Source organism: Bradyrhizobium sp. dw_411 (assembly GCF_018449695.1).
GTDB lineage: Bacteria > Pseudomonadota > Alphaproteobacteria > Rhizobiales > Xanthobacteraceae > Bradyrhizobium.
Window position 1 is genome coordinate 57672 of the sequence record NZ_JAAVUY010000003.1, and the last position, 57671, is coordinate 115342.

49 protein-coding genes (2 of these 49 cut by a window edge) are annotated in these 57671 nt (G+C 61.0%); 21 read left to right on the forward strand and 28 right to left on the reverse strand.

Features of this window, described 5'->3' with window-relative positions; translation table 11 throughout:
* Positions 1 to 794, forward strand: the 3' portion of a protein-coding gene (hpnO, locus tag HB676_RS05370; RefSeq protein WP_213736665.1) for an aspartate aminotransferase family protein. Its footprint begins 598 nt before the window's first position; the window shows 794 of its 1392 coding nt (coding positions 599-1392); its start codon lies off the left edge, out of view; the stop codon is at positions 792 to 794.
* Between the two features lie 86 nt (positions 795 to 880).
* Entirely contained in the window at positions 881 to 1612 is a 732-nt protein-coding gene (locus HB676_RS05375) for an SDR family oxidoreductase (RefSeq protein ID WP_213736666.1), read from the forward strand.
* A gap of 185 nt (positions 1613 to 1797) precedes the next feature.
* Here HB676_RS05375 and HB676_RS05380 read toward each other — a convergent pair whose 3' ends face one another.
* Positions 1798 to 3414: a GMC family oxidoreductase N-terminal domain-containing protein gene (locus HB676_RS05380; RefSeq protein ID WP_213736667.1), complete on the reverse strand. Its 1617-nt coding sequence runs from the start codon at positions 3412 to 3414 to the stop codon at positions 1798 to 1800.
* 171 nt (positions 3415 to 3585) lie between these two features.
* Here HB676_RS05380 and HB676_RS05385 point away from each other — a divergent pair, with 171 nt between their 5' ends.
* Positions 3586 to 4755: a M20 aminoacylase family protein gene (locus HB676_RS05385; RefSeq protein WP_213736668.1), complete on the forward strand. Its 1170-nt coding sequence runs from the start codon at positions 3586 to 3588 to the stop codon at positions 4753 to 4755.
* Positions 4756 to 4844: 89 nt separating this feature from the next.
* Here HB676_RS05385 and HB676_RS05390 read toward each other — a convergent pair whose 3' ends face one another.
* From HB676_RS05390 to HB676_RS05400, 3 genes are all read right to left on the reverse strand, one after another.
* Positions 4845 to 6467: an inorganic phosphate transporter gene (locus HB676_RS05390; protein WP_213736669.1), complete on the reverse strand. Its 1623-nt coding sequence runs from the start codon at positions 6465 to 6467 to the stop codon at positions 4845 to 4847.
* Between the two features lie 127 nt (positions 6468 to 6594).
* The gene (locus tag HB676_RS05395) at positions 6595 to 8043 is read right to left on the reverse strand and encodes a UdgX family uracil-DNA binding protein (RefSeq protein WP_213736670.1); all 1449 of its coding nucleotides are present in this window, start codon (positions 8041 to 8043) and stop codon (positions 6595 to 6597) included.
* 1 nt (position 8044) lies between these two features.
* Positions 8045 to 9286: a putative DNA modification/repair radical SAM protein gene (locus HB676_RS05400; RefSeq protein ID WP_213736671.1), complete on the reverse strand. Its 1242-nt coding sequence runs from the start codon at positions 9284 to 9286 to the stop codon at positions 8045 to 8047.
* A gap of 164 nt (positions 9287 to 9450) precedes the next feature.
* Between HB676_RS05400 and HB676_RS05405 the strand changes: the two genes are divergently transcribed.
* The 4 genes from HB676_RS05405 to HB676_RS05420 all read left to right on the forward strand — a co-directional run bounded on the left by HB676_RS05405 (position 9451) and on the right by HB676_RS05420 (position 16665).
* Positions 9451 to 10242, forward strand: coding sequence for a DNA repair protein (locus tag HB676_RS05405; RefSeq protein ID WP_213736672.1), 792 nt, complete (start codon positions 9451 to 9453; stop codon positions 10240 to 10242).
* A complete protein-coding gene (locus HB676_RS05410; protein ID WP_213736673.1) occupies positions 10133 to 11734 on the forward strand; it encodes a DNA polymerase Y family protein in 1602 nt (533 codons plus the stop codon). Before HB676_RS05405 ends, HB676_RS05410 begins: the two co-directional genes overlap by 110 nt.
* A 14-nt stretch (positions 11735 to 11748) precedes the next feature.
* The gene (locus HB676_RS05415) at positions 11749 to 15084 is read left to right on the forward strand and encodes an error-prone DNA polymerase (RefSeq protein WP_213737003.1); all 3336 of its coding nucleotides are present in this window, start codon (positions 11749 to 11751) and stop codon (positions 15082 to 15084) included.
* Positions 15085 to 15273: 189 nt separating this feature from the next.
* Positions 15274 to 16665 (forward strand): CoA transferase, encoded by a 1392-nt coding sequence (locus HB676_RS05420; RefSeq protein ID WP_213736674.1) that lies wholly within the window; start codon positions 15274 to 15276, stop codon positions 16663 to 16665.
* Positions 16666 to 16728: 63 nt separating this feature from the next.
* Here HB676_RS05420 and HB676_RS05425 read toward each other — a convergent pair whose 3' ends face one another.
* The 4 genes from HB676_RS05425 to HB676_RS05440 all read right to left on the reverse strand — a co-directional run bounded on the left by HB676_RS05425 (position 16729) and on the right by HB676_RS05440 (position 21940).
* Complete coding sequence (locus HB676_RS05425) at positions 16729 to 17688, reverse strand: amidohydrolase family protein (protein WP_213736675.1); 960 nt, start codon at positions 17686 to 17688, stop codon at positions 16729 to 16731.
* A gap of 52 nt (positions 17689 to 17740) precedes the next feature.
* Positions 17741 to 19072, reverse strand: coding sequence for an MFS transporter (locus HB676_RS05430; protein ID WP_213736676.1), 1332 nt, complete (start codon positions 19070 to 19072; stop codon positions 17741 to 17743).
* Between the two features lie 202 nt (positions 19073 to 19274).
* Complete coding sequence (locus HB676_RS05435; RefSeq protein ID WP_213736677.1) at positions 19275 to 21221, reverse strand: alpha/beta hydrolase domain-containing protein; 1947 nt, start codon at positions 21219 to 21221, stop codon at positions 19275 to 19277.
* A gap of 98 nt (positions 21222 to 21319) precedes the next feature.
* The gene (locus HB676_RS05440) at positions 21320 to 21940 is read right to left on the reverse strand and encodes a glutathione S-transferase (RefSeq protein WP_213736678.1); all 621 of its coding nucleotides are present in this window, start codon (positions 21938 to 21940) and stop codon (positions 21320 to 21322) included.
* 178 nt (positions 21941 to 22118) lie between these two features.
* Here HB676_RS05440 and HB676_RS05445 point away from each other — a divergent pair, with 178 nt between their 5' ends.
* Positions 22119 to 23981 (forward strand): acetyl-CoA hydrolase/transferase C-terminal domain-containing protein, encoded by a 1863-nt coding sequence (locus tag HB676_RS05445; protein WP_213736679.1) that lies wholly within the window; start codon positions 22119 to 22121, stop codon positions 23979 to 23981.
* Between the two features lie 36 nt (positions 23982 to 24017).
* Here HB676_RS05445 and HB676_RS05450 read toward each other — a convergent pair whose 3' ends face one another.
* Together HB676_RS05450 and HB676_RS05455 are read right to left on the reverse strand one after the other, a co-directional pair.
* On the reverse strand, positions 24018 to 24797 hold the full coding sequence (locus HB676_RS05450; protein ID WP_213736680.1) for an enoyl-CoA hydratase: 780 nt from the start codon (positions 24795 to 24797) through the stop codon (positions 24018 to 24020).
* Between the two features lie 122 nt (positions 24798 to 24919).
* Complete coding sequence (locus HB676_RS05455; RefSeq protein WP_249780076.1) at positions 24920 to 25372, reverse strand: hypothetical protein; 453 nt, start codon at positions 25370 to 25372, stop codon at positions 24920 to 24922.
* Between the two features lie 588 nt (positions 25373 to 25960).
* On the opposite strand from HB676_RS05455, the gene HB676_RS05460 reads away from it, so the two are divergent.
* Complete coding sequence (locus HB676_RS05460) at positions 25961 to 26506, forward strand: sigma-70 family RNA polymerase sigma factor (RefSeq protein ID WP_213736681.1); 546 nt, start codon at positions 25961 to 25963, stop codon at positions 26504 to 26506.
* A gap of 2 nt (positions 26507 to 26508) precedes the next feature.
* On the forward strand, positions 26509 to 27147 hold the full coding sequence (locus HB676_RS05465) for a DUF1109 domain-containing protein (RefSeq protein WP_213736682.1): 639 nt from the start codon (positions 26509 to 26511) through the stop codon (positions 27145 to 27147).
* Positions 27148 to 27184: 37 nt separating this feature from the next.
* Here the strand turns inward: HB676_RS05465 and HB676_RS05470 are convergent, their stop codons facing one another.
* Positions 27185 to 28297 carry a DUF2336 domain-containing protein gene (locus HB676_RS05470; protein WP_213736683.1) on the reverse strand — a complete coding sequence of 371 codons (1113 nt, stop codon included), beginning with the start codon at positions 28295 to 28297 and terminating at the stop codon, positions 27185 to 27187.
* A gap of 71 nt (positions 28298 to 28368) precedes the next feature.
* Complete coding sequence (locus tag HB676_RS05475; RefSeq protein WP_213736684.1) at positions 28369 to 29520, reverse strand: GGDEF domain-containing protein; 1152 nt, start codon at positions 29518 to 29520, stop codon at positions 28369 to 28371.
* Between the two features lie 470 nt (positions 29521 to 29990).
* Between HB676_RS05475 and HB676_RS05480 the strand changes: the two genes are divergently transcribed.
* The 4 genes from HB676_RS05480 (at position 29991) to HB676_RS05495 (ending at position 33948) form a co-directional block, all read left to right on the forward strand.
* Complete coding sequence (locus HB676_RS05480) at positions 29991 to 30560, forward strand: sigma-70 family RNA polymerase sigma factor (protein ID WP_213736685.1); 570 nt, start codon at positions 29991 to 29993, stop codon at positions 30558 to 30560.
* On the forward strand, positions 30557 to 31261 hold the full coding sequence (locus HB676_RS05485) for a hypothetical protein (RefSeq protein ID WP_213736686.1): 705 nt from the start codon (positions 30557 to 30559) through the stop codon (positions 31259 to 31261). Before HB676_RS05480 ends, HB676_RS05485 begins: the two co-directional genes overlap by 4 nt.
* Positions 31262 to 31423: 162 nt before the next feature.
* On the forward strand, positions 31424 to 32953 hold the full coding sequence (locus HB676_RS05490) for a S8 family serine peptidase (protein ID WP_249780106.1): 1530 nt from the start codon (positions 31424 to 31426) through the stop codon (positions 32951 to 32953).
* Positions 32954 to 33426: 473 nt separating this feature from the next.
* A complete protein-coding gene (locus tag HB676_RS05495; RefSeq protein WP_213736688.1) occupies positions 33427 to 33948 on the forward strand; it encodes a TIGR03809 family protein in 522 nt (173 codons plus the stop codon).
* Between the two features lie 30 nt (positions 33949 to 33978).
* Here HB676_RS05495 and HB676_RS05500 read toward each other — a convergent pair whose 3' ends face one another.
* The 7 genes from HB676_RS05500 to HB676_RS05530 all read right to left on the reverse strand — a co-directional run bounded on the left by HB676_RS05500 (position 33979) and on the right by HB676_RS05530 (position 41866).
* The gene (locus HB676_RS05500; RefSeq protein WP_213736689.1) at positions 33979 to 35343 is read right to left on the reverse strand and encodes a TIGR03808 family TAT-translocated repetitive protein; all 1365 of its coding nucleotides are present in this window, start codon (positions 35341 to 35343) and stop codon (positions 33979 to 33981) included.
* 232 nt (positions 35344 to 35575) lie between these two features.
* On the reverse strand, positions 35576 to 36226 hold the full coding sequence (locus tag HB676_RS05505; RefSeq protein WP_213736690.1) for a pyroglutamyl-peptidase I: 651 nt from the start codon (positions 36224 to 36226) through the stop codon (positions 35576 to 35578).
* A 1-nt stretch (position 36227) separates the two neighbouring features.
* A complete protein-coding gene (gene meaB, locus HB676_RS05510) occupies positions 36228 to 37220 on the reverse strand; it encodes a methylmalonyl Co-A mutase-associated GTPase MeaB (protein WP_213736691.1) in 993 nt (330 codons plus the stop codon).
* A gap of 854 nt (positions 37221 to 38074) precedes the next feature.
* The gene (locus tag HB676_RS05515) at positions 38075 to 39205 is read right to left on the reverse strand and encodes an LLM class flavin-dependent oxidoreductase (RefSeq protein WP_213736692.1); all 1131 of its coding nucleotides are present in this window, start codon (positions 39203 to 39205) and stop codon (positions 38075 to 38077) included.
* 14 nt (positions 39206 to 39219) lie between these two features.
* Positions 39220 to 40011 (reverse strand): ABC transporter permease, encoded by a 792-nt coding sequence (locus HB676_RS05520; protein ID WP_213736693.1) that lies wholly within the window; start codon positions 40009 to 40011, stop codon positions 39220 to 39222.
* The gene (locus HB676_RS05525; RefSeq protein ID WP_213736694.1) at positions 40008 to 40841 is read right to left on the reverse strand and encodes an ABC transporter ATP-binding protein; all 834 of its coding nucleotides are present in this window, start codon (positions 40839 to 40841) and stop codon (positions 40008 to 40010) included. Before HB676_RS05525 ends, HB676_RS05520 begins: the two co-directional genes overlap by 4 nt.
* Positions 40838 to 41866, reverse strand: coding sequence for an ABC transporter substrate-binding protein (locus HB676_RS05530; protein ID WP_213736695.1), 1029 nt, complete (start codon positions 41864 to 41866; stop codon positions 40838 to 40840). The genes HB676_RS05525 and HB676_RS05530 overlap by 4 nt, the downstream gene beginning before the upstream one ends.
* 246 nt (positions 41867 to 42112) lie before the next feature.
* On the opposite strand from HB676_RS05530, the gene HB676_RS05535 reads away from it, so the two are divergent.
* The 3 genes from HB676_RS05535 to HB676_RS05545 are packed head-to-tail and all read left to right on the forward strand — an operon-like array spanning position 42113 to position 43954.
* Positions 42113 to 42436 carry a hypothetical protein gene (locus HB676_RS05535; RefSeq protein ID WP_213736696.1) on the forward strand — a complete coding sequence of 108 codons (324 nt, stop codon included), beginning with the start codon at positions 42113 to 42115 and terminating at the stop codon, positions 42434 to 42436.
* A 34-nt stretch (positions 42437 to 42470) separates the two neighbouring features.
* Positions 42471 to 43130 carry an ABC transporter permease gene (locus HB676_RS05540; RefSeq protein ID WP_213736697.1) on the forward strand — a complete coding sequence of 220 codons (660 nt, stop codon included), beginning with the start codon at positions 42471 to 42473 and terminating at the stop codon, positions 43128 to 43130.
* A gap of 20 nt (positions 43131 to 43150) precedes the next feature.
* Entirely contained in the window at positions 43151 to 43954 is an 804-nt protein-coding gene (locus tag HB676_RS05545) for a substrate-binding domain-containing protein (RefSeq protein ID WP_346347263.1), read from the forward strand.
* A 256-nt stretch (positions 43955 to 44210) separates the two neighbouring features.
* On the opposite strand, the gene HB676_RS05550 is transcribed toward HB676_RS05545, so the two are convergent.
* A complete protein-coding gene (locus HB676_RS05550) occupies positions 44211 to 45173 on the reverse strand; it encodes an AraC family transcriptional regulator (RefSeq protein WP_213737005.1) in 963 nt (320 codons plus the stop codon).
* A gap of 214 nt (positions 45174 to 45387) precedes the next feature.
* Here HB676_RS05550 and HB676_RS05555 point away from each other — a divergent pair, with 214 nt between their 5' ends.
* The 3 genes from HB676_RS05555 (at position 45388) to HB676_RS05565 (ending at position 47730) form a co-directional block, all read left to right on the forward strand.
* Complete coding sequence (locus tag HB676_RS05555) at positions 45388 to 46158, forward strand: alpha/beta hydrolase (RefSeq protein ID WP_213736699.1); 771 nt, start codon at positions 45388 to 45390, stop codon at positions 46156 to 46158.
* Between the two features lie 153 nt (positions 46159 to 46311).
* Positions 46312 to 47187: an alpha/beta hydrolase gene (locus HB676_RS05560; protein WP_213736700.1), complete on the forward strand. Its 876-nt coding sequence runs from the start codon at positions 46312 to 46314 to the stop codon at positions 47185 to 47187.
* Between the two features lie 48 nt (positions 47188 to 47235).
* Positions 47236 to 47730 carry a DUF302 domain-containing protein gene (locus tag HB676_RS05565; RefSeq protein ID WP_213736701.1) on the forward strand — a complete coding sequence of 165 codons (495 nt, stop codon included), beginning with the start codon at positions 47236 to 47238 and terminating at the stop codon, positions 47728 to 47730.
* A 112-nt stretch (positions 47731 to 47842) separates the two neighbouring features.
* Here the strand turns inward: HB676_RS05565 and HB676_RS05570 are convergent, their stop codons facing one another.
* The 7 genes from HB676_RS05570 to HB676_RS05600 form a co-directional block, all read right to left on the reverse strand.
* A complete protein-coding gene (locus HB676_RS05570; protein WP_213736702.1) occupies positions 47843 to 48994 on the reverse strand; it encodes an acyltransferase in 1152 nt (383 codons plus the stop codon).
* A gap of 209 nt (positions 48995 to 49203) precedes the next feature.
* Positions 49204 to 49530: a cytochrome c gene (locus HB676_RS05575; RefSeq protein ID WP_213736703.1), complete on the reverse strand. Its 327-nt coding sequence runs from the start codon at positions 49528 to 49530 to the stop codon at positions 49204 to 49206.
* Positions 49531 to 49659: 129 nt separating this feature from the next.
* Positions 49660 to 51333 carry a PQQ-dependent dehydrogenase, methanol/ethanol family gene (locus HB676_RS05580; RefSeq protein WP_213736704.1) on the reverse strand — a complete coding sequence of 558 codons (1674 nt, stop codon included), beginning with the start codon at positions 51331 to 51333 and terminating at the stop codon, positions 49660 to 49662.
* A 224-nt stretch (positions 51334 to 51557) separates the two neighbouring features.
* Positions 51558 to 52202, reverse strand: coding sequence for an urea carboxylase-associated family protein (locus tag HB676_RS05585; protein WP_213736705.1), 645 nt, complete (start codon positions 52200 to 52202; stop codon positions 51558 to 51560).
* A complete protein-coding gene (locus HB676_RS05590) occupies positions 52199 to 53455 on the reverse strand; it encodes an MFS transporter (protein WP_213736706.1) in 1257 nt (418 codons plus the stop codon). Before HB676_RS05590 ends, HB676_RS05585 begins: the two co-directional genes overlap by 4 nt.
* 413 nt (positions 53456 to 53868) lie before the next feature.
* The gene (locus HB676_RS05595; protein ID WP_213736707.1) at positions 53869 to 55077 is read right to left on the reverse strand and encodes an ABC transporter substrate-binding protein; all 1209 of its coding nucleotides are present in this window, start codon (positions 55075 to 55077) and stop codon (positions 53869 to 53871) included.
* Between the two features lie 213 nt (positions 55078 to 55290).
* Complete coding sequence (locus tag HB676_RS05600; protein ID WP_213736708.1) at positions 55291 to 56118, reverse strand: oxidoreductase; 828 nt, start codon at positions 56116 to 56118, stop codon at positions 55291 to 55293.
* Positions 56119 to 56230: 112 nt separating this feature from the next.
* Between HB676_RS05600 and HB676_RS05605 the strand changes: the two genes are divergently transcribed.
* On the forward strand, positions 56231 to 57196 hold the full coding sequence (locus HB676_RS05605) for a LysR family transcriptional regulator (protein WP_213736709.1): 966 nt from the start codon (positions 56231 to 56233) through the stop codon (positions 57194 to 57196).
* A gap of 15 nt (positions 57197 to 57211) precedes the next feature.
* Here the strand turns inward: HB676_RS05605 and HB676_RS05610 are convergent, their stop codons facing one another.
* Positions 57212 to 57671, reverse strand: the 3' portion of a protein-coding gene (locus HB676_RS05610; RefSeq protein WP_213737006.1) for an RsiV family protein. The gene runs 305 nt beyond the window's last position; 460 of the gene's 765 nt are visible here — the last part of the coding sequence; the start codon falls outside the window, past its right edge; it ends in the stop codon at positions 57212 to 57214.

Consider the following 57671-nt stretch of genomic DNA (forward strand, 5'->3'; position numbering starts at 1 on the left):
TTGCCGCTTTTATCGTCGAGCCGATCCAGGGCAAGGGCGTCAATATGCCCAGCGACGAGTTCCTGCCCGGCGCGGCCGCGCTGTGCCGCAAATACGGGACGTTGTTCGTCGCCGATGAAATTCAGACCGGAATCGGGCGCACCGGACGATTCCTGGCGGTTGAGCACTGGAATGTCGAACCCGACATGGTGCTGCTCGCCAAGGCGCTGTCGGGCGGCCACGTTCCGGTTGGCGCGGTGCTCACCCGCAAGAGCGTCTTCGACAAGATCTTCAATCAAATGGATCGTGCCGTCGTTCACGGATCGACCTTCGCCAAGAACGATCTGGCGATGGCCGCCGGCATCGCGACGCTTGAGGTGATCGAGTCCGAAAAGCTGATCGACGCTGCCGCCAAGCGCGGCGCGGAATTGCGGCTGGCGCTGACCCGAATGGTTCCGGGCTATGAACTTCTGAAAGAAGTTCGCGGCAAGGGGCTGATGATCGGCGTCGAGTTTGGTCCGCCGAAGTCGCTACGCTTGAAAGCCTCGTGGAACGTTCTGGAAACCGCGAGCAAGGGTCTGTTCTGCCAGCTCATCACGGTGCCGCTGTTCAAGGATCACAAGATCCTTACGCAAGTCTCCGGCCACGGCAGCCATACCGTCAAGCTGCTGCCGCCGCTGACCATCACCGAAGAAGACAGCAAGTGGATCGAGACGGCGTTCGATTCCGTTATCGCCTCCAGCCACAAAGTGCCCGGCGCGATCTGGTCGCTGGGCAAGACGCTGGTCGATAACGCCGTGCGCAAATCCGCTTAGAGCGGGATGCGCGCGGCCGCTGTTCTCGCGTGCGGTTCTCGACAAGTTGACTTTACGCACGCGCCGCCGCGGGCAGGATCATGCGCATGAACGATGCCCCGGTGGTTCTCATCACCAACGCGTTGCACTATGTCGGCCCGGCTTCGGTGGCGCGGATGTCGCGTAATGGTGCGCGTATCGTGGCGCAGGATGTTGCGTTTTCGGATCCGTCGATCCGCCAATCCTTCATCGCGGATCGCCCTGGTATCATCACCTGCGACGCGATCGGGCCGGGCGAAATAATTGCCGCCGCGCTCGACGCGCATGGCCGGATCGATGCGGTCGTCAGCAATGACGAAGCGCCCGCGATCCGCGCGCCACTTGAAGAGGCGACGACCGAGGACTTCCGCTCCGGGTTGGAGGCGATGATGGTGCGGCCGTTTGAATTGGCCAGGGCCGCGATCAAGCCGATGAAACGTCAGGGCGGCGGACGCATCATTCTGGTGACGTCGGCGGCACCATTGCGCGGCCTGTCGAATTATTCGATGTACGCGGCCGCGCGGGGCGGCGCCAACGCGCTGACGTTGACGCTGGCGCGTGAACTTGCGCCCCACAATATTCTCGTCAATGCGGTGGCGCCGAACTACGTGGAAAATCCGAGTTACTTTCCGCCGGAGCTTCTGGCCAATGCAGAGTCGCGCGCCAAGATCGAGCGCAACATCCCGCTCGGCCGCCTCGGCAAGCCCGACGAAGTCGGCGCGCTGGTCGAGTTCCTCGCGACCGGCGATTGCGGGTTCGTCACCGGCCACGTGATTCCGATTGCGGGCGGTTGGGCATGACGTTGGCGTGAGACGCAGTGCGATCCACGTCGAGATCGCGCAATTTTTCCGGCGTCATTGCGAGAAGCGAAGCGACGAAGCAATCCACTCTTTTCTTTGCGCTGCAAGATGGATTGCTTCGCGGAGCTTGTCATCGGGCGCGCATTCGCGCGACCCGTTGGCTCGCAATGACGGCGCACCAACGGCTATCTGCGATCCTCCAGGATCATCGCCGCGCCCTTTTCGGCGATCATCGCGGTCGGTGTATTGGTATTCCCCGAAGTGATCGTCGGCATGACAGACGCATCGGCAACGCGAAGCCCTGCCAGGCCGCGAAAGCGCAGGCGTTCGTCGACGACGGCCAGGGGATCGCTGGCCGTTCCCATTTTTGCGGTGCCGACGGGATGAAAGATCGTGGTGCCGATATCGCCGGCGGCTTTCGCGAGCGCTGCGTCATCGTCGCCGACGGAGGGTCCAGGCAGGAATTCCTGGGGATGATAGGGTGTCAGCACCGGCTGCTTCATCAGGCGCCGCGTGGTGCGGATGGCGTCGGCGGCGACCTGGCGGTCGTCGTCGGTGGTCAGATAATTCGGCGCAATCGACGGCGCCTGATCCGGCTGCGCCGAGCGGATGCGGACGGTGCCGCGCGAGGTCGGCTGCAGATTGCAAGCGCTTACCGTGACGGCCGGAAAACGATGCAGGGGATCGCCGAATTTATCGAGCGACAGCGGCTGCACATGGAACTGGATGTTGGCGCGCTCACGACGCGGATCCGACCGCGTAAAAATGCCGAGCTGTGACGGCGCCATGGTCAGCGGGCCGCGCCGGCGCAAGGCATAATCGAGGCCCATCAGGCCGCGCCCGATCAGAGAATAATACGTCTCGTTGAGCGTGCGAACGCCATCGACCTTGTAGATCGCGCGCTGCTGCAGATGGTCCTGCAAATTGCGGCCGACGCCCTGGCGGTCGAGCACGCTCGCGATACCCAGCGGCGTCAGCCAATCCGCAGGCCCGATGCCGGAGCGATGCAGCACCTGCGCCGATCCGATCGATCCCGCGCACAGGATCACTTCGCCTTTGGTGCGGGCTTCGATGACTTCGCCGCCGCGGATAAAGCGCACGCCGACGGCACGGCCATTCTCGACGATCAGGCGATCGACCAGCACGTTTTTTTCCAGCCGCAGATTGGCGCGATTGAGTACCGGCTTGAGGAAGCCGCGCGCCGACGACCAGCGCCGTCCGCGTTTCTGGTTGACGTGGAAATAGCCGACGCCTTCATTGTCGCCGGTGTTGAAATCCGGAATTTTACGGATTCCCATCTGTTGAGCGGCATCGCCGATCGCATCGAGAATGGCCCAGGACAGCCGCGGCGCTTCGATCCGCCAGCCGCCGCCGGCGCCGTGATGTTCGCTCTCGCCGAGAAAATGATCTTCCAGCCGACGGAACGCCGGCAGTACGTCATCATAACCCCAGCCGGTCAGGCCAAGCTGGCGCCAGTGATCGTAATCGGCGGCCTGGCCGCGCATCGAGATCATGGCGTTGATGGCCGAGGAGCCGCCGATCACCTTGCCGCGGGGATAGGCCAGCGCGCGGCCGTTGAGGCCGGCTTCGGGCTCCGTCTTGAACATCCAGTCCGAGCGCGGATTGCCGATTGCGAAGAGATAGCCGACCGGGATGTGAAACCAGATCCAGTTGTCGTTGCCGCCGGCTTCCAGGATCAGGACACGGTTTTTGGGATCGGCCGACAGCCGGTTGGCCATGATGCAGCCCGCGGTGCCCGCGCCTACGACGATATAGTCAAAATCACCTTCAAGCCGCTGCATAAGTCATCACCGTGTGCCGCCATAACACTCAAACGAACCCCGGCGCGTGCGAGCCGTGGATCGTTAAGGCCATACCGTCGCTGTCGGCTGCTGTACAGCGCTGCGAAGTGTTGGGTGGCGCGGGGGGACATGCTAGACAGGACCCAATCGTTGTCTGACCCGAGTTTTGCCATGCCCATCGTCAATCGCGTCGCCGATCTGCAACCCGATATTCAGGCCTGGCGCCGGGATATCCATGAACATCCGGAGTTGCTGTACGACGTTCACCGCACTGCGGCATTCGTGGCGGACCGGCTTCGGGAATTTGGCTGTGACGACGTGGTCACGGGCCTCGGCCGCACCGGCGTCGTCGGTGTCATCAAGGGCCGCAAGCCCGGCAAGGGTGATCTCAGGGGGATCGGACTTCGCGCCGATATGGACGCGCTGCCGATTGAGGAGGCGACCAGGCTTCCTTACGCCTCCAAGACACCGGGCAAGATGCATGCATGCGGCCACGACGGACACACTGCGATGTTGCTCGGCGCGGCGCGGTATCTCGCCGAGACCAGGAACTTTGCCGGCGATGCGGTTGTGATCTTTCAACCGGCGGAGGAGGGTGGCGCCGGTGCCGCTGCGATGATCAGGGATGGCCTGATGGACCGTTTCCCGATCGATCAGGTCTACGGCATGCATAATAATCCGGGATTGCCGATCGGGTCGTTTGCGCTCCGGACCGGTCCGCTGATGGCCTCCACGGATGCCGTCGACATCCGGATCGAGGGCCTCGGCGGACATGCGGCGCGCCCGCATCTCTGCATCGATACCGTTCTGGCCGGTGCGCAATTGATCACGGCCCTGCAGTCGATCGTCTCGCGCAACGTCGATCCGCTGGAAGCGGCGGTGGTTTCGATCTGCGAGTTCCACGCCGGCAATGCGCGCAATGTGATCCCGCAAACCGCGGAACTGCACGGCACCGTCCGTACCCTGACGGCGGAGATGCGGAAGCTGGTTGAGAAGCGGGTGCATGAGGTCGTCGCTGGCGTGGCGCAGGCGACGGGCACCAAAATCGATCTGAACTATGAGCGCGGTTATCCCGTGCTGGTCAATCATGCTTCGCAGACCGATTTCGCCATCGAGGTGGCCAAGGAAATCGCCGGGGACGCCAACGTTGGCGAGATGCCGCCGATGATGGGTGCGGAGGATTTCGCCTTTATGCTGGAGCAGCGGCCGGGCGCGTTCATCTTCTGCGGCAATGGCGACAGCGCCGGGCTGCATCACCCCGCCTATAATTTCAACGATGAAGCGATTGTGTTCGGGACGTCGTATTGGGTGAAGCTGGTCGAGAACATGCTGGCGGCGTGATCGCTCTCACCGGCGTGGCGACAGGTACATACGAAAAGGCCCGCGCTGATGGCGCGGGCCTTTGGCTTTAAAGAGTTCGTGAGCGCCGTTTACAGGAAGCGCGAGAACACGAAGTAAAGCGTACCCGAGATGATCATCGCGGCCGGCAGGGTCAGGATCCAGGCCAGCGCGATGTTGCGGATGGTCGACCATTGCAGGCCGGAGCCGCTGGCGGCCATGGTGCCGGCGATGCCGGAGGACAGCACGTGGGTGGTCGAAACCGGCAGACCGTATCCGTCCGCCGCCGCGATGGTCGCGGCCGCGGTGATCTCGGCGCAGGCACCCTGCGCATAGGTCAGATGGGTCTTGCCGATCTTTTCGCCGACCGTCACCACGATCCGCTTCCAGCCGATCATGGTACCCAAGCCAAGCGCGATCGCTACCGCGATCTTGACCCAGCTCGGAATGAACTTGGTCGCACCGTCGAGCGAGCTCTTGTAGCCGTTGAGCGTGGCGACTTCGTCATCCTTGAAATCGCTGGCGTTGTTCTTCATCAGGAAGCGGATCGCCTCGGACGCCAGATACATGTCGTTGCGGGTGTTGCCGACGGAATCGGCCGGGAACTTGGCCAGCGATCCGTACTGCTTCACCTGCTTGCTGATGTCGCTGATCATCGACGCCAGCGCCGGATAGGTGCCGTCGTTGAGCTGACGCTGTGCGACGTAGTCGGTTACGGTGGCCTTCGCATTGGCGGGGACAGCGTGGCCGGCGCCCTTCTTTTCCATGATGCTGCTCGCGGCCGTCGAATTGGTGACGAACTGCGCGATCTGGCTCTCGGGCAGCGCCCGGTTGAGCGCATAGGCGGTCGGAACGGTGCCGATCAGGATCAGCATGATCAGGCCCATGCCCTTCTGACCGTCGTTGGAGCCGTGGAAGAAGCTGACCAGCGTGCAGGTCAGGATCAGGATGCCGCGGATCCACACCGGCGGCGGCTGGTCACCCTTGGGCTCGGCGAACAGCGCCGGGGTTGCCCGCTGCATGACCGTCTTGAGGACGAACAGCAGCAAGGCGGCGAGTGCAAAGCCAAACAGTGGCGACAGCAGCAGCGCCTTGCCGATATTGGCGGCCTGCGACCAGTCGACGCCGGAGGTGCCGTCACGGCCGCGCAGCAACGCGTTGGCGATGCCGACACCCATGATCGATCCGATCAGAGTGTGAGAACTAGAGGCCGGCAAACCGAAGTACCAGGTGCCGACGTTCCACATGATCGCCGAGATCAACAGCGCGAACACCATCGCGAAGCCGGCGCCACTGCCGACCTGCAGGATCAGTTCGACCGGCAACAGCGAGACGACGCCGAAGGCGACCGCACCGGTCGACATCAGAACGCCGAACAGATTGAACATGCCCGACCACACCACGGCGATATTGGCCGGCAGCGAACGGGTGTAGATCACGGTGGCAACCGCATTGGCGGTGTCGTGGAAGCCGTTGACGAACTCGAAGCCGAGCGCAATCAGCAAAGCGACAAAGAGCAAAATGTAGGGTGCGAAGGATGTGATCCGGGTTCCGGTCGCATCAACGTCGTCATATATGCTGTAGGCAACAAACAAGAGCGCGGCCGCGACCACCCCCAAATAAATAATCCCGGTCAGCGGATGCATACCGCCGTCCAGATCCGGCCCCTTACTCCGTGCGGGCTCGATTGATCCGGGTAACGCAATGTCGCTCATCTTAATTCTCCCCTGCTCCAAGGCGTTAATTTTAGTTAGGTTATGTGACAGTACGGTGAAATGACGCGGATCAAGCCCGCGCCTGGGGATGGTGTTCCTCGGGTAAGGTATTGTTTTGAAAGAAAGTTCAGGCTGCGTTGCTCGCACGCAACAAGTTAGCCACAATTTTTAAATCCTCGACGAAGTGCTGGTATTGCTCCGCCCGGGCGTCCGCATCGGGTAGCCGCAACAAATAGGACGGATGCACGGTCACCAAAGCCCTGATTCCGTCTTCGAGATCGATCAGGCGTCCCCGGGTTTTGTTCACGGGGGTAATTTTACCGAGCACGCTCTGTGCGGCTGTCGCGCCCATCGCCACCACGAGCTCCGGTTTGATCGACCTCAGTTCGCGTTCGTACCATTGCCGACATGCCCTGATTTCAGACGTGTTGGGTCTTTGATGCAGCCGGAATTTTCCGCGGGCCAGAAACTTGAAATGCTTCACCGCGCCGGTGACATAGAGCTTCGAGCGGTCGATCCCTGCTTCTTCCAGCGCACGGTCGAGCATTTGCCCGGCGGGCCCGACAAAAGGTTTGCCGGCCAAGTCCTCCTTGTCGCCCGGCTGTTCGCCGACCAGCATCACCCGCGCGTGCTGCGGGCCTTCGCCGAACACAATTTGGGTTGCGTCTTTCCAGAGCGGACAGGCGCGGCAATCGGCGGCCTCCTCGCGCAGCGCCTGGATTGTGTCGGCGGATGCTGAATGTTTTGGTTTCGTGATGGGAGTCTGCCGTTTTTGCGATTTGTGCGGTGCCGTTGCCGCGTTGGCGATCATGGCGCTCGCCGCGCGCTCTGCGCCAGCGATCAGAGGCTTAATCAATGAGGCCTCCGGCAGGTTCCGCCAATATTTCTTCGGCATTTCGGTTTGCATCGCTTTCACCTTCAGCCGTGCCGGGTTGAAGATGCTGGCGTAGTAGCTGCGCCAGGTTTGTTCGAGCCGGTCTTCCGATGGCGCCTCGGCCTTGCTGACGCCGGCCGTGATCGCGACGGCATCGCCGTCCCAATGCGCGCAGGCATCCGGCGTCAGGATCGACCACGCCATGTCGGCGAAACGCTTGGCGAAGAACGGTGCGGCAAGTTCGACGATATGATGCTCCGGCTCGAACCAGGCGATGAAGCGCGAGGTTTCTCTCTGGCCGATTTCGCGGAAGCGAACGAATGCGTGCATCTTGTGCTCGTCGCGGCGTACGGCCTTGGCCATGGCTGCGATACGCGCAACATCGGGATCGGTCGCGACCATCAGCAGGTCGGGATTGCCGCGAAGCCGCCACAGCAAACGATAGAGCAGCGCAAACCGCTCGGGGTCGCGATTGAGAATAGTCGACTGCGCCAGTTCGACGAATTTGGCCGGGACCGTGAAAATGCCGTGTGGGTTTGATGGTGGCGCGATGGCCGATGGTTCGAACAATTCCGGCGAGTTGCCTTGCACGCGCCATGTCACGTCGGATGGTGAGATGTTGTTGAGGATCAACGCACGGGCGGATTGACGCCAGCCGTCGAAATCGGTTTCGCTTTCCAGCGTCGGGTAATGATGGCTCATTTCAAAACCCGAACCCCAATTGTGCCGGTTTCGGCTTGAACCGCTCGATGAGTCCGGCGGCATCCAGCAGATGCGGTGCAGGGCGATGATCGCTGAGCACGATGAACGGCAGCGCCTTGTTGCGGGGAATGTGCAGCCGGGCGAGATCGGCGGATCGCACCGACGTGAAGCGCCTGGTCGCAATGATGCGCTCGACGGCTTTGGTGCCGAAGCCGGGCACACGCAGCAAATCCTCGCGGCTGGCGCGGTTGATATCGATGGGAAAGCGGTCGCGGTGACGCAACGCCCAGGCCAGCTTGGGATCGATATCGAGCGACAGCATGCCTTCGGTCTGTTCGACGATTTCGCCGACATCGAAACCGTAAAATCGCATCAGCCAGTCGGCTTGGTAGAGCCGGTGCTCGCGCACCAGAGGCGGCGCGGCCAGCGGCAGCGAGCGGCTGGCATCGGGGATCGGGCTGAACGCAGAGTAATAGACGCGCTTGAGCCTGTAGGAGCCATAGAGGTTGGCGCTGGTGTTGAGGATGGTCTGGTCGTTGGCAGTATCCGCGCCGATGATCATCTGCGTGCTCTGGCCGGCCGGTGCGAACCGTGGCGCGGTATTGCCCTTCGGCGTGACCTTGCGGCCTTCCTGCGCCTCATCGAGCTTCAGGCGCAGCCGGCCCATGGTGCGGCGGATCGCGCGCACGTTCTTCTCCGGCGCCAGCTTCGCAAGGCTGGTTTCTTCCGGCACTTCGATATTGATGCTGAGGCGGTCGGCATATTTGCCGGCTTCCGCGATCAGCGCGTCGTCGGCTTCCGGAATGGTCTTGAGATGGATGTAGCCGCGGAAGTGATGTTGCTCGCGTAATTTCCGCGCGACGCTCACCACTTGCTCCATGGTGTAATCGGCGCTGCGGATGATGCCGGAGGAGAGAAACAATCCCTCGATATAATTGCGGCGGTAGAAGTCGAGGGTCAGCTTCACCACTTCATCGATCGTGAAGCGTGCGCGTGGCACGTTGCTGGTGGCGCGGTTGACGCAATAAAGGCAGTCGTAATTGCAGGCATTGGTCAAAAGGACCTTCAGCAGCGAGATGCATCGTCCGTCCGGCGCATAGGAATGGCAGATACCCATGCCGGGGTCGGTCGAGCCGATGCCCTTGCCGTCGCGGGAGTCCCGTTTCTCGGTGCCGCTGGAGGCGCAGGACGCGTCATATTTGGCCGCATCCGCCAGGATTTCCAGCTTCCGTTGCACGTCCATGATTGATCCCTTTGATTCCGTTCGTGAATCTCCTGCACACCAATCCCGATTGACTCTGCAGGGTCTGTTAGCTTTATATTAGAACATATCATGAACATTTGAGCCAGCTTCTGGTTCTCTCTCTCTGAACCAGTGGCGATCCAGAATTTAAAGGAACGGGCGCAATGACCGGCGCACGCACGAGCACGCTTGCGACTTTGCGTGGCAGCATCGAACGCATCGAGACGCCTGGCGACGCCTATATGCCGGGCCGGGTGGCGCTTGGGCATGTGGATGCCGATGCGACGCTGCAGGGCGGCCTTGCGCTCGGGGCGGTGCATGAGGTGTTCGCCGAGGGACGCCAGAGCGCCGCGGCGACGGGGTTCATCGCGGGTCTTGCGGGACGGGCGATTGCGCGCCGGCCGCTGGTGTGGGTAAGGCAGGATTTCACCGAGATTGAATCGGGTGCGCTGTCGATGAGCGGATTGGCCGAACTCGGTCTCGATCCCCGTCTGCTCGTGGTCGTGCGCGCGGCCGATGTCGATACCGCGTTGCGGACGGCTGCCGATGCGCTCGCCTGCGATGCGCTGGGTGGTGTCGTGCTGGAAGTCTGGGGCGAAGCGCGCCAGTTCGATCTTGTCGCCAGCCGGAAATTGACACTGGCCGCGCAGGCCTCGGGCGTCACGGGATTATTGCTGCGGGTCGCGGCGCAGCCATCGCCCTCAACGGCGGAAACAAGATGGATCGTGCGCGCGGCGCATTCGCCGCCTGCAACTGGGACCGCGTGGGGCGCGCCGGTGTTTGACGCGCAACTGGTTCGTAATCGTCATGGCCCTGTCGGCCGGTGGATCATGGAATGGAAATGTGATGAGTGCCTTTTCGAGAAACCGGCGGCGTATCCTCAGCCTGTGGCTGCCGCGCCTGCCCACCGATCGCATCAAACGCCAGATCGTGTTCGAGAGCGCCGGGCCGGCTGATAATTGCGATAATTCCCCCTGCATCGTCGTCGCCAGGCAAAACAACGCGCTGCAGATTTCCGCGCTGGATAATGCCGCAGCAGATCTCGGTCTTGAGATCGGCCTGCCGCTCGCCAATGCCCGTGCCATCTGTCCGCACTTGCAAGTCTTCGATGCCGATGAAGTGGCCGATGCGCGGGCGCTGAATATCATTGCCGACTGGTGCGATCGTTTCACGCCCCTGGTGGCACTCGATTCCCCGCATGGCCTGTTTCTCGACATCACCGGCTGCGCCCATCTGTTCGACGGCGAAGCAGCATTGATGCGGATCATCTGCGATGCGCTGACGCGGCAGGGTTTTGCGGTCAGCGCCGGGATCGCAAGTACATCGGTCTGCGCCCGCACGATGACGCGCTATGCCACCGGGCAAATCATCGCGGATGGCGAAGAGACCGAGGCGGTCAGGCCGCTGCCGGTGTTCACGCTCGGCGCCGAGGATGCCATCACCCGCGGTTTGCGCCGCGCCGGGTTGAAAACCATCGGCGATGTCGCTTCGCGCGCGCGCCACGAAATCACGGCCAGGTTCGGCGCTGATTTCACGGTCCTGCTGGAACAGGCGCTGGGGCAGGGCGATGCGCCGATCAGCCCGCGCAAGCCATTGCCGGATTATATCGTCGAGAAGCGGTTTCCCGAACCGGTCGCGACCGAAGGCGTGATCGCATCGACATTATCCCGGCTGGCGCAAACCCTGGTCACGGCGATGGATAGCCAAGGCAAAGGCGCACGGCGGCTGGAGGCGAGCTTCTTCCGTACCGACGGCGCGGTCCGCACCATCATGGTGGACACCGGCCAGCCCGTCACCAAACCGGATGTGATGGATCGTCTGTTTCGCGAACGGCTCGATGCCCTGAACGATCCGCTCGATCCCGGCTTCGGCTTCGATTTGATCCGGCTTGCGGCAAGCCGTACCGAAATCGTCGTGCAGCAGCAGCGCGATCTCGACGCCAATGTGCACGACAATGATGAACTGGCGGCCCTGATCGATCGCATCGCCGCGCGCATCGGCGGGCGGCGCGTGGTCGTGCATCTGCCGCAGCACACCCATATTCCGGAGCGCGCGGTGCTGGCGGCGCCGGCACAGCAACATCTCGCCGTCGCGATGCGGGCCGCATGGCCGGCGCGTGTGGAGGGCGAGCCGCCCTTGCGGCCGTTGCGGTTGTTTGAAAAGCCCGAGCCGATCAAGGTGCCGTTTGCGACGGTTCCTGACGGGCCGCCACATCAGTTCACATGGCGGCGCGCCGAACATGCGGTGGTGCGGGTGGAAGGCCCTGAACGCGTCGCGATGGAATGGTGGAAACAAGACGGCCAGACCCTGACGCGCGATTATTTCCGGATCGAGGATGAAGCGGGGCTGCGCTTCTGGATCTATCGCGACGGGCTTTACGGTGAACTCGTCACCAGGGAGGGTGCGTCCGCTCCTCCCAACTGGTTCGTGCATGGGCTATTCGCATGAACGTTTCCCGCAGCATTTCAACACCGGGCTATGCCGAAATCGGAATCACGACGAATTTTTCGTTCCTGCGCGGCGGCTCGCATCCGCAGGAATACGTGCATCAGGCGAGCGAGCTTGGTCTTCCCGTCATCGGCATTGCCGATCACAACACGCTGGCCGGCGTGGTGCGGGCTTACAGCGAACTCGACAATCCCAAGGTAACCTGCAAGCCGAAACTCCTGATCGGTTCGCGCCTGGTCTTCATGGATGGTACGCCGGATATCCTGGTCTATCCGCGCGACCGCGCCGCTTATGGCCGTCTGTGCCAGTTGCTCACCCACGGCAAGCGAGGCGAAAATACCGCGAAGGGCGAATGTCATCTGAAGCTCGGAGATCTCCTGGCATTTTCAGAAGGGCAGCTTCTGGTTCTGGCGCTGCCGCATCGTTTCGAGGCGGCAAAGGCTCTTAAAATTCTGGATCAACTGCGACGCAGCGGCGCGGATGGCGTCTGGCTCGCGGCTAGTCTGTTGTACCGCGGCGATGACAAGCGGCGTCTGGCGCGGCTCTATGACGTCGCCACCAAGGCGCGCGTGCCGCTACTCGCAACCAACGAGGTGCTGTATCACCATCCCACGCGCCGTCCCCTGCAGGACGTTCTCACCTGCATTCGCGAGAAGGCAAATATCGATACTGTCGGCAAACGCCTTGAAGCCAATGCAGAACGTCACCTCAAGCCGGCGGCTGAGATGGCACGATTGTTTCGCGATCTGCCCGAAGCGATTGCGGAAACCATGCGCTTTGCCGGCCGCATCACGTTTTCACTCGCTCAACTAAGATACCAATATCCGGATGAGCCGGTGCCGCCGGGCAAGACGGCGCAGCAGCATCTGGAAGATTTGACCTGGGCGGGGGTGAATACATATTTTCCAAGCGGTATCGACGATGTGCTCCGGGCCACGTTGCAAAAAGAACTCGCTCTCATCGCGGAACTGAAATACGCGCATTATTTTTTGACGGTGCACGACATCGTCCATTATGCGCGCAGCCAGAATATTCTCTGTCAGGGCAGGGGATCGGCGGCGAACTCAGCCGTGTGTTATGTGCTCGGCATTACGTCCGTCAATCCGGGCGAGGTCGATCTGCTGTTCGAGCGCTTTATTTCCAAGGAGCGGCTGGAGCCGCCCGATATCGACGTCGATTTTGAGCATTCGCGGCGCGAAGAAGTAATGCAATATGTCTATCGGCGCTATGGCCGTCACCGCGCCGCGATCATCGCGACCGTGATCCATTATCGTCCGCGCAGCGCCATCCGCGATGTCGGCAAGGCGCTCGGGCTGACGGAAGACGTGACCGCCTTGCTGGCCGACACGGTATGGGGCAGTTGGGGCGATGGCCTCGACGAGATGAAGGTCCGGCAGGCCGGCCTCGATCCGCAAAATCCCATGATCCATCGTGCGGTGGCGCTGGCGGACGAATTGATCGAATTTCCGCGGCATCTGTCGCCGCATGTCGGCGGTTATGTGCTGACGCAGGACCGGCTCGATACCTATGTGCCGATCGGCAATGCCGCGATGGACGATCGCACCTTTATCGAATGGGACAAGGACGATGTCGATGCCTTGAGCATGATGAAGGTCGACGTGCTGGCGCTGGGCATGCTGACCTGCATCCGCAAATGCTTCGATCTGATCGCGGACCACAAAGGCAAACGTTACGTGCTGTCCGATATCAAATCGGAGGACAACGACGAAGTTTATCAGATGCTGCAGAAGGGCGAGTCGCTCGGCGTGTTCCAGGTCGAGAGCCGCGCCCAGATGAACATGCTGCCGCGGCTGAAGCCAAAGACATTTTACGATCTCGTTATTGAAGTCGCCATTGTGCGGCCCGGGCCGATCCAGGGCGATATGGTGCATCCCTATCTGAAAAGACGCAAGATGCGTCCGGAAGATATCGAATATCCTTATCCCAAGGGTGGCAATAAGGATGAACTGCGCAACGTCCTGCACAAAACTCTCGGCGTGCCGCTGTTTCAGGAACAGGCGATGCGAATCGCCATTGAAGCGGCAGAGTTTACTTCCGAAGAAGCCAACGGGCTGCGCCGAGCGATGGCAACGTTCCGCAATCTTGGGACCATCGGGAAATTCGAAGCCAAGATGGTCGGCAACATGATCCGGCGTGGCTATGATCCCGAATTTGCAAAAAACTGTTTCAACCAGATCAAGGGATTCGGCAGTTACGGTTTTCCGGAAAGCCATGCGGCGAGTTTCGCGCAATTGGTCTACGTCTCATCGTGGCTCAAGCATTTTCATCCCGATGCGTTTTGCTGCGGGTTGCTCAACTCACAGCCGATGGGTTTTTACGCACCGGCGCAGATCGTCGGTGATGCCCGCAAGAACGGCGTCGAGGTGCGCGAGATCGATGTGTCCTACAGTCATGCGCAGAACACGTTGGAGGAACAGGGCGGGAAGTACCACGCCGTGCGGCTCGGCTTTCGCCAGATCGATGGCTTCAAATGGGCCGATCCGGATGAGGAGTTCTTGAGGCAAAAGGCCGGCAAGCCGAAACCGGAAGACTGGGCCGAACGCATCGTTGCCGCGCGGGCGCGGCGTCCCTTCACGTCGCTGGAGGATTTCGCCCGTGACGCGGCGCTGCCCAAGCGCGCGCTGATTTTGCTGGCTGATGCCGATGCGTTTCGCTCGATCGGGCTTGATCGCCGTGCCGCGCTATGGGCGGTGCGGCGGCTGCCCGATGACATCCCGTTGCCGCTGTTTGAAATTGCTGCCGCGCGCGAGCAGCCGGATGAGCATCTGCAGCCGTTACCGCAGATGCCGCTGCCCGAACAGGTGGTGGCCGATTATCAGACGATCCGGCTATCGTTGAAGGGCCACCCGATGGAGTTTCTGCGGCCGATGTTTACCAGCGAAAATGTTGTTGCTTGCAATACGATCTCGCATGCCAATGATAAAAAACGTGTGCGGTGTGCCGGGGTGGTGCTGGTGCGGCAGCGCCCGGGCAGTTCCAACGGCGTCGTCTTCATGACGCTGGAAGACGAAACCGGAATCGCCAATGTCGTGGTGTGGCCGCAGGTAATGGCGGATTTCCGCAAGGAAGTGATGGGCGCGCGGCTTATTCTGATCGAGGGTTATATTCAAAGCAGCCCGGAAGGGGTGACGCATCTGGTGGCGCAGCGCTTGGTCGACCGTTCGCCTGATCTGGTGAATCTGGCCAATGACGCGCTGGTTCGGCGGCATGTGGTGCCGTATGGCGCGGCACTGCGGGACGATCCGCGCGAGCATCTGGAGCCTGTCGCGTCGAAAGCGCGCCATCCGCGCGATGTACGTATCTTACCGCCATCGCGGGATTTTCATTAGAGCGGTTCGTCATTGCGAGCCAACGGGTCGCGCGAATGCGCGCCCGATGACAGGCTCCGCGAAGCAATCCATCGTAAGACAAACTGGATTGCTTCGTCGCTTCGCTCCTCGCAATGACGGCAGGTTGTACTCGCGCATTCTTATGAAGCGTTTATAATTATCTCGATTTTCACGTGAAGCGGAATCCCCATGCAAACACCCCGCGAAATCCTCACCGATCTCTGGACACTGGCGGGCGGCGAACCTTCCGCGCTGGTGGCCGTCACGCTGACCGGCGACGAACCACAACTGCCGTCGTCCTTTCGTGTCGCTGCGGCGGCGCAAGCCAGCATTGCGGCGGCCGGGCTGGCCGCAGCGCAGATCTGGAAATTGCGCAGCGGGCAAAGCCAGGATGTGGCGGTCGACATGCGTCATGCTGTCGTCGAATGCCGCAGTGAACGATATCTGCGGATCGAGGGTACGCCGCCTCCGCCGGCCTGGGATGCCATCGCCGGCGTTTATAAAACCCGCGATCGCCGCTTCGTGCGGCTGCACACCAATTTTCCGCATCATCGCGACGCTGTCTGCAAAGTGTTGAACTGCAAGCCGGAGCGCGACGACGTTCAGGCCGCCTTGATGCAGTGGGACGCCGAGGCGTTCGAGACCGCGGCCTATGCTGCCGGTGGCGTGGTCGCAATGATGCGCTCCCGCGATGAATGGTCCGATCTGCCGCACGCCAAGGCGCTGGCCGCGCTGCCGCTGATCTCGATCGAAAAAATCGGCGGAGCCGCACCAAAACCATGGCCCGTCGGGGATCGCCCGCTCACGGGCCTGCGGGTGCTCGATCTATCGCGCGTGATCGCAGGCCCCGTCGCCGGCCGTACGCTGGCCGCGCACGGCGCGGACGTGCTCTTGATTTCCGGTCCGGAGCTTCCCGCCATTCCGTGGCTCACCATCGACACCGGCCGCGGCAAGCTGACCAGCTTCATCGAACTCAAGAGCGAACAGGGGCGGGATGCTCTGCGTGCACTGTTGGCGCAGGCCGACATTTTCTCGCAGGGCTATCGTCCCCAGGCGCTCGCGCACCTCGGTTTCTCGCCGCAGGATGCGGCGCAGATCAGCCCCGGCATTGTCTATGTGACATTGTCGGCTTACGGCCATGCCGGGCCGTGGGCGGAACGCCGTGGTTTCGATTCACTGGTGCAGACCACAACCGGCTTCAATCACGCCGAGGGACAAGCGGCCGGCGTCGACGGACCGAAGGAATTGCCGGCGCAAATTCTCGATCACGCCACCGGCTATCTGATGGCATTCGGGGCGATGATGGCGCGGGCGCGCCAGTCGCGCGAAGGCGGTAGCTGGCATGTCCGGGTATCGCTGGCGCAAACCGGACAATGGCTCTGGAATCTGGGCCGTGTGACGGACGGATTGAAGACCGAGGATTTGAAGGGCGACGCGGTTCGCCCTTTTCTTGAAACGGCGCCTTCGGGCTTCGGTCCGCTGAATTCTGTCAGCCACTCGGCGAAGCTATCGAAAACGCCGGCGTTCTGGGCGCGCCCGGCGATGCCGCTCGGCAGTCACCCGCCGCAATGGCCCGGTTAAATCTGTATGGTCTGGTACCGCACGCCGCGAATACCCGCGGCGTACGGTTCAACCAAACGGGTCTCAGAAGCCGTACAGCTTCACTGGATTGTCGACCAGAATCTTTTTGCGGATCGCCGCGTCCGGCGCCCATACCGGGAGCTGATTGAACAGGCGGCCGTCGTCGATCTGATAGAGCGGCGTCAATTCGGTCGCCGGTTTTCCCGATGACGAATTCGGATGCGGCCAATCCGAACCCCAGATGATGCGGTCGGAGTTCGCCGCGATCAGCGCCTTGGCGAACGGAGCGGCGTCGGCATAATCAGGTCCATTCTTCGAGACCCGGTAGGCGCCCGAGATCTTGACGTAGGCGTGGCCCGATTTCACCAGCGTCACCAAATCGGCAAAGCCCGGCTGTTCGAGGCCGAGGTCGGCCACCGCGCCGCCGAAATGGTCGAACACGATGGGCATCGGCGCCGAGGCGACGATATCCTTGACGGCTGCGACGACCGGGGCGTCGGCATAGACCTGGATATGCCAACCGCGCGACTTCATGCGCTCGATGGCCTTCTGCAGGCGCGTGCGCCCAACATTGGGATCGGTGACGCCACTGGTGGCGAGATTGATCCGGATGCCGCGGATTCCAGCCTTGCCCAGAGCATCGAGGTCGCTATCGGTCGTTTTGTCGTCGATCACGGCGACGCCGCGCGCGTCGTTGCCGCGCGCCTTCATGCCAAACAAGGTCGCCGAATTATCCGGACCATAGACGCTCGGGGTCACGATCACCACGCGCTGGATGTGCAGCGCCTTGTGGAGCGCCGCCATTTCTTCGGGCGAGGCCGGCTCCGGCGTGTAGGTGCGCCCCGCAAAGAACGGGAATTTGGCGGGGTCGCCATGAATATGGGTGTGGGTGTCGACGGCGCCAGCCGGCACTTCAAAATTGACCGGCGTTGAAGGCTGTGCCGCGGTGGCAAGAACAGTTCGGCTGGACATGGTTACTCCGGCAGCTACCGAGGTGAGCAGAAGATGGCGTCTGTTGAGCATGGGTCGTTCTCCTTTTTTATTTTATTGTCGTTGAGTTTATTGTCGTTGATTGTTATTCGGCCGCCGCCGCTGCATTGGCACGCAGCATGGCTGCGGGGTCACCGGCCGCGCGTGCGGCAAAATAGGTGATCACGGCGCACATTAAGGAGCAGCCCGCGAGGAAATACAGGCCCGCCTCGAACGTGCCGGTGGAGTCCTTGATCCAGCCGACGATGAAAGGTCCGAAATAGCCGCCGAGATTGCCGGTGGCGTTGATCATCGCGATCGCGCCGGCGGCCGCTGTACCGGTGAGGAACAGCGACGGCATCGGCCAGAAGGCGGCACGCGAGCCATAGATGCCGACGGTGGCGCCCGACATTCCGAGCAGCGCCCAATAGGACGCACCGGACCACGCCGCGAAAGCCAGGCCGATGGCGCCGACGGTCGAAGCCGCGATCAGATGCCAGCGGCGTTCTTTATTGCGATCGGACGACCAGCCCCATGCGATCAGGCCGATGGTGCCGATGATGTAGGGGATCGACGACACCAGGCCGGTCATCATGTTGCTCAGGCCGATACCCTTGATGATTTGCGGCATGAAGAAAACGATGCCGTAATTCGCGGTCACGCTCATCAGATAGATAGCGGACAGCGCCAGCACGCGGGGATCGGCCAGCGCCCGCCATAGCGTGAGGCGGCCCGCGGTGTTTTCGACCTCGCGATTTTCGCTATCGATCCGCGCTTGCAGCCAGTTCTTCTCTTCCGTTGAGAGCCAATCGGCGCGCGCGGGTCGGTCCGTCATGATTTTGAGGACGGCAAGCCCAAGCAATATGGCCGGGATCGCTTCGATAATGAAAATCCACTGCCAGCCTTTGACACCGAGCAGGCCATCCATTTCAAGAATGGCGCCCGACGCAATGGAGGCGGCCGCGTTGGCAACGGGCTGGGCGACAAACAGCGTTGAGATCACCCGGCCGCGATATTGGGAGGGAAACCAGTAAGTGAAATAGAGGATCATGCCGGGGAAGAATCCGGCCTCCGCGGCGCCGAGCAGGAAACGGATGATCAGGAAACTGGTGGTTCCCGTCACAAAAGCGGTCAGCCCGGAAATAATACCCCAGGTGATCATGATGCGCGCGATCCAGATACGCGCACCGACCTTTTCAAGCGCCAGATTGCTTGGAATCTCGAACAGGAAATAGCCGAAGAAGAAGATACCGGCGCCCCAGCCATAGATATAGGCGCTAAATCCGAGGTCCTTGTTCATGGTCAGTGCAGCAAAGGAAATATTGCTGCGATCGATGTAGGAAATGCAGTAGGCTAGCGCGACCAATGGCAACAGCCGCCATGACACTTTTGCGATCGTCCGGCGTTCGATCGTTTGCAAATCCTGCGGCGTGGCCATGAATTTCTTCCCGGAATTCTGTGCGGCGCGCTCGGTCCGCACCTGTCGTTGGTTTCTAGAGCATGATTCAACTGCGTTGAATCATGCTCGTTGTCCATATTCTTGTTGGAGCATGATCTTTTCGGAAAACCGGTTCCCACTTTTCCGGATCATGCTCCAGCGTGAACGTTTCCGGCCCCGTTCGCAAGCCGGATTCGACGCGCTAGTTGAGGTTCGGAATAAACAACTTCGTGTCTTCTTCCAGAAGCAGGCGGTCCTTCACCAGTTGTTGCGCCGCCTTCGCAATCGCGGCCGCGCGGTCGCCGCTATTCGGGTAGCGTTCAGACAGCGACAGGCGCGGATCGTTGGTCTTCTGCCGCTCTTCGCGCGTGGCGGCGAACGGAATCATGCTGCCGTTGTTGTCACACAATTCGCCCTCGCCAAAACCTGCCTTGCGCAGGTTCCAGCCGGTGTGGGTGCCCACAGGCGCTTCCAGCGTCGGCAGATGCACGCCGGCAATGTCACGGCCATCGGCATCGGTCTTCGGCACGAACACCGGATAGGCCGCACCTTTGGACGGCGGCATTTCGTCTGATTTGATCAGCGTCGGCCGCGCCATGCGGCTGGTATAGGCAAAGCCTGGAATGCGCGGGAAGCCGACATCGTCGGCCGCAGGCGGCACCAGCGTTCCGTCGCTGCGGCCGGGGTATCGGCTGGCCGGCGGCAACGTGCCCTTGCTGATCCAGTCATCGAGCGCGACCAGCAAGGCCCGCACCGGAGGTCCGGCATTCAGCGGATTGGTCGGGAAGGCGCACACCTTCACCATTTCGGGCTTGGCGTTGGCCATCGAATAATGTTGCAGGTTCGACAGCAGAAACAGTCGGATATTGTCCGGCATCGCGAGCGCATTGCCCTGCGTATCCGTCACCACAAGCGAAGCGCGCTGCTGATAGAATTCGAGTTCGCTGTCGGATTTGATGATCTTGGGACAATTGCCGGCGGCCAGGCACCTCGCCAGAAAGCCATCGCTCTTTCCGGTCAGCGTGTCCGTGATGACGGGATAGGTGAACGGAAAGTCCGCACCGGGATAAAGCATGTCCGCATGCTGATAGGGCGAGCGGCCGGGCTGGCTGAAGCGGTAATTGGTGAAGGTCTTCTTGCCGCCGGAGATGTGCGGCATCAGTCCTTCAAAAACAACGCGGCCAGCCTCGTCGGCGTTGAAGCCGAGATAGAGATAGTCGTGCAGATAACGGCCGCTTTGCGACAGGCCGAAGCCGATGGCGCGGTCGATCCGGTCGGCGAGGGGATTGGCCGTCCCCGCCGCATCGGCGGTCTCGTTGCGCAGGAACGAAACCACATCGCGGGTCGCCGCGAAGCCGAGGCCCATCACCTTCGGGTCTTTGGCGGTATAGATGAATTCGTAGATCGCGCCGGCATCGAAGCCGTCAGGCCGCTTGATCGAGATTTTGGTCGGCCCCTCGAATTTGACTTCGAGGCCGGCGGGCGTCGAACGCGGATCCGCCTCGAATTGGCGCACACTGAGCTTGACGTGCGCCGGATCGAGATCATCAGCGGGATAGCTGAGTGTGCCGCTGGCGGGATTGTCCGTATGGTCAAAGATAAAGTCCTCGCGCGCGAGGCCTGTCACGCCAGGTACGATCGGCGGCGTAAAGGTCATCCGCCCCGCACCCGGCACGATATCGCCCTGCCATCCGCTCCACACCATGGTGTAGCCGCGGTTCATCAGAAAGCCGTTGCCGGCATCGGTGGCCTTTGCGAGGTCGTTGACGACCGTCGGCACATCGTCGAACAACGCGAAGCCGAGCTTGCTGCCGCGATTGAGCACTTCGTAGAACAGGCGGCGATTGCCATTGGTCGCAACAGTCGGACGCAGGATCTCGACATCGGTTACGGCCTCGACCAGGCCCTGCGCATTGCGTGGGGCACGATCGAGATCGACAACGATCTTGTTGTGCGGATCGTCGGGGGCAACCGCGATGGTTGCGTGTGCGATGATCCGGTCATAGGTGCCGACCGCCCCAAAACTTCGCCCTTCGAATGCCGGCGATTCCACCCGGACAATTTCGAATTTGACGACTTTTGCAGCGGAAGGGCTGGAGAGGGCGATGATACCAGCGATTACAACGACGGCGCGCAGCCGATGACCCATGACGCTCTCCCCATTATTCCCCGCTGGGCGTTATGGCGCCGCGGTCTTTGATCGGACATTACAGAGGGAAGCGGCGGGCGGGAAGGGGCCTGTGGGATTCAGGCCAGTTCCTCCGCGATGGCCCGGCGAACCGTGTCTCGCTCGGACATTCGCTTGCGGTGATCGCTGACTTTCGGAAACCGTGCAGGATCAACCCCGTCTCCCTCCAGCCACTGCGCGACGGTGAACAAATACGGGTCGCAGATGGTGTAGGTCTCGCCCATCACCCAGGGACCCCGGAACATTTTATGCTCGATCAGATCGTAACAGGCCCCGACGGATTCCGGCACCTTGCGCTTCATGTCTTCTATGGATGTAGCGTCATAGGCCCAGCGATATCCACGCATGCGATGGGCGTGGGCCACGTGCAAGGTCGAGCACAGATAGCTGTTGAAGGCCTGCACCTCGGCGAACGCGAAGGGATCGTCCAGCGGCGCCAGTTGCGCCTCCGGAAAGCTCTGGGCAATGAAGGCGAGCATCGCCGGCGTTTCCGTCAGGATGCCCTGGTCGGTGATCATCGAGGGAACGCGCGCCTTGGGATTGATGGCGAGATAATCCGGCTTGAGCTGTTCTTCCTTGGCGAAGCTGATCCGTACGGTCGAATATTCGGCACCCGCTTCCTCCAGCGCGATGTGAGACGCCAGCGAGCAGGTATGGGCGGCATAGAACAACGTGATCATCGTGAGCTTTCCCCGTGCAGTTACAGTCGCGTGCCGAATGCCTGGCGCAGCTTCAAAGGCCAGACTTGTTATAACATTGATAGCGTGACGATGCGGATACGGCTAGCCTCTCGCGGCGATGCGCGATTCTTCGCGGCTGCCGGATGCTCGGGTTCGTGTCGCTCCTGATGGAAGTTTCATGCCGAAACAGTTCACTGATCCCGAGGCGATTGCAGAGGATATCATCCGTGACGTCGGGACCAATCTGGTGGTTGGATTGCCGCTTGGTCTCGGCAAGGCCAACCACGTTATCAATGCGCTCTACGCGCGCGCCGCGGCCGACCGCGCCATCAACCTGACGTTCTTTTCGGCGTTGACGCTGGAAAAGCCGAAGCCGTCGAACCTGCTGGAGCGGCGCTTCATCGCGCCCGTGATCGAGCGGCTGTTCGGCAATTATCCAGATCTGGCGTATGCCGGCGCGCTGCATGCGGGTGCGTTGCCGCCAAATATAAAGGTGATCGAATTTTTCTTTCTGGCTGGCAGGTGGCTGCACGTGCCGTTCGCGCAGCAGCATTATATCTCCGCCAACTACACCCATGCTTCGTCCTATCTACTGGCGCGCGGACTTAACGTGGTCACGCAACTGGTGGCCAAGCGCATTGTCGATGGCGTGCCGCGCTATAGTCTCAGCTGCAACACCGACACCACACTCGACATCCTGCGCGCCCGCGCCGAGGGCCGTGCATCGTTCAAACTGATCGGTCAAGTCAATGCCGAGCTGCCATTCATGCCTGGTGCCGGCGATCTGCCGGCGGAAGAATTCAGCGCGATACTGGATAGTCCCGCAACCGAGTTTCCATTGTTCGCGCCGCCGTCCGAGCCGATCACCGATACCAAATATGCGATCGGTCTTCACGCCGCCGGCCTGGTGCGCGACGGCGGCACGCTGCAGATCGGTATCGGACAGATCGGCGATGCGCTGGCGCAGGGCTTGATCGTTCGCCATCGTAACCCCGCGCAATTCGAGGCAACCGTCAGGCGGCTGACGCCGGCTGCCGCGCAGTTGGCGGCGGTGGAAACCGGCGCGTTCGAAAAAGGACTCTACGGCGTCAGCGAGATGCTGTTCGAGGCATTTTTGGCGCTGATCGACGCTGGCATTCTCAAGCGCGACGTCGATGGCGTGGTACTGCACGGCGCGTTTTTCCTGGGACCGAAATCGTTCTATCGCGCGCTGCGCGACATGACGCCCGAGCAGCTCGCGCGGATCCAGATGACGCCGGTGTCATTCACCAATGAGCTGTACGGCGACGAGGATACGAAGCGGCGCGCCCGGGTCGATGCCCGCTTCGTCAATAATGCGATGATGGCGACGCTGATGGGGGCTGTGGTTTCCGACGGCCTCGAAGACGGGCAGGTCGTCAGCGGCGTCGGCGGCCAGTATAATTTCGTGGCACAGGCCTTTGCCTTGCAGGGCGCGCGTTCGGTCCTCACGCTCGAGGCGACCAGGCCGGCGGGCGCAAAAACGCAATCGAACATTCGCTGGAGCTACGGCCACGAGACTATCCCGCGGCACCTGCGCGATGTCATTGTCACCGAATATGGCGTCGCCGATCTCAGGGGAAAATCCGACGCCGATGTAATCGCGGCGATGCTGCAGGTCACGGATTCCCGCTTTCAAGGCGAGTTGGCCCGGCAGGCCACGGATGCCGGCAAGCTCCCCCGGAATTTCGAGATTCCTGCCGCCTATCGTGAAAATCATCCGGACCGGATTGCCAGTGCGTTGAAGCCGGCCCGCCAGGCCGGTTTACTGCCGTCATTTCCGTTCGGCAGCGACTTCACCGGCGCCGAGGAGCGGTTGATCCCGGCTTTGCAACTTCTGCAGGAGGCGCAGCGTTCGCCGCAGCACCTGCCCGGATTGTTGTGGCAGGGTTTTACACGCCGCCCTGATGCAGCCGACCAGGAATGTCTCGCGCGGCTCGGCCTTGATCGACCCAAGACATTTTCCGAACGCGCCTACCGTGCGTTAGTAAGTGCGGCACTAGTGAAAAGCCGCGAAGCCTGAGACATCCGCGATAGGTCGCTACCTGGCGATTGCGCGTTACCGGTTCTTGTTCACCGGCTTGCGCTTTTCGATGAACGCGGCCATGCCCTCGGCGCGATCTTCCAGTGCGAAGGTGGAGTGAAACAGGTCGCGCTCCACATTGAGTCCCTCGGCCAACGGCGTTTCGAATGCGCGTTTGATGGCGCTCTTGGCCATTTCGGCCGCAGGACGCGACATCGAGGCGATTTTCTCCGCCGCCGCCAGCGCTTCTTCCATCAATTTGTCCGCGGGCACGATGCGGCTGACGAGACCCGCGCGCTCAGCCTCGGCGGCATCCATCATCCGCCCCGTGAGACACAGATCCATCGCCTTGGATTTGCCGATCGCGCGGGTCAGCCGCTGGGTTCCGCCGAGGCCGGGAATGGTGCCGAGCGTAATTTCAGGCTGACCGAATTTCGCGGTGTCCGCGGCAATGATGATGTCGCACATCATCGCCAGTTCGCAGCCGCCACCGAGGGCATAGCCGCTGACGGCAGCGATGGTCGGCTTGCGACAGTCGGCGACGCGGTAACCGCCAATCGCGATGAAATCGCCGGAAAACATGTCGATGAAGGTTTTTGGCTGCATTTCCCTGATGTCGGCGCCGGCCGCGAATGCTTTTTCGCTACCGGTCACCAGGATGCAGCCGATGGCGTCGTCGGCTTCGAGCGCATCGACCGCAACGGCGATTTCGCGAAACACGCCGAAAGACAGCGCATTGAGCATCTTCGGGCGGTTGAGCGTGATGATGCCGACCGCGCCTTTGCTCTCGACAATGATGTGTTCAAACGTGCTCATGGTCCACCCCGCTTGCTGGATTGCGCAGGCAATGTGCCCGCTGCCGGGATGGGCTTCAAGTGGGCCAAGCCAGTTAAGGCAAGCCCGGCCCCGGAACAATAATGTCCGGAGCCCGAGACAGTTTACGCCATGAACATGCGGGCCGCAGAGGCCATCGTCAGCAGCGCCCCGAACCCGATGAAGATTTTCCCGATCAGGGAGGTCTGGTCCCAGGTCGAGCCATCATTGCCGCTGCTGCTGGCCAATACCGGTGCTGCGGCCGGAGTGTCCGCCGAGGCCATCACGAGGGCGGGCGGACTGCCTTCATGCAGCGCGCGATCGACGTCGTTGAGCTGATCGGCCGCGACCACCTGGGTATCGACGGTAGTCTGGGGATTGGTCGAATTGGCCGGCCTGGTCTGAAGAATTTCGTTGGCCCGTGCGGACATCGCCTTGGCATTGCCGCCCGGCACATCAGTCGTGGCTAGCTGGGTCGAGGCCATTTGCGCATTGGCGTTGGCTACCGTCGGCGATATCGCGGATGAAGTGTCGCTGCCGTCAGCGGTGACATCGCTCGGCAAATCTTTTTTGTCCAAATCTGTTTTGTCGGCGGATTTCTGCGCCGGCTTGCTGGATGTATGATGGGCGTAGCTCTTCCCGTGGCGAGCGCTGTGTTTGGCGTATTTGCTGAGCACAACGGGTGCCGAATTTTCCGGCTTCGCGCTTGCGGTCGTATTGTCAGTGCCCGTGGCGGCTCGCGAAGGGCCCGCGAGGCACACAAAAATTCCCGTTGCTAGTATCAATGCCGAGCGCCCGGTGGCTTTGATCATCATGTGGCAATCTCCCCATGTGCCAGTCCCGGAGCGAAATGAGACCCCGGGGCGTGTTCACAGCGGGGCAAAAAAAGGGAATCTTCGGGCGAGTCCGGGCGAAAAGGGGGCAACCGCGTCGCGCTGGGTGCGCCGTTTACGATCGCGGCTCCACGAAATCGCTGGGGAAATATCGGGCGGGTGCCACCCAGACCGATCGATGTTATGAGCCTTGCGGAGAAAGATCTGCCGTTGCGATTCCCGATCGAGGGACGCCAACCGATGCTTGCGGAAAGCGTCAATCACGACTTCGTGATCGATATGGAGTGGCGTAACAAATTGAAAGATCGACCGAATTGAGATGTGGGAGCGCGCGTGCGCGAAACTGAAGATGAATGGACCGGCCTGATGCGGCTGGCCATGTCAGGGGATGGTGCGGCGTATCACCGTCTGCTCAAGGCCGTCACGCCGGTATTGAGGGCGGGTGCACGGCGTGGGCTCGTACGGGCCGGACAACCGGCGGATCAATCCGAGGATATTGTGCAGGACATTTTGTTGGCGGTGCATCTGAAGCGGCATACCTGGGACGCGAACGCGCCGTTCGCGCCCTGGCTGTTTGCGATTGCCCGCAACAAACTGATCGACGCGCTGCGCCGGCGCGGCCGCCGGGTTTTCGTCAATATCGACGATTTCGCTGAAACCATCCCGAGCGAATCCGCCGCCGAGACGGCGCCTGCGAGCGAGATCGCTGCCCAGCTCCAGTCCCTTCCTGCGCGCCAGCGCGACGTATTGCAGTCGATTGCGGTCGATAGCGCGTCGATCAAGGAGACAGCCGCGAAATTCGCGATGACCGAAGGTGCGGTGCGGGTCGCCCTGCATCGCGGGCTCGCCAGCCTCACCGCCAAATTGCGGGAGCCATGAGCATGGAAACCGAACAGCTTATTCGAACGCTCGCCGCCGATAATGCGCACCGCGCACGCCCTGTCGGATTGGTGCTGATGCTGGCGCTGTTGTCGGCGGCGCCGATTTCGCTGGCGATGTTCTTCGTTATCCTGGGGATGCGGCCGGACGTCATGACGGCGATGCATAACCCGTTTTTCGACATGAAGTTCGTGGTGACGCTGGCGCTGGCGATTTCAGCCATCGCCGTCAGCCTGCATTTGTCTCGGCCGGAAGCCTCGCTGCGAGGCTGGGGCTGGTTACTGCTGATTCCGGCCGGAATTCTCGCGCTGGAGATCGGAGGCGAGATGATGATGCCGCAGCGCTTGCCAATGATGACGCGCCTGATCGGCAACAATTCGCGGGTTTGCATGACGGCTATTCCGCTGCTGTCGCTGCCGCTATTGGCGGCCGCACTGGTCGGTCTGCGTCGCGGCGCGCCGACCCGGCCTGCGGTCGCCGGCGCCATCGCCGGAATGCTGTCGGCGGGACTGGCCGCAACATTGTATGCGTCGCACTGTACCGACGATTCACCGCTGTTCGTGGCGACTTGGTACACGATCGCCACCGCGCTGATGGCCACCCTCGGCGGGCTGGTGGGATCGAGGGTGCTTCGTTTTTAGTGCCGGCGCTTTAGCCGCCGCTCAGGGCGTGGCCGATTCAGGCCGCAGAAGGGGCGGACGTCTGTTGCATGCGATGGAAGCGAAGCACTTGCTGCGCGGTCGAAGGCCGCAGCCGTTCATAGGTCGCCTTGCAGGCGCCAAGATCGGACGGCTCATTTCCCGACAGCGCGTCGCGCATGTTGATGATCGCCTTGACGGTTGACCACGACATCCCCGAGACCTTCGCCAGGATCATGACGCCTTCGGCGCGGGTTTCGACCATCATATTCTCGGCCACCAGCACGCTTACATTGGCAAGTGCTGCGATGGCGGCGTTGGCTTCATCGAACTTGCCGGCTTCGGCAAACGAAGCGACCTGATGCTCGTCGAGCCTGCCGTCCTCGTACAATGATTTGATGAGCGCATGCGCGATGGCGGTTTCCTGGGTGATGGCCGAGGGCGCAGAGCGCGCCAGCCGTGTTGCCTCCCGTACCGCGGTGGACACCTCTCCTGCCAGCGGCGGGTTGGCGGCTTCGAGCCGCGCCCGCACCGCCACCGAAGCCTTTGCGAGCAGCTTCAGATACAGGTGCCGGGGAATTGTCGGGCGCAGGCCGATGCAGGTCGCGAGGTCGTCGTCTCCCTCGGCGCGGCTGACCAGCCGGGTGAAGCCGCGTTCGGAGAATTCCGCGCCGGGATTGTTGACGGTGCTCTGGATCACCTCGTCATTGCCGCGCAGCACCAATACGTCGGTGACCGCGCCGCTCAATACCCGGCGCGTCGAAATCGCCATCAAATGCGCCTGGCTCTTGTTGCGCGCGGTCTCGATCAGCGCGTCATCGTCGAGCCGTTCGGATTTTGACAACACGGGAGCTGCGACCTCGATGAGATCGTCGAGCGCCAGCGCGCGAATGGTGAGCGGCGGGGCGCAGTCGATCGGAGCCAGCCGATTGGCGAGCAGCGCCTTGGCGGAGGTTTCGATGTGATGCATCAGGCACTGGAAGACATCGTCGAACAGATCGATCTGATCGTTCGAATAATCCACCGCACCGTTGATGAAAAGATCGGTGACCCGACGCAAGGTTTCGACCCGGCGTGCAACGGTGCCGTGCGCGAGCGTGGCCTGCAGCTCGTCAAGCAGGCCTTCGGAAGCGGGGAGGGATTTCGAACTCATGACTCTATCCTGGAGTGTTCGGACATACTGGCCGGCGACGTTTCTCGTCGACGGAAACGGAATTGGTTGGATCAGACGCTGATGACGCGGTTGCGCCCCCGTGCCTTGGCTGCATAGAGCGCGCTGTCGGCGCGCGCGAGGAAGATGTCGGCGGTTTCGTCCGCTCGAAGCGTGGTGACGCCCGCGGAAAGCGTGACCTGCATGCCGGACGAGAACGCGCTCCAGTCCAGGTCGGCTATGATGGACCGCAGCCGATCGAGCAGGCGCATCGCGGTGTCGCAGGGTGTGTCGGGAAGCACCAGCAGGAATTCCTCGCCGCCGTAGCGGCCGAACCTGTCGATGGTGCGGATGTTGGCGAACACCGTAATGGCGAATGTTCGCAGCACTTCGTCGCCGGTCGGATGGCCATAGGTGTCGTTGATGCGCTTGAACCAGTCGAGATCGATCAGCGCGATCGAGCAGGGGACCTTGCTGCGCTGGCTGCGGATGATTTCGTCGTCCAGCATCCGCATGATGCAGCGGCGGTTGAACGAGCCGGTCAACTCGTCGAGTGCGGCGAGCTCTTCGATCCGCTTGTAGGCTTCCTTGAGCTCGATCCCGTTCTTGTAGAGCGTTTGACGCATCGTGCTGGAAAATATCCCGAGAAACATGCAACGCCCGATGGTCAGGACGAACACCGTCATCGTGGCGAAGCGTTCCAGATAGGTCTCGTGCGGCAGCGAGATCGGCTTGTCGGTCAACAGAAACAGCCACGCCAGGCCCAGCGCCATCGCGGTCCAGACCACGGCGGTCTGCAGCGGCGTCGAGCGCAGTGAGCTGAAGTTGAATACGACGAACAGGGTGCAAAGAAACATCACGCCGACTTCGGGCGCGATGTAGGTGAACGCCAGCATGATCGCCATGCTGGCGACCGCTTGCGGCGCGATGAAGTAGTGATCCCTGAAGCGTTCGGTGAATCCGATTTCCGACAGCAGGATATAGGCTGCGACGGAGATCAGGCCGCAGACGGCGAATGCCGGGCCGATCATGACCGGTATAGTTCCGGCGTGGGCATAGACCAGCAGCACGCCGGCATCGATGACGTAGCTGACGCCGATCATGCTTTGGACCTGACGGCGCTGTCGCGCCCGGCGCAACAGCGTCTCTGCCGTCGGTTTGGTGGGACCTACGCCTTCCAGTTCGTCCGCAATTGGATTCAGGAAAGGCGACGCAGCGGTGCCCATGATCTCGCCATTGATGGAACTCAGCCCTAAAAATCTACGGGAGAAAGCCTTTAGGTTTGGTATCTTTCACGGTTGAATCCTGGTCGCCGAAGGCCGGCTTTGCCGTTGTTTTACGGGCGAAATTGGCCAGATCCGGGGGCGAGCCGGCATGCGCGAGCAGGCCTGGTATCGAGTAACCGGAGCGACGATCCAAGGCTGTTTTGCGCGCGAAGTCTTGGTAAGATCTGTCTTTGGTAAGGTCTGCGTGGGTAAGGTCTGCATCGCATGGCCGGGGAACGCGAAAAGTAGTGCCGTATTATGATACCGGAGTTTCGGGTTTGTTTGCCTTACCGCCCCAAAGGGCTGCCAAGCAGGGGCATTCTGTGCGCTAGATCACAGATCGAGCTGCGCGCTTGCGATAAATTCAAGAATCTTGCCTTTCTGATCGAACCACCCGCCAGTCCCATCCGACCAACCTTGCGAGACGGCCATTGAGTGCGACACAGGCGGCTTCGGACGACGTCCTGATCGCTCGGATCGCTCAAGGCGACCGCCTCGCCATGCAGGTGCTGTACGGAAGGCACCACGTCAGGGTGTTTCGTTTCGGGCTTCGGGTCGTGCGAGACGAGCAGGTTGCGGAAGACCTCATCAGCGAGGTTTTTCTCGATGTATGGCGCCAGGCTGGCAAGTTTGAAGGCCGATCCGCCGTTTCCACCTGGCTGCTGGCGATTACGCGTTTCAAGGCCCTGTCGGCGCTGCGCCGCAGGAAAGACGTTGAACTCGATGACGAGGCCGCCAACGCGATCGAGGATTCATCCGACGATCCGGAAGTCGCGGTGCAGAAAAAGGATACCAGTGACGCGTTGCGCAAGTGTCTGACCGCACTTTCGCCGGAACATCGGGAGATCGTCGATCTCGTCTACTACCACGAGAAGTCGGTGGAAGAGGTAGCTGAAATCGTTGGCATTCCGGAGAATACCGTGAAGACGCGCTTGTTCTATGCGCGCAAGAAACTGGCCGAACTGCTCAAGGCAGCCGGCGTGGAACGAGGTTGGCCATGATGGCGACAAGCAAGAAAATACTGGAGCAAGAACCCAGTGAAATCGAAATGCTGTTGCCCTGGCATGCCGCCGGCACATTGAATGCGCGCGATGTTCGCCGCGTCGATGAAGCGCTCGCGCGCGATCCCGAACTCGCCAAACAATACGCCGTCATTCAGGAAGAGTACGTCGAAACCATTCATCTCAATGAAAGTCTCGGTGCGCCATCGGCGCGCGCGATGCAGAAGCTGTTTGCCGCGATCGATGGTGAGCCGGTACGCCGACCGTCGTGGGTATCTGGCATATCCGTTTTCGGACGTATCTCCGGTTTTTTCGCTAGCCTGTCGCCGCGCACGCTCGCCTGGTCGGGGACACTTGGCGCGTTGGCGTTGCTGCTGCAGGCGGGCCTGATCGGCACCGTGTTGATGAAGGACCAGCCGGCTTCGTTCCAGACCGCCTCATTAAGCACGAACGAGCCCATCACCCGCGGGCTGGGGGCGGAAGCCCCTCCACGCGCGCTGGTGCGGTTTGCGCCGGATGCGCGCGTTGCCGATATCACGACGCTGCTCGACAACTATCATGCCTTGATCGTCGACGGTGCAAAAGGTGGCCTGTTCAGGTTGCAATTCGGCGACAGGGCGATGTCAAAGGACGAAATCGCCGACCTGATGGGCAAGCTTCAGAAAGAGAAGGCCGTGAGCCTCGCCGTGGCCACGCCCTGATCCCGCGCAGCTTTTCTTGATGCCGCGTCAATCCGAGGTCTCATGATCCAGCATTGTGCCATTTGGCGGACCAGGATGCGGCGTGCGATTCCGCTCTTGATGGCCGTGACACTGCCGTTAGCCTGTTTCAACGGCCCGGCGGTTCATGCGCAGGTCGGCGCGATGCGCTCGCCTTCGATCAACATCCAATCACGGCTGCCGACCATTACCCCGACCGTGGTGGCGCCACGGATCGATCCGAACATTGTGGGCCGGGGGGCGGATATCGGAAGCGGCCGGAACATTCCTAGCCTTCGCTCGGCCTGCACCGCAGCCGAACGCGACAGCGGCGAATGTTCGGGACAGTCGGCCAACGCGACGGGCGGCGGCGGCAGCGGCCATGGAACGGCGAAAAACCGGAGCGCCGGCTCGCGCGGCAATACGCTGCAGACCGCGCTGGACCAGCGCGGGATCGCCAATGAACTCGTGGCCGAGATCGACGGCTCGCTGTCGGATACGCAGGCCGATGAACTGGCGCGGCGTCATGGCCTCACGCGCCTGCAATCGCAGAATTTCCCGCTGATCGGCAGCACGATCGGTCTGTTTCGCGTAACCAACCGCCGCGCGGTCGATACCGTGAGCCGCGAATTCGCCACCGAGGCCGGCGTTCGCTCGGTGCAGCCAAATTTCCGCTATGTGCTGCAAGAACAGAAGACGGAATTGACCGAGGGCGATCCCGCGCAATATGCGGTCGCCAAGCTTCATTTGCCCCAGGCGCATACGCTGGCTCACGGCGCCAATGTGACTGTCGCCGTGATCGATTCCGGAATCGATATCAATCACCCGGAACTGGCTAACTCGATTGCAGCCTCGTTCGATGCGCTCGGCAGCAAGGAAGGTCCGCATGTCCACGGCACCGGCATCGCCGGCGCGATCGTGGCGCATGCACGGCTGATCGGCAGCGCTCCGGCCGCGCGCATTTTGGCGATCCGTGCGTTTGGCGTGGCGTCGAATGGGGCGGAGAGCAGTTCTTATGTGATCCTCAGGGGACTGGATTACGCCGTGGCCCATGGCGCCCAAATCATCAATATGAGTTTTGCCGGCCCGAAGGATGCGTTGATCGAGCGCGGCGTCGCCGCGATAGCCGGCAAAGGCATCGTGATGGTAGCCGCCGCCGGCAATGCCGGAGCGAAATCGCCGCCGCTCTATCCCGCTGCCAATACCAGCGTTATTGCCGTCAGTGCCACGGATGCTCAGGATAAATTGTTTTCAGCATCGAACCGCGGCGGCTATATCGCGGTCGCCGCACCCGGCGTGGATATATTCCTGCCGGCGCCGGACAACAAATATCAGATGATTTCGGGCACGTCGTTTTCCGCCGCCTATGTCAGTGGCCTCGCCGCGCTGATGCTGGAACGCAATCCGGGGTTGAAGCCCGTTGAGGTCCGCGCGATCCTGATGAAGACGGCGCGTGATCTCGGGCCCGCCGGCCGGGATGATCTGTTCGGCGCGGGTGAAGCCGACGCCTACGCCGCAGTCCAGGCCGCCGCCGCACCCGCGGTGCCGGTCGCCGGGGGTTCCAGTCCGCCCGCGGTCAAAAGCGCGCCGGACCAGCAGGACGCCCCGGCGACGCGAGGCCTGGAACAGCCGGCGTCCGCCACGCTGGCGTCCGGCAAACCGGCAGACGGCGATCCCAAGCCCGCGGCGCAGTAATTCTGTACCCAGAATACCAGCCAAAAACACCGTGTGGAAAAGTTAAAAAAATCGAAAGCGCGTTGAACGTCCGCCGCCCCTGCCGCGACTTACCTAGGTGGGAGCGGTAATCCCTCCCCATCGAGGCTGTATTTGGCGCGAGCGCCCATCCACCCCAAGCGCCCATATAGCTTGACCCGTCCGGTTGTCCCCCCGGACGGGTCTTTCGTTTCCAGCGATCTTTTCGTGCAAGCATCAGGTCCGCCGCCGCAAATTGAAGCCGCCGCGATCGTGCAATGCCACCATGTCCGGGTGCCGCTTGACTGTGAATGGCCAGGAAAACCCCGGGTTACTACGGTTTTCTGACGGCGCAGGGCGCCTGTAAGAGGTGTTCGCTGGACAAAATCGGAGTTTTCCACAAAATATCTCCGTCACGTCGTAATTGATTCGTTCCTGTTGCGTAGGCGTCCGTTTTTCTCCTTACGGGCAGGTTCATGACACATCGACTGGACGTGGCGCGTGGCCGCAGCATCGTCGCGCGCTGGTGCGCGCTCGCCGAGCAGCGGCTCGAATATCTCACCGAATTGTTCGAGACCGGCCGCTGGCGCCGTTATCACAGCGAAACCGCCTTTCTTGAGAATATCAGGGAGGCCAAGGCTGCCGTCGAAACCTGGCGCGACCTGTTGACGCGCGAGGCCTCGCTCGACAATTCGGCGATCGATATGTCATGGCTCAGCCGCGTGGCCCCGGCGCCGCCGCCGCGCCAGACGATGCCCGATCCCGCGCGCCGGCCTGCGCTGGCGCCGATCACCCAGCCATCGCCACGGCCGATTGTCGTGAAATCAGCGGATATCGATCGCATCTCTTCTGATGAGGCGCCTTCCGCGCCTGTCATGGCGGCACCGGTTATGGCCGCGCCGGTCATGGAAGCACCGGCTCTGGACAATACGATGGAACTGTTGCTCGACATCGACGCAATCGAGCGGCGTTATCCGCTGCTGCGCAACGCGATGTAATTCGCTGCGTCGTTCCCGCGTGCAAAGGATCTACTTTCTCACCGCATTGGTCCCGACTACCACCTGAGCGAAGCGCTGCGCGCCCTCGGCGCACAGGTCCGGCGTAATCGGCCTGATGTGATCGAGTCCCACCACGGCGCCGCGCGGTGTTTCCGAAATCATGTTGTTATTGACCAGCGCCGTGCCGGCGCCCGGGGTCACCGATACGCCGACGCCGACGAAGGCCTTGCGGATCACATTGCCCGAGATCACGACGTCGCGCAGATATTTGCCCCAGCCGGCGACGATCCCGAACGAAGGCGCGTTTTCGATCACATTGCCCGACACCGAGGTGTCCGCCTCGACATAGATGCCGATGCCGGCATCGTCATCCGGCGCGGTGCCGATCGGCCGCTTTGGCAGGAGATTGCGGATGATGTTGCCTTGCACGACCGCGAGGCTTCCGCCTTCATTGAAATTGCACACGGACACGCCCAGCGCCGCGCCGTCCACGGTGTTGTTGGCGATCACGGCGCCCTCGAACGCAAATTCGGAATAGAGTGCGACTTCCCGCACGTCGCTGACGCTGTTGCCGGAGATCTGGATGTTGGCTGCCGAATTGCCGCGCACCGCCGAATAATCGCAATTGCGGATGCGATTGCCGCGCACAATGACATTGCCGGCGCGAAACGCGTTGATGGCGTTGCCATATTGTCCGGACCCGCCGGGGCCGGCCTTGATGTCCTCGATGCGGTTGTCGAGCACCTGGGTGCCGTCGTCGCCGATGGCGGTGCGCAGGATCTCGATGCCGTTGTCGTTGGTGCCGGTAATGGTATTGCGCGTCACCAGCAGACCCTGCGCGTCGAACGAGACAATCGCCGTGCCCGCGATGCCCGTGATGATGTTGCCGCTGATGTCGCCCGATACATTCTCGAACCAGATGCCGTTGCCGCCGCTGCCGGCGATCTCGCAATTGACGATGCGGATATCGCGGCCGCCAAGGCAATGAACGAGGCCGCGCCGGTTCGGCAGCGGAATGCCGCTGCCGTCGAACATGATGCCGTCGAGACCGATGCTACCGGCGCCTTCGCCCGACAGCATCGACGCGCCGCCATTGAAGATGAACCGGGTTGCGCCGCGCACGCCGATCAGTTGCGTGCCGCTTTGCAGCCGCAGCATGCCGGTGCGGTAGACACCCGGCGGCAGTGCGAGCGGGACTTGCGCGCGCGCCGCTTCATCGATCGCGCGCTGCAGGGCCTTGGTCTGATCGTCCGGGCTGCCGGGGCGAACGCCGTATTGCGTGACGTCGCGCCCAAGAGCGGAGGTCGGCGGCGCGGCTCGCGCGGCGTCAGGCGACATCGCGCCGGCAACACCGGCTGCGGAAGCTCCAATCAGATGGCGGCGATTGACGTCCATGGTGGCATATTCCCGGCGGGTCCCGCGAACCGCGCCCGCTTTGTTGAAGTAACGCAAAAATACCGCGGCACGTGCTGAAGGCGAGGGCGGAGCAAGGCGATTGTTGGGGGTAGGGTTAATCGTTCAATCCGTTTCGTAGGGTGGGCAAAGCGCCAGCGTGCCCACCGACTTGTTTCACGGGATAGATGGTGGGCACGGCGCAAGCGCGCCTTTGCCCACCCGCGCCCGCGCATCACGTGATCTTTCTTCGCGTCAGCCTCACCATTTCCATCAGGATCGCCTCGCCGGCATCGACCAGTTCATCCAGCGTGATGCGATGCGGTGCGCCCTTGCGTCGGGGAGCGCCGCCGCGTGCGATCAGCGGAATATGCACAAACGCCACGAGGCGCGGACCGGCATCGCCACCCGTCGCCTCGATGGCGCGCCAGCTCAGATAATTGCAGAGATAACTGCCCGCATCGCGCGAGGCGCGGGCGTCGATGCCCGTGCTGTCGGCCGCGCGCAGCAGTCTCATAGTGTGCGGGCCGAACATGACAGCGTCGGCGCCGCCTGCAATCGATCCCTTGCGCGCGCGTGTCTGATCGGCATCCGGCCATCGGGTCGTGACCGCGTTGCGCGCGCGGGTCTCGATCCGGACATGCGCGGTGCGGCCCGCGAGGCCGAACATCAAAACCGCCTGCGGGCGATATTTCGCCAGGAGCTGCGGCAATTCGCGATCGACGGCTTGATACGTGACCGGAAAAATGTGGCCCGACAATTCGACGCCATCGAGCGCGGGACGGCGCAGCCGCAACAGCCGCGCCACCAGCGCCTGCGTCGGATTGAACGGCGCGCCCGGAAACGGGCCGAAGCCGGTGATGAGGATACGGAGTTTTTCGCTCATCTCACTTCAGCCATTCCGCGATCTGCTCCGCCGCCAGCGCCGGCGTGATGCGGCCGTCGGCCACTTCGGACTCGGTCTTCTTCACCTTGGCGCGGATGGCAGGTTCGGAGCGCAGCCGCGTCATCATGCGCTGCTCCAGCATCGACCACATCCACTTCACCTGCTGCTGCCGCCGGCGCTTAGTAAATTCGCCGCTGGCATTCATCGCGGTGCGATGCTCCCCGATTTTCTGCCACAGCGCATCGAGGCCGGTGCCGGTCAGTGCCGAATAGGTCAGGACCGGTGGCTGCCAGTGTTCCGAGCGCGGGCTCAGGATATGCAGCGCGCCGCGATATTCGGCCGCCGCGAGATTGGCGCGCTTGATGTTGTCGCCATCGGCCTTGTTGACCGCGATCATGTCGGCCAGTTCGACCAGCCCCTTCTTGATGCCTTGCAACTCGTCCCCGGCGCCGGGAAGCATCAGCGCCAGGAAAAAATCGGTCATGTCGCAGACGGCCGTCTCGGATTGCCCTATGCCGACGGTCTCCACCAGCACCACGTCGAAATCAGCGGCTTCGCACAACAGCATCGCCTCGCGGGTTTTCGCGGCGACGCCGCCGAGCGTGCCGGAAGCGGGCGAGGGCCGGATGAAGGCGCTGTCGGACGCCGAGAGCCGCGCCATCCGGGTCTTGTCGCCGAGGATCGAGCCGCCGGTGCGCGCCGACGAAGGATCCACCGCGAGTACCGCGACCTTGTGGCCGCGCTCGATCAGGAACATGCCGAGCCCGTCGATGGTGGTGGACTTGCCGACCCCGGGCGAGCCGGTGATCCCGACCCGAACCGCCTTGCCGGTGTCGGGCAGCAGTGCCTGCACCAGATCGCGCGCCGCCGCCTGATGATCGCCGCGCCGGCTTTCGATCAGCGTAATCGCCCGCGCCAGCGCCGCACGGCTTCCGGCACGAAGATCCTTGGCGAGGGCGTTGATGTCGGTGGTGGCACTCTTGAGCAGGGTCATGGCTCTGTTTACAGCGATGAGACGGGGCAGGCGAGGGGGGTGGACAAGAGTGTCCAATCTAAACCGTCATTGCGAGCGAAGCGAAGCAATCCATCGGGCAACAAGCAAGAATGGATTGCTTCGTCGCTTCGCTCCTCGCAATGACGGCATTCCCTCTCAACGTCGTCCTGGCGAAGGCCGGGACCCATACGCCGCGGCCTATCATTGAAGAATGCTGTTGGAGGACTTTCGCGCAACACAACGTTCCTGTGGTTATGGGTCCCGGCCTTCGCCGGGACGACGATGTGGAGACATAACGTCACATTCTCGCGGCGCGATACGCCCGAGTGATGCCAAGAATTTCCACCCTCCGAGAACAGAGGGCGCAGGGAATACCGGGCGCCTGGTGCGCCCGCAGCCGCATGTGCGAAGGTCGAAAGCAAAAAAGCACACGCGTCAGTCAGGTCACACCGAAAACACCCGGCATTCCCCGCGCAATGGTTTACGGCTTACTTCGCGCTCTCCCCGGTGATCGGGCTCTTTTGCCACCGTCGCTCCTGAGAAGCTTGCTTCTCGAGAACTTGACGCCAGCGTCGAGGCGTCAGGACCACACGACTTCGCCGTCCGCATCACGCGCCATTCGTCAAAGGCGCATCCGCGTCCACCGCATCCCGCCTCACGTCCGTGACGATCGCGAAACGCCCCTCTGGGAGGCGGGACGGCGGAATCAATATTACTGTTTCTACCGGTCAGTCAATAAAAATTCGGAAAATCAGAAATTTTATATAAGCCATTCAGCATGTCCGGCCTACGTATAGTGGGCCGGACACGTTTGCGGCACGCCATCAAAAACGGATGGCATTCTCTTTTGGTTCTCAAGCGACGTTTTTCAACGGAAATGGCTGAACGCCGAGATGAGGCAGTATCTTTTCGGCGACATAGTAAGCCTGCTCGATAAGCGGATAGGCCGAAAATATGAAGGTATCGACGCCGATGGATTCGTACTCCTGCAATCGCTCCACGACCTCGTTGACTGATCCCACCAGTGCGGTGGGCGGTCCGTCCTGCAGGATTGTCTGACCCGACCAGAGGTTGGGCGCTATTTGCAATACTCTCGGATCTTCCGGCGTCTTCCCCGCCAACAGGTTTTCAAGTTCGCGCTTGTCGATCAAACCCGACAATCGCTGGGCACTGACCGATGTTCCGCCGCTTTTGCCGCCCCGTCGCGCGATTTCCGCGCGGGCCGCCAGGGTTGCCGAGGTTGCGCGACCGAGGAAATCCTTGGCGGCGCCCCATGCTTCTTCCGATGTTTCCCTGACAATAAGCGGGGCGCGAAGGCCGATCCGAAGAGTTCGGCCGTTACGGTCCGCCGCGTCGCGAACGCGCTTGATTTTCTCTTTCACCAAATGCAGCGGCTCGGCGAATGTGAGATAGTTTACGGCGTGACGTCCGGCAAACTCGATGGCTGCGTCGGACGAACCGGAAAACCATAGCGGCACTGAAGGCCGGGTCGGCTGAATGCGAATGCTCTTGCCCGCTTGAGCCAGCTTGAAGAAGCGTCCTTCATGGTCGATGATCTCGCCAGCGACCAACCGCTTGAAGATGGACCAATATTCTTCATGCATTTCGTAACGCTGATCGTTCTCCAGAAAAACACCGAATTCCCGCATGACAGGTGTTTCCGAGTTGATGATATTGATCACAAGTCGGTTGTTGAACAGGTCGTCGAAGCTGAGAGCCATATTGGCGAGTGTCGAGGGCGAGATCAGCCCTGGATATACAGCGACCAGCGGCCGGAATTTCTCGGTGAGCGTCGCCAACGTTGTTGCGAGAATTAGCGGCTCATGCCGCATCGTCGCAACCAGTGCGCCGGAGTAGGGCAGTTCGTCCATCGCTGCCGCCAATACCCGGAAATGCTTCAATTGGTCGACCTTCCGTCGGCCGTCCGGTTCCCAGGGATAGTGCCCATCCGGCGCGTTGAAGAACCAAAGAATTTCGCTCGCCATGTTACTTTCTCCAGTTAAACGGATCGAACATCAGGCATTGCCCAAAACAAAGTCCAACGCTCGATCAACACAAAGATCGCATTGAGGCCATATCCCACCAGCGCCAGCGTAATGAGGCCGGCATACATCTGATCAACGCCAAGGGATTGCTGACTTGAGAGGATATAAAATCCGACGCCGCTGCTGCCGGCGATCATCTCGCTCACAACCGTTATGACGAGTGCCGTGGCAAGACCGAGACGCAGGCCCGTAAAGACGGCTGGGGAGGCGGCGGGGAAATATACTTGCGTGACCGATTGTACCCAATTCAATCCAAATGTGGTCGCCGTCTCGCGCAAGGTGCTGGAGACGCCCCGCACGCCGGACCAGGTGTTGATCAACACCGGGAAAACAGCCCCAAGCAGCGCGACGAAAAGTTTCATCTTGAAGCCAATTCCGACAAACAGAATTACGAGAGGTATCAGGGCCGAAATCGGGACTGGCCGGATAAGCTCGACAAACGGTTCGAGCAATCCATTCGCTATCCTGGAGCACCCCATCACGATTCCGATGGACACGCCGAATATGACGGCGAGTCCAAATCCGGACAGGGTCCAGCCAAGCGTCTTGATCAACTCGGTTGCCAAAGTCTGATCGAGTAATTCGTGGTACCAGACATCCATCAAATGAACCGGACCCGGCAGCTCCGGCGAGGTGACGAGACCACTTGAAACGCCCGCCTGCCAAATGGCCAGTAAAACGGCAATAGCCGTCCAACCGAGCGCTTTCGTTTTGAAAAAGCCGTACAGCATCGCTTTGACCATCATGCCTGGATCAAATTGATGAGCTCGCGGCGCATCGCAAGAAATTCCAGACTTTCGCGTGTTTCGATCTGCGTCCGCGCCATTGGAAGATTGCTCGCAATGTCGGCGATAATCCCACCGCCTCGTGGACCCAGAACCAGGATACGGTTGGCCAGATACACAGCCTCCTCGACATCATGCGTTACGAACAGGATTGTCGTGCCCAGCTGGCGCCATAGCGTTCTGGTCATGTCTTGAAGCTTGGAACGGCTCAGGGCATCGACCGAACTGAAAGCCTCGTCCAGAAGGATAATCTTTGGCTGCGCCGCAAGGGCTCGCGCTATCGCAACGCGCTGCTGCATTCCACCGGATAGCTCCCACGGGTAACGCTGTCCGATATCCGGGAGTGCGATGAGGGTCCGCAAACGACGGCATTCGGCGTCGACGTCTTCGATCTGCGCCCCGGGGGCCGAATGCCGGATTCCGAATTGAAGATTTTCGTCGACCGTTTTCCACGGAAAAAGACTGCTCGCATAATCCTGAAACACATAGCGGACAGAAGGCGGCGCGCCCTTGTATTTCTGCGTCCCGATTCGAATAGTTCCTGCGCTCGGATTGACCAGCCCCGCTATCATCCGCAACAAGGTCGACTTTCCGCACCCTGACTGACCTACGATGGCAACCAGATCTCCCGACGCGACATCGAACGTTACGGGAGCCAATGCGGCCACAGCGCCGCGTCTGCTTTCGTAGATCTTGCTAATGTTATGGACGAAAATAGAGCCCAGTGGATCCAGAATTCGCCCGTCATCAGGCCGGGCTTCACCATCCAGAAGTCCGCGAACATGCTTCATTGGGAAGCCGTTCCATAAAGATGATCCTTAATGAGGATTCTTTTTGGAATTGAGCCGACCTGGGTCGCAAGATCCACCCAATTTTGAGTGGCCTCAAGATCGACGGGCCCCGACAGCGGCGTCTGGTAATTGTAGGTATCGACGATATCCGGGACTTCTTTTGCGATGGCGCTCAGCTTCATCTGCCCGTAGGCCTCCGATATGCGAGCACGTTCCGCAGAACTGGCTTTCAGAAAATAATTCGCCCCTTTGCGGGCCGCCCGGACAAAACCTTCCACTGTTTTCGGATCGGCTTTGGCGAAAGCAGATGTGGTAAAGAGACCTCCCACGGCTGTCGTCGGCTTGCTTACCTCGAAAGGCGTCGCAAAAATCCGGGTGCCATAAAGTTTCTCGCCTTCCTGGGTAAATGGATCGATACTCGATATCGCGTCGACCTGCCTGGCCTTCAAAAGACCATTGAGTGCTGGCACCGATGTCGCCGTCTGAAGCGTGATGGATTCAATCGGAACACCATTTGCCTTCAGCCAGCCCTTTAACGCGGTCTGATAAAGCGGCGCAGGCGCCGCAGCGATGACTTTCCCGGCAAGGTCCGAAGGCTTTGAAATGGTGCTGTCGCCATTGATGACGAGGCTGTTAGCGAATCCTTCGCCCTTGCCTGAAATGCCGCGACCGCTATGTGCCGAGGCCAGCATAACCAGATCGCGCCCGCCGGCGACGGCCGAAACCCATGCGAGCGTGTCGGAATGAACGATATCAAGCGAGCCGCCAACCAGTGCGCTCACAATCGCCGGACCGCCACCAAGAAATGTAATTTCCAGTTTTAGTCCTTCGTCTCGAAAATAGCCCTGATCGACCGCCGCGAAGACACCAGGCAGGCCTATTCCAATGACTGTTCCAAATCGAATTATACGCAAGTTATCCGGTGATGAATTCGCGGAATCGGCGGCGATCGCAACCGGGCCAAATGCCAGCACGGCAATAATGGAAAGGGCACGAAGCACAGTTTCCAGGATTCTGTTCAACATTCCTGTATTCATCCCGCGAATGACGGATTGGCCTGTCTCTCGCAAGTTGACTCGGGAACGACAGGATATCCTCTCTGATTGAGGCCTTCCGCGATTCATATGGAGACGTGTCTACCGATGCAATGAACGCGTTTTCTAAAGATCGCGTCGACAGCAGAGCGCAATAAGCTCACACATCGCTGATGGCGAAAGAACATTTTCGATGAAGATTTTTATTCTTCAACGTAGCTTGATCGAAGAACTTCAATGCGCGACGATCGCGAAACGCCCCCGGGAGGCGGGACGGAATCAAAAGAAGTCCCGATTTTGATTGCCTTGCATTGGGCATCCCCCAAGCAAACCGCGGTGCTTTCCGCACCGTTTATTTTGGCAAACTCAGCAGTCGGTCTGGCTGGAGCCATGGCCAGAGGACAGATGCCATCCCCTGTGACCTGGGCTTACGCGATTGCGGCTTTGGCTGGCGCGATGATCGGCACGGCGATAGGGATGTGCTGGCTATCGCAGACCGTGACGCGCTTCGTACTTGCTGCAATCCTGGCGATGGCGGGCCTGCAACTTTTGCTCCATTAGACATGCTGCCGATGGCACAGCGGACACGGGCGAAATGCACGATTTCCTCGAGATTGTAGGACTTTCGATTGGCGTCAGCCTGGCGGCGACGGCGATAGCCACGGCCATCGGTCTGCCGGGTGGTACGGCTCTTGCGATTTTTCCGTTTCGCGGACGGCGAGCGCTGGTTGTCCTGATCAACGCATTTTTCGGTTTGCCGCCCGTAGTGATTGGGCTGATTCTATACTTGGCCCTTTCCCGTTCAGGACCGCTGGGCTTTCTTTCGTTGCTTTTCACCCCGGCGGCGATGGTGATCGCGCAGGCAATCCTTGCGATTCCCATCATCACGGCACTCGTGCATCGCGCCAGCGAACGGGCCTGGGCACGATACGGAGACGAACTGATCAGCGATGGTGCGACACGGTTGCAGGCCGTGCCGCAAGTTCTCATGATCATCCAGGCGGACCTTATAACGGCTGTCTTGGCTGGCTTTGGCCGTACCGTCTCGGAAGTCGGCGCGGTGATCCTGGTCGGTGGTAATATTCGCGGCTTGACCAGAACGATGACGACGACCATTGCACTGCAGACGAGCCAGGGCGATCTATCGCTGGCTTTGACGCTTGGTGCGGTATTGGTCGGAATCAGCATTTCAATCAGTGCGACGGTCTTTGCTTTAGCAGGTCGGGCACGAACGGCAGGAAGTGACGAAGTATGATCAGGATTATCAGATCTATTTTGACGCTTGCGGCGGTGATCGCTATCAATGCGAGCTCGGCGGCGGAGCAATCCATCGTGCTGGCTTCGACAACGTCAGTTGAAGCGTCCGGACTATTGGCGAATATTCTCCCGCAATTCACCGCCAAGACCGGCATCACGGTCAACGTGGTGGCGCAGGGTACGGGCAAGGCGATAGACACCGCCCGACGGGGCGACGCTGACTTGCTGCTCGTTCATGATCCAGAGGCCGAACAACAATTCATGGACGAGGGGCATGGCTCGACCCGCCGGCAAATTTCATGGAATGACTTCGTTATTGTGGGACCGTCCGCCGACCCAGCGCAGGTCAAGGGCGGCAGCGACAGTGTAGCGGCATTGAAATCTATTGCAGCAACGCAAGCACCGTTCGTTTCGCGCGGCGACAAGAGCGGTACCAACGCGGCGGAATTGCGCCTTTGGAAGATCGCCGGTCGGACGCCGGATCAGCTCAATAGGGAAAAATGGTATCGCGACATTGGCGGCGGCATGGGCCAGGCCCTCAACGCGGCGAGCGCGATGGACGCCTATACGCTGACCGACCGTGGGACCTGGCTCAGTTTCAACAACAAGGGATCGTTGATCGTCGTTATCGAGGGCGACCCGCGCTTACTCAATCGATACGACGTAATCGAGTTAAGTCCGCAGAAGCATGCAGATTCAAAGCTCGCCGCTGCGAAGGTCTTCGCTGATTGGCTGGTTTCGCCCGAGGGGCAGAAGGCTATCGGGGAATATCAGATGAACGGACAAAAATTGTTCAATCCTTCGTCTGCCTCGCCAAAGTAAACTACTTTCAAGTTTTGGGGCGAATACCTATTCTTGGCCCGGCCGAATTGACGCTCAGTAGCCCTGACCTCGTTCGGTCAGGCTCGGCGCGTGACTTACGGCTCGTGCCGGGCCGCTTTTCTCATTTGACGGTTCGACTTCCCATGTCCGCGTCGGGTCCCATGAGCGGACAACAGGCGGGCTCGAGACGAGATCGCTAAGGGAGAGCAGGTGACACAGAATGGCAAAACGGCACGAACTTCAGCTTCCACCAAGCCTAGTCGGCGACTTCTGCTTCCTGAACGTCCCCGTGCCTTTCGCCGCTGTTGGAGCGTCGAGCTGTTCGGTACCGGCCAGGCGATAGGCCGTGATATCGAACAAACAGCTTCGAAAACGCCGCCGCTGTTTCGTAACCGACCCGGCTGGCAATCCGTGCGATGGGCTCATCGCTGGTTTCCAGCAGGAACGCCGCTTCCGCCATCCGGCGTTCGATGACATAACGGTGCATGGACTGGCCGACGAGCTTGCTAAAGCGCGCCGAAAATACCGAGCGGCCGAGCCCCACGCGCTGGCCAAGATCGCTCAGGGTCCAGGGCCGCTCCGGGTTTTCGTGAATCAGCTTGAGCGCCGGTCCGATATGCGGGTCGGAAATGGCCCCGAGCCAGCCGCCCTGTCCGGGACTGAGAGACGCGATCCAGCTTCGGAGTACCTCGACAAAGAGCACTTCCGTCAGACGCGATAGCGCGACGAGTTGGCCAGGACGCTTGAGCGCGGACTCGCTGACCATGCGGCGCAGGATTGCTTCACGCCAACCACCGTCCCCCGTCGGCTTCAGCAGAAGCACGGGCGGAAGTAGCTCCAGCACGCTGCCAAACATCGGCCGTGACACCGTGAAATTTCCGCAGATCATGGTCGAGGGCTGCTTTGCACGGCTGCCGTGACGAACGACGCCAAGACGCGGTGAGGATCGATCGATATCCATAATCCGCAAAGGCTTGGCCCGGCGATCCGAATAAAATACGTGGGGCTCGCCGCGCGTGATCACGACAAAATCGCCCTCAGTCATCTGGATTTCCGGTCCCTGCCCGAGTGCGAGGGTCGCTGAGCCCTGGCTGAGATAGTGAAACAGAGCGTAGGGGCGCGCCGGCAACTCAAGATGCCAGGGATGGCCGAGTTCGAAGTGAAACAGCAGCGTCCCGCCGAGACGTACGCGATCGAGCACCTGGGCGAGGATATCCATGCCGCCAAGATTAGACCGGTGGACGATCGGACACAACATCCGGACGATTGATCTCTATCGTCCGAGAGGTCCGCGGAATAGGTCATGTCGCGGCGGGCCGACATCACGTGCGGCAACCATCTCGCCAACGGCAGATGGATGAACCGCGACCTTGCTGGAAACGCCTGTCTATTCCCCCGGACTGTTTCGTCCGACATGCCAACAGGAACCATCAATGCGAAATATCCTCCTCTCAGCCGCCACCGCGCTTTTGGCCGGAACGACATTGGCCGGCGCCGTCCAGTCCGCCGAACTGCCCAAGGGAGCAGCCCACAACATTGTGCTCGTGCACGGCGCTTTCGTGGACCAGACGAGCTGGCAGCCCGTTGCCGATATTCTCACGAAGAAAGGCTACAACGTCACGCTCGTTGAAAATCCGCTCACTTCGCTCGCCGCTGACGTCGATGCTACCAAACAGGCGCTCGCAAAGCAGGACGGCAGGACCGTTCTGGTCGGCCACTCCTGGGGCGGCGTGGTGATCACGCAAGCCGGCAACGATCCCAAGGTCTCGGCGCTGGTTTATGTTTCCGCCTTCGCGCCCGAGGTCGGCCAGTCTCTGGCGACACTCGCCAAGAACGGTCCGCCGACCGAAGGCGGCAACGCGATCCATCCTGACGCGAAGGGCAATCTGTACATCGATCCCAAAGTGTTTCCGTCAGCCGTTGCGGCCGACCTTCCTCCTGAGATCGCTGAGCACCTCGCCAACTCGCAGCTTCCGTTGAATCACGTTGCGTTCGAAGCCCCGGTCGACGTTGCGGCCTGGCAGGACAAGCCGACGTTCTACGTGATCAGCACAAAAGACAAAGTGATCGCACCCGAGGCCCAGAAGTTTTTTGCCGCCCGTATGAAGGCGCAGATAACGGAAGTCGCCGGCAGCCATGCGTCGCTCGTCGTTCATGCGAAGCAGGTCGCCGAGACGATTGAAAAGGCCTCGCTTGTGAAGTGACAAGACCGCTCCCGGCACTTTCGTGCCGGGAGCGCCCACGCCTCTCAAGGGAATATGGCACGCATCGGACCGCGCATGATCCAAACCAGCCGAGACTCTGGACGGACCGATCCTCCAAATCGATTTTTTTCATACCAAGCATCAGAGGATGACATGACTGAACTCGACATCGCGAGCCAGGACGCCGCCACGCTCGAAACGGCGCCGACCCGTTACATCGAAGGCGGGGGAATCCGCTTTGCCTATCGCCGCCTCGGCCCCCCAACCGGAACGCCGCTGGTTCTCCTGCAGCACTTCTCGGGCAACATCGATGCGTGGGATCCTGCCGTGGTCAACGCCCTCGCCACCGATCGCCCGGTAATCGCATTCGACAACGCCGGGGTCGGCCGCTCGACCGGTCAAACGCCGGACAATATCGCAGCGATGGCGCGAGACGCAGTCGCCTTCATCAACCTGCTTGGCCTTTCCGAAGTCGACCTGCTGGGCTTTTCCCTCGGCGGCTGCATCGCCCAGCAGATCGCCGCCGAGCACGGACGGCTGGTCCGCAAGCTCATCCTCGTCGGCACCGCGCCGAAAGGCGGAGAGGAGCACCTGTTAGCGGTTCTCCAGGAGGCATTTTCCGATACCGATGCGCCGGACCCTCGTTTGCCGCTGTTCTTCACGAAGTCGTCTGCAAGCCAGTCATCGGGCCTGGCGTTCCTGAAGCGGGCGAAGGTGCGTAAAGACGATCGGGACACCGATAACGGCAGCGCCGTGACCGATCCGCAAGCCAAGGCGCTGATCACCTGGTGCGCCACACCTGACCCCGGGCACGCCTTTCTACACGCCATCCGCCAGCCCACACTTGTGGTCAGCGGCAGCGATGACACCATGCTGCCCGCGAACAACGCCTACGCCATGTTCAAGGAGTTAAGCAACGCTCAGCTGGAGCTTTATCCGGATTCGGGGCACGGCGCCCTGTTTCAGCACCACGAGATATTCGTCAGTCACGTCCGGACCTTCCTGGATGCACAGCCCGCGGCTGCATGACGACGCTATCAGAGGCACTTTATTCATGAGAGTTATGACGGAGGACAAATGACAATCGCTAAAGTCGAGGTGGAGCGTTTCAGCCTCACGAGCCTGAAACCATTCGATGCTGTGGTGGCCGCGATCAAGTCGGCGGTCGGGCAACCCGACATCGTCGAGTTTTTCCGGACAACGAGGGCCGCAAAATCCTTCCCGGATCTGGAGCGCGTTGTACGGAGCGGTCTTGGCCGAACGGACCTTATGCTCTTCGCGGAATTCGACCTCGGCGACATTCTGCGTCGCGAAACCGGATCCAATACGCCCAGGATCATACGATTGGTGGTGGGCAATCCACTCATCATGAAAGAAATGGTCAAGCATGTGCCCGATGCCGGCTCTTACGCTCCGGTCACCGTGCTAATCGATGAGCGTCCGGATGGTGTCCACGTCTCTTATGACAAAATGGAGAGTTATCTGCTGCATTATGGCAGCCCGGAAGCCCTTGCCGTCGCCCGAAATCTCGACACGAAAATCACAACCTTGCTGCGCGAATGTGCAGGCTAGAATGTCCTGATCGTTCAAAATATTCCTGTTTCTACTGAATCGTTAACATAATTTCGGAAACTCCGAATTTATGTGATCGACAGTTCGCCGACCACATCCGCTCCGCTGCTGTTTAATCGCCGGTTGTGCCGATTTTCGAGGTCAGCGTGCGCGACAAAAGGTCTCTTTCAGCGGGTGCGTGCCGTTCTCGCTTCGTCAAAAGATGCTTACGTAGCACAGCCTGCGCGGGCGCCTCAAAATAGCGATACGTGAAATACGACGCCGTGAAGGTTGACGTCACGAAGATCACGAAAAACCAGTCGCTATAGAACGGGATCGGATTTCCGGATATTGCGTATGCTGAGGCAATCAGGAGCTGAATTGGAAATTGCAGGAGATAGCTGGAATAGGTCATGTTTCCGGCGGCCTCCAGCAGGGCTTGAATGAATGCGGAAACGGCAATGTCGCGGCTCAGGCAGAACAGGAGCAGCGGCGTGAATATCAGTAAGAAAAGCGAATCGCTGATTGGCGGCTGCAACCAAAAAATCAGCAACAAAATAGCGGCCATCGCCGACCAGGCAGTACGCTCGATAGTGGCTACACGACTGGTGCTTGCGATAGATCGCCGAACAATGGCGGCGAGGCCACCGGCATAAAAAAATGCGAGACAAGCGAATATCTGCCCACTGAAATTCAGGCAAACCGTAATAACAACCACATTCAAGAGTGCGGATTTTGTTACAAACCGCAACATCAGGAAGAAAATAGCGTAGACTAGGACTTCGACCGAGATCGACCAAATCGGTCCGTTAAAGCTGACACCGCGTTCGAGGCCCCATTCGCTGGCCATGAAGATCTGCAGAAAGAAATGCCGGACATCGTTGTTCTGATAGACGAAGAAATACCCATGAGAGTGGAAATACACCGATTGCAATATCGCGACGACCAACAAGGTAGCGAAGTGGAGTGGGTACAATCGCGATAGGCGGAATACAAAAAACGTCCAGCCTTGCATCGATCGATCGAAAATGGCGTCTCGATACTTCCAGAAGAAAATGAAGCCGCTGGTGCACCAGAATATCCAGACGCCGTCTGTTCCTGCTTCGTAGAATAGATGCAGCATGCCATAAAGCGGCAGGTTGCTTGTGAGGACGTCGGCAGGCTGGTCCGCGAGGTAGGCGAAGTGCTGGTAGTGGTAGATCAACACGCCAAACGCCGCCGCGAAACGAAGCGCTTCCAATCCTAACAATTTTTTGGTTGCCGGTGGCGCGGGCTTTTCGGTCATCGTCTTCACTTGAGGTCGTCGATCTGACCTTGATGCGGAAGAGCGCGTCAGGAGCACCCGTGTCTCAGGACAACACAAAATGCTTTCCAACAGCTTTGCTGGAAGAAGACAAAAGTAAATCTCGGATTTTAACGGGCGTTCTACGTTAGCAAATGGCTAACCATAAATGTCGCAAGGGACGATATATCCAGGGTGCCGGTCGTAGGCGCTTATTTTTTCTCGCCCACGGTGACATAGGCCCACAGAGCCTCGATATCGTTGCCCTTCAGGAGGTCGCCCCACGGCGGCATCTGGTTCTTGCCGTTGGTCACCGAACGCACGAAGCGGTCGTGCTCGCCGGGCGGAAACGTGCGCAGATCGAACGCACTTTCCGGGTCCTGCATCCGCGGCCCATGACAGGGCGAACAATTGCGGGCGAAGATTTCGGCGCCGGTGGCGATCTGCTGTGGCGGAAAGTTTTGGCTTTGGGCGGCGGCTGTCGCGCTCCACAGCGCAACGGCGGCCGCGAGACTTATGCCTGTCGTCAGTCCTGTCATGAAACCTTGCTCAACCTCATTCCGTGGAAAGTCGCCCGCGCTTGTCGAAAGACGGGTCGCGTGTGGTGTTGTCCATGTTTGAACTCCGCCTCCTCACCATCAGGTGGGAGGAGGCGGAAGCCCGGGTCTTCAATCCGGCATCAGGGCGAAGGTCCAGACCGAGCCGCCGGGTGGCACGCTCTTGAGCGCCTCGCGCGCCTGGTTCCAATACACGCCGCCGATGCCCGACAAAACCGTTACATATTGCCGGCCCTTGTAGGTGTAGGTGATCGGCTGCGCGTTGATGCCGGAGCCGGTCTGGAACTGCCAGAGCGTCTTGCCGTCGGCCGCGTCGATGGCGACAAATTCGCCGGTTTCCTTGCCGGTGAACAGCAATCCGCCGCCGGTCGCCACGATCGCCGACCATTGCGGATGATCCCACAGCGGCGCGCGCCATACTTGTTTGGCGGTCAGCGGATCGATCGCGTCGACATGGCCTACCGGCTCGCCCTCGGGCTGCTTGGCCGGCAGATTTTCCACGAACATGAAACGCTGTCCCTGCACGTAAGGTCCGGTCGGCAGATGCTTGAACAACCGAGCCGAATGCATGGTGTTGGCATAGAGGAGACCGGTTTCGGGGTTGAACGCCGCATGCGGCCAGTTCTTGGCGCCGCGCTGCGTCGGCCACAGCTCGATCTGCTCGCCGGCGCGCAGTTTCCTAGCAACGTCAGTCTCGATCGGGCGTCCGCTTTCCATGTCGATGCCGCTTGCCCAGTTCACCCGCTCGAACGGCTTGGCGGAAACCAATTGGCCGCTGGCGCGGTCGATCACATAGAGGAAGCCGTTGCGGTTGAGCTGCATCAGCACCTTGCGCTTGGCGCCGGCGACGTTGAGCTCGCCGAGGATCATTTCCCAGTTGCCGTCATAGTCGTATTGGTCGTTGGGCGTGAACTGGTAGTGCCAGACGATCTCGCCGGTCTTCGGCCGCATCGCCAGCACCGAGGCGGTGTAAAGGTTATCGCCGGGCCGCGATTGCGAGGCCCAGGGCGCCGGATTGCCGGTGCCCCAATAGGTGAGGTCGAGGTCGGGATCGTAGGAGCCGGTGATCCAGCTCGAGCCGCCGCCGGTCTTCCAGGCGTCGGTGTCCTGCGGCCAGGTCTCGTTGCCGGATTCACCGCGCGCCGGGATCGTATAGCGGCGCCACAAATGCTTGCCGGTTTCCGGGTCCCAGCCGTCTATGAAGCCGCGAATGCCGAACTCCGCGCCGGAGATGCCGGTGATCAACACGTTGTTGGCGATCAGCGGCGCGACCGTCATGGAATAGCCTTCCTTCCATTCGGCCGCCTTTTCGTTCCAGATCTCCTTGCCGGTCTTCATGTCGAGCGCGATGACATGGGCATCGAGCGTGGTGCGGTAGAGTTTGCCGTTGAGGATCGCGGCACCCTTGTTGGAGACGCCGCAGCACACGATGCGCGGCGTTTCCGGCAACCAGTCGACCGGGGTTTTCCAGATCTGCTTGCCGGTGCCGACATCGATCGCCACGGTTGCCCTGGCGTTGGTGACATACATGACGCCGTCGAGCACCAGCGGCTGCGCCTGCTCGCCCCAGGGGTTGTCGAGGCTGAGATTCCAGACCGGCACCAGGCGTTTGACCGTCGCCTTGTCGATTTGTTTCAGCGGGCTATAGCGGTTGAGGCTATAGCCCATGCCGTAGGTCAGCACGTTGTCGGGGTTCTTGCCGTCGTTCTTGAGATCGTCGAGCGTCTGCGCCGATGCCGCACCCGCAAGCAGTACCATCACGGCCGCAGCCGTTACCGTCTTCATGAGCACCCTCCCGTGACGACGGTCGTGCGGCCTTTTGGCCGCCGCCACGCCCTTGTGCGGGAGGTTAGCGCAACGCCAACGCCTGTCGAGCCCGATATAGGCCGGGATTTTTCGTGCGGCCATGCGCCAAACGCAGAGTTCGGCCAGTCATTCTTGGTGCACTCTGATGTCCCGAACCATCATTGCGATCATGGCAATGATGGCCCGGGCGACGCGGCGCGGCCCTAAGCGAGGATTTCAAGCGTCAGCGGCTTCAGCTTGAAGTTGTTGCAGGAGTTGAACAGGATCGGGCAATTCGAAATGGCCACGATCTGCGGCATCAGCGCCTGCATGGTGATGTAGTCGCCCGGCTTGCCTTTGGGCGGGCGGATTTCCCAGACGCCGTTCTCGTCGTACGCGACGGTCATGAAGACGTTGAAACAGGCATCGATATTGAAGCTCCAGCGGTCCATGCCATAGCCGCGGATGGCGGCCTCGAGGTTGGACTGACAATTCGGTGCGCTGGTTCCGGGCTCCCCGTAGCGGGCGACGTTGAGATGCTCGCTGCAATAGCCGCCGCCGCAGTAATTCTCGGCGGTGAGGTCCTCCTCGATCTTCCACATTTCGCGGGTGCGGTTGGTATAGAGCGTGTGCGGCGCCGTGAGCTTCCAGTTCAGGTTCACCGCGCGGCTCGAATGCATCGACAGCAATTCGCGCGCATCGTCACGATTAAACGAGATCAGGTCCGCGACCTGCTCGCCTTCAGGCTGGGCCAGGCGGAGCCGCTGACCGGTCTCGATTTCGAAGCTGATATTGCCGGCGGGCGGCAGCGTTACCAGTTCGCCCGGTTTGAGCACATGAGTAGCCTTGACATGGGTAGCGTTGGTCATGACGGAAGCGGCTTTCCTTTGGTTTCGGGCAGGAAGAACAACGCGATTAACCCGACTGCAAAGACGCTGGCAAGGGTGGTCGCCGCCGGACCGTACCCGCCGAAGAAAGCAATCAGGCTCGATGCGATGATCGGGCCGAACATCGCCAGGAAACGCGCCGAATTGAAGATCAGGCTGATCGCCGTCGAGCGGATGCTGGTCGGAAACATTTCCGGGGGATGCACCGCGAACCAGCCGTACAGACCGCCGGTGAGGAAGCCATTGACGAGCTGCAGCAGCACCACGATTTGCGGATCGCGCACCCAGAGGAACACGATCGGTGTGATCGCGATCGAACCGGCCAGGTAGAACGCCAGCGTGCCGCGGCGGCCCCAGATATCGGAAAGCAGGCCGAAACCGATGCAGCCGAAGATTTCGCCGATGGCATAGAGCAGGCCGGCCATGCCGGCATAATACACGCCGCTTTTCGGATCGGAGGCGAGCGTCGCCGCGTAGGTCGGCACCCACGACGAGATCGCCCAGAAGCCGACCGTGATCGAGATCGAGACGATGATCGCGACGACGAGGTTGCGGGCGTTAGCGCGCAGGGCGCTCCCGATCGCTGCCATGGAATGGTTCACCTTGGTCCAGCGCTCGGATTCGGGGATCGCCCGCGCCAGAAAAGCGACGAACAGCGCGGGCACGATGCCGACCGCATACATCCAGCGCCATGAGGCGCCGAACGAGCCGCCCAGCACCAGCCACAGCACCGAGGCGATGACGAACCCGCCGGAAAATGCTGCCTGCAGAATGCCGGCGCCTTTGGTGCGCAGCCGCTCGGGCCAGATTTCCTGCAGCAGCGAGGTGCCGACGCCCCATTCGGCGCCGATGCCGACGCCGGTGAGGAAGCGGGTGAAGGCGAGCCATTGCCACGTCGGCGCCAGCGCGCTGGTGCCGGTGAAAATGCTGTAGAGCACCACGGCCCAGATCATGGTCCGGCGCCGGCCGAAGCGATCGCCGATGAAGCCGCCGAGCACACCGCCGACCGCCCAGCCGAACAGCGTGATCGAAATCAGATAGGCCGCGACGCGCGGCAGCGTCGACAATTCGCTGGCCGGCAACAGGTCGTGCAGCGATGGCCCGATGGTCAGCAATAATGCAAATGTCTCGTAGCCATCGAACAGCCAAAACAGCATCGTGATGCCGAGCACATTCCACTGCCGCCGCGTGAGACTTTCACCGGCGTCAACAGCCGTAATGTCAGCGCTTGTCATATAACGATGCCCCTTGATCCAAATTTTCTGGATGAAGTGGCAACGTATTGTACGGTTGCTTTCAAGGTCAACGTGCAGGTTTACGCCGGGAATCGCCAAAACCAGCACAATGCTTTTTTGTTTTGCGCATTGACCTCATTTTGGTCGGCGATTGCACATGGCCTTCGCAATTCGGCAAAATCGTCTACACTTTATCTGCATGGCAGGCTTGAGAGGCGGATTGCAAAAAGAAGCATGGAATTAGGACTATGGAGTTAGGGCCTTCTCCCTAATCTCGTCGTGCCCGGGCTTGTCCCGGGCATCCACGTCCTTTCTTGCGATACTCAAGACGTGGATGGCCGGGACAAGCCCGGCCATGACGAAAAAGCGATTCAAATCTGCGGCGAGAAGCCAGAAAATTCTGGGCGAACTTATTACGGCATCTTGCACTCTGTAGTGGCCGGGAAGGCAGTCGCGGCCGGGACCGTTGAGACGATATCGAACCAGCCGTGCGGCTCGGCGAGCTGTGCCGAACTCTTGACCTTGGCGACATAGAGGTCGTGCACGACCATATGGTCGCTGGCGCGGAATTCGGCGTTGTGGGCGAACATGTCATCGAATTTGTGCCCGTCCAGCACATGGATCACGGCATCGGCGTCCGTCGTACCCGCGGTTTTGACCGCGTTCAGCCATTGCAGCGTGGCGGAGTAGTCGGCGGCCTGCGCGGCGTCGGGCCGAAGCCCGTTATGCGCGGCCGCATAGCGGTCGGCCCAGGCGCGGGCCGCAGGATCCAGATTCCAGTACCACGGCACCGCGGCGACGACGCCGGCATAGCCGTCCTTGACCCGGTCGACGTCCGAAAGATACAGCAGCGCCGTCGTGATGGTGGCTTTCAGCTTGGCCTTGTTGAGGAAGGTAATGCCGGCATCGCCCTTGGCTGCGTCATCGAACACCGCGACCACATCGGGATTGGCGCCGCTGATGTCGCCAAGCGCGTTCGCAAAATCCGCCTCGGTGTTCTGTTGGGGAATCACGATGGATTTCACGACCTCGCCGCCATGCGCGGTCACGATCGGCGACATCAGTCCGACTCCGGCCTTGCCGAAACCGGTGTCCTCGCCAATCATGGCCCAGCGCTTGTTCTGCGGCTGTGTCATCAGGTAGTTCGCGGTCGCGGTCGTGATCGCAATCAGGTTGAACGAGTAGTGATAGAAGTACTTGCTGCAGGCGGCCCGGGTGAGGGCGGGGCTTGCCGCGATGGTGGTGATCGCGAGCTTTTTCCGCTCGGTAGCCACTTTGGAGACTTCGGTCGCGATCGGCGAATTCTGGACGTCCATCAGGATGTCGGCGCCGGCGTCATAGGCTTGCCTCGCGAGCGCGGGCGCCTCAGCCCCCTTGTTGTGATCGTTGAGCGCATCGACCACGATGGGCCGGCCCAGCACCGAGCCGCCGAAATCGGCAACGGCCATCCGGGTGGCATCGACGCCGCCACGGCCCGACCGCGCATCGTAGAGATCATCGTTCAGATCCGAGATCACGGTGATGCGGACCGGCTCCGGATCCGCCGCAAACGCGCCGCCGACATGCGCCACGCCCGCGAGGGCCGTGCCCGCCAACAGGCAAGCCATCCATTTAGAGGTCATGCGAAATCCTTCCAGTCACAAAGCGAGAGCGATGTTGCTCTCGGCGGCCTGCCGAACCAAGGGCAGATTACGCTATATCGTGTGAAGCAATTTCGACCAAGGTGCCGGCACTCACGACGGTGTGAAGCCGACCTCCCCAATAAACCTTCGTAACCTGAACGCCCCGGGCTTTTAAATCATTCCGGTTTGCCGGGAACCTGTGCAAGCGAGCACTCAGGCAACGTCAGTGGAAAGCGAAACGCTCCTGAATGCGTCGAATTCGGCCTGCAACGATTTCATTTTTTCCTCCACCAGCCGGACGGCATCGCTGCCGAGCAGCAGATGCGCCGGCGGGTTGACCGACAGGGCGACTTTCAGCATCGCCTGCGCGGCCTTTTGCGGATCGCCGATCTGCCGGCCGCTCAGTTCTGCGCGGCGCTTGCGGATTGGTTCGATGACGGCATCGTAGTCGGCGATGGACCGTGCGGCGCGTACCATCGATCGTCCGGCCCAATCGGTGCGAAAGCCGCCGGGCTCGATCGCGGTGACCTTGATGCCGAGGTCGCTGACTTCCTTGCCGAGCGATTCGGATATGCCTTCCAGCGCAAACTTGCTGCCGTGGTAATAGGAAAGGCCCGGCAGGGTGATGATCCCGCCCATCGACGTGATGTTGAGAATATGTCCAGCGTGTCGCTTGCGCATGAAGGGCAGCACCGCCTGGATCATCGCGACGGCGCCGAATACGTTGACCTCGAACTGGCGCCGCAGATCGTCGATGGACGATTCTTCCAAAATGCCCTCGTGGCCGTAGCCGGCATTGTTGACCAGAACGTCGATCGCGCCGATGCGGTTCTCGACATCGGCAACCGCGGGCGCGATGGCTTGGGTGTCCGTGACATCGAGGACCAGCGCGTGCGCGCCTCGACCGAGGGCCTCGAATTTCTGTCTGTCGGCGTCGTTACGCACGGTACCGGCGACGGTATGGCCGTCGCTTAAGGCAGCCTCCGCCAATGCCCGGCCGAAGCCGGAGGAAACGCCTGTAATGAGGAATGTTTTGGCCATGGTGGTTGCCTTTGGGATTGCTTGCGAATGCTGATTGCCGGCCCAATATAGTCGGCTTGATTAATGCAATAATCGGCATAGAGTGGGATGACCTGATGCAAGATATCGCACAATGCTCCAGCCTGGTCTTTTCGAACTGAACGCCGTTGCCGCGATTTCCGCGCATCGCAGTTTTCGCGCGGCCGCAACTGAACTCGGCATTTCGCCTTCGGCATTGAGCCATGCGGTCGCCGGGCTCGAAAAGCGGCTTGGCGTGCGCCTCATCAATCGCACCACCCGCAGCGTCTCACTGTCGGAAGCGGGAGAGCGTTTCCTCGCACGGGTCAGCCCCGCGCTGCGCGAGATTGCCGGCGCGTTGGAGGATGTGAACGAGTTTCGCGATACACCAACGGGAACGCTGCGTATCAATCTGAAGGAGCGCGCCGCGCACCAGATTCTCCGCCCCGTCGTTGCAAATTTTCTGCGGCGTTATCCCGACATGAATGTCGAATTGGCTTTGGAAGGCCGTACCATCGATATTGTCGCGGAAGGCTTCGATGCCGGCATTCGGCTCGCGGAATCCGTGCCGCTGGATATGGTTGCGATCCCCTGCGGTCCGGATTCCCGTTTTATCGTCGTCGGCGCGCCCGATTATTTCACGCGCGCTTCGGTGCCACGGTCGCCTTCAGATCTGCTCAACCACGAATGCATTCGCAGGCGGATGCCAAGCGGCAAACTCTATCACTGGGAGTTCGAAAAGCGCGGTGAGGAGATAGCCGTGGATGTGCCGGGCAGGCTCACCCTCGATAATGACGCTCTGATGGTCGAGGCGGCGCTCGAAGGCCTCGGGCTGGTGTTCGTCAGCGATTTCTGGGTGGCGGGACATCTCGCCGCCGGTCGGCTGCAGGCCGTGCTGGAAGACTGGACGCCGCCATTTCCCGGCTTACGGCTCTATTATCCCGGGCACCGGCATATGACGGCGGGGCTTCGCGCTTTTGTCGATCTGTTGCGCGAGGAGAGGAAGTTGGCCGCGAGGGGTAACGCGGCCGCCGCCGATCTCAGGGCCAAGCGACCGGGACACAAGCGCAAACGAAGTTGAACGGCCACCCATCGCTTATCGCGTGCCGTCGTCATCGTCCTTGGGTCGCGCGCCGCCGAAGATTTTTGTACCTTCCGGCGACAGATAAGGTTTCAGCGTCTCCCACGGCACGAACGCGATATATTCGCCTTCGACATAGGAGCCGACCGCATAAGGTGGGTAGTGGAAGGTCAGGCCGGAGCTTTTGCCCGATACGGTCGACGGCGCCAGCGTCACCGCGCCGATCTTGAGCAGTTTGGGTTCGAGATCCTTGTACCAGTCGGCGGCCCCGGTTTCGTCGATATCGCGTTTTTTCTTCTCGATGTTGAGCGATGCGATCACGCCGCTTTGTATCGCCTTCATGGTCGGGCCGTTATCGGCAGTCTCGGTGAAGAAGGGCCGGATGCTGATGCGTTTCTTTTGGGCGGAATCCCACAGGATCGTATTGACGTCCGAATTGGGATGCGCGGCATGGGTGTCCATGTAGTCGGACCTG

Bases quoted from the DNA above. Each gene is read 5' to 3' on its own strand.
- HB676_RS05375 (WP_213736666.1), top strand. From the start codon at position 881: ATGAACGATGCCCCGGTGGTTCTCATCACCAACGCGTTGCACTATGTC.
- HB676_RS05380 (WP_213736667.1), bottom strand. From the start codon at position 3,414: ATGCAGCGGCTTGAAGGTGATTTTGACTATATCGTCGTAGGCGCGGGC.
- HB676_RS05385 (WP_213736668.1), top strand. From the start codon at position 3,586: ATGCCCATCGTCAATCGCGTCGCCGATCTGCAACCCGATATTCAGGCC.
- HB676_RS05390 (WP_213736669.1), bottom strand. From the start codon at position 6,467: ATGAGCGACATTGCGTTACCCGGATCAATCGAGCCCGCACGGAGTAAG.
- HB676_RS05395 (WP_213736670.1), bottom strand. From the start codon at position 8,043: ATGAGCCATCATTACCCGACGCTGGAAAGCGAAACCGATTTCGACGGC.
- HB676_RS05400 (WP_213736671.1), bottom strand. From the start codon at position 9,286: ATGGACGTGCAACGGAAGCTGGAAATCCTGGCGGATGCGGCCAAATAT.
- HB676_RS05405 (WP_213736672.1), top strand. From the start codon at position 9,451: ATGACCGGCGCACGCACGAGCACGCTTGCGACTTTGCGTGGCAGCATC.
- HB676_RS05410 (WP_213736673.1), top strand. From the start codon at position 10,133: ATGAGTGCCTTTTCGAGAAACCGGCGGCGTATCCTCAGCCTGTGGCTG.
- HB676_RS05420 (WP_213736674.1), top strand. From the start codon at position 15,274: ATGCAAACACCCCGCGAAATCCTCACCGATCTCTGGACACTGGCGGGC.
- HB676_RS05425 (WP_213736675.1), bottom strand. From the start codon at position 17,688: ATGCTCAACAGACGCCATCTTCTGCTCACCTCGGTAGCTGCCGGAGTA.
- HB676_RS05430 (WP_213736676.1), bottom strand. From the start codon at position 19,072: ATGGCCACGCCGCAGGATTTGCAAACGATCGAACGCCGGACGATCGCA.
- HB676_RS05435 (WP_213736677.1), bottom strand. From the start codon at position 21,221: ATGGGTCATCGGCTGCGCGCCGTCGTTGTAATCGCTGGTATCATCGCC.
- HB676_RS05440 (WP_213736678.1), bottom strand. From the start codon at position 21,940: ATGATCACGTTGTTCTATGCCGCCCATACCTGCTCGCTGGCGTCTCAC.
- HB676_RS05445 (WP_213736679.1), top strand. From the start codon at position 22,119: ATGCCGAAACAGTTCACTGATCCCGAGGCGATTGCAGAGGATATCATC.
- HB676_RS05450 (WP_213736680.1), bottom strand. From the start codon at position 24,797: ATGAGCACGTTTGAACACATCATTGTCGAGAGCAAAGGCGCGGTCGGC.
- HB676_RS05465 (WP_213736682.1), top strand. From the start codon at position 26,509: ATGGAAACCGAACAGCTTATTCGAACGCTCGCCGCCGATAATGCGCAC.
- HB676_RS05470 (WP_213736683.1), bottom strand. From the start codon at position 28,297: ATGAGTTCGAAATCCCTCCCCGCTTCCGAAGGCCTGCTTGACGAGCTG.
- HB676_RS05475 (WP_213736684.1), bottom strand. From the start codon at position 29,520: ATGGGCACCGCTGCGTCGCCTTTCCTGAATCCAATTGCGGACGAACTG.
- HB676_RS05485 (WP_213736686.1), top strand. From the start codon at position 30,557: ATGATGGCGACAAGCAAGAAAATACTGGAGCAAGAACCCAGTGAAATC.
- HB676_RS05490 (WP_249780106.1), top strand. From the start codon at position 31,424: ATGCGCTCGCCTTCGATCAACATCCAATCACGGCTGCCGACCATTACC.
- HB676_RS05495 (WP_213736688.1), top strand. From the start codon at position 33,427: ATGACACATCGACTGGACGTGGCGCGTGGCCGCAGCATCGTCGCGCGC.
- HB676_RS05500 (WP_213736689.1), bottom strand. From the start codon at position 35,343: ATGGACGTCAATCGCCGCCATCTGATTGGAGCTTCCGCAGCCGGTGTT.
- HB676_RS05505 (WP_213736690.1), bottom strand. From the start codon at position 36,226: ATGAGCGAAAAACTCCGTATCCTCATCACCGGCTTCGGCCCGTTTCCG.
- meaB (WP_213736691.1), bottom strand. From the start codon at position 37,220: ATGACCCTGCTCAAGAGTGCCACCACCGACATCAACGCCCTCGCCAAG.
- HB676_RS05515 (WP_213736692.1), bottom strand. From the start codon at position 39,205: ATGGCGAGCGAAATTCTTTGGTTCTTCAACGCGCCGGATGGGCACTAT.
- HB676_RS05520 (WP_213736693.1), bottom strand. From the start codon at position 40,011: ATGATGGTCAAAGCGATGCTGTACGGCTTTTTCAAAACGAAAGCGCTC.
- HB676_RS05525 (WP_213736694.1), bottom strand. From the start codon at position 40,841: ATGAAGCATGTTCGCGGACTTCTGGATGGTGAAGCCCGGCCTGATGAC.
- HB676_RS05530 (WP_213736695.1), bottom strand. From the start codon at position 41,866: ATGTTGAACAGAATCCTGGAAACTGTGCTTCGTGCCCTTTCCATTATT.
- HB676_RS05535 (WP_213736696.1), top strand. From the start codon at position 42,113: ATGCGCGACGATCGCGAAACGCCCCCGGGAGGCGGGACGGAATCAAAA.
- HB676_RS05540 (WP_213736697.1), top strand. From the start codon at position 42,471: ATGCACGATTTCCTCGAGATTGTAGGACTTTCGATTGGCGTCAGCCTG.
- HB676_RS05550 (WP_213737005.1), bottom strand. From the start codon at position 45,173: ATGGATATCCTCGCCCAGGTGCTCGATCGCGTACGTCTCGGCGGGACG.
- HB676_RS05555 (WP_213736699.1), top strand. From the start codon at position 45,388: ATGCGAAATATCCTCCTCTCAGCCGCCACCGCGCTTTTGGCCGGAACG.
- HB676_RS05560 (WP_213736700.1), top strand. From the start codon at position 46,312: ATGACTGAACTCGACATCGCGAGCCAGGACGCCGCCACGCTCGAAACG.
- HB676_RS05565 (WP_213736701.1), top strand. From the start codon at position 47,236: ATGACAATCGCTAAAGTCGAGGTGGAGCGTTTCAGCCTCACGAGCCTG.
- HB676_RS05570 (WP_213736702.1), bottom strand. From the start codon at position 48,994: ATGACCGAAAAGCCCGCGCCACCGGCAACCAAAAAATTGTTAGGATTG.
- HB676_RS05575 (WP_213736703.1), bottom strand. From the start codon at position 49,530: ATGACAGGACTGACGACAGGCATAAGTCTCGCGGCCGCCGTTGCGCTG.
- HB676_RS05580 (WP_213736704.1), bottom strand. From the start codon at position 51,333: ATGAAGACGGTAACGGCTGCGGCCGTGATGGTACTGCTTGCGGGTGCG.
- HB676_RS05585 (WP_213736705.1), bottom strand. From the start codon at position 52,202: ATGACCAACGCTACCCATGTCAAGGCTACTCATGTGCTCAAACCGGGC.
- HB676_RS05590 (WP_213736706.1), bottom strand. From the start codon at position 53,455: ATGACAAGCGCTGACATTACGGCTGTTGACGCCGGTGAAAGTCTCACG.
- HB676_RS05595 (WP_213736707.1), bottom strand. From the start codon at position 55,077: ATGACCTCTAAATGGATGGCTTGCCTGTTGGCGGGCACGGCCCTCGCG.
- HB676_RS05600 (WP_213736708.1), bottom strand. From the start codon at position 56,118: ATGGCCAAAACATTCCTCATTACAGGCGTTTCCTCCGGCTTCGGCCGG.
- HB676_RS05605 (WP_213736709.1), top strand. From the start codon at position 56,231: ATGCTCCAGCCTGGTCTTTTCGAACTGAACGCCGTTGCCGCGATTTCC.